The sequence below is a fragment of the Peptoniphilus catoniae genome (genome assembly GCF_901447155.2).
In the GTDB taxonomy this organism is placed as follows: domain Bacteria; phylum Bacillota; class Clostridia; order Tissierellales; family Peptoniphilaceae; genus Peptoniphilus_E; species Peptoniphilus_E catoniae.
In genome coordinates this window covers 1-57671 of the sequence record NZ_LR588419.1, presented here as the reverse complement: position 1 = coordinate 57671, position 57671 = coordinate 1, and the positions used below count along the sequence as shown (strand labels likewise).

Annotated in this window: 55 protein-coding genes, 1 tRNA gene and 1 other annotated feature (1 of these 57 running past the window's edge); of the genes, 38 read left to right on the top strand and 18 right to left on the bottom strand. The window is 35.0% G+C overall.

Going from position 1 to position 57671, the window contains the following annotated elements; genetic code table 11:
• On the bottom strand, positions 1-720 hold the 5' portion of the coding sequence (locus PEPCATONIAE_RS08085) for a copper amine oxidase N-terminal domain-containing protein (RefSeq protein ID WP_180339377.1). 297 nt of this gene lie to the left of the window's left edge; the window shows 720 of its 1017 coding nt (coding positions 1-720); the start codon lies at positions 718-720; its stop codon lies off the left edge, out of view.
• 981 nt (positions 721-1701) lie between these two features.
• Here PEPCATONIAE_RS08085 and PEPCATONIAE_RS08080 point away from each other — a divergent pair.
• Positions 1702-2157, top strand: a complete 456-nt coding sequence (locus tag PEPCATONIAE_RS08080; RefSeq protein WP_138160633.1) for a nucleoside deaminase — start codon at positions 1702-1704, stop codon at positions 2155-2157.
• A gap of 26 nt (positions 2158-2183) precedes the next feature.
• On the opposite strand, the gene ppk1 is transcribed toward PEPCATONIAE_RS08080, so the two are convergent.
• From ppk1 to PEPCATONIAE_RS08065, 3 genes are all read right to left on the bottom strand, one after another.
• Complete coding sequence (ppk1, locus tag PEPCATONIAE_RS08075) at positions 2184-4286, bottom strand: polyphosphate kinase 1 (protein ID WP_138160632.1); 2103 nt, start codon at positions 4284-4286, stop codon at positions 2184-2186.
• Positions 4276-5196, bottom strand: a complete 921-nt coding sequence (locus tag PEPCATONIAE_RS08070; protein ID WP_138160631.1) for a Ppx/GppA phosphatase family protein — start codon at positions 5194-5196, stop codon at positions 4276-4278. Before PEPCATONIAE_RS08070 ends, ppk1 begins: the two co-directional genes overlap by 11 nt.
• A gap of 70 nt (positions 5197-5266) precedes the next feature.
• On the bottom strand, positions 5267-5782 hold the full coding sequence (locus PEPCATONIAE_RS08065; protein WP_180339376.1) for a phosphatase PAP2 family protein: 516 nt from the start codon (positions 5780-5782) through the stop codon (positions 5267-5269).
• A 98-nt stretch (positions 5783-5880) separates the two neighbouring features.
• On the opposite strand from PEPCATONIAE_RS08065, the gene PEPCATONIAE_RS08060 reads away from it, so the two are divergent.
• The 3 genes from PEPCATONIAE_RS08060 to PEPCATONIAE_RS08050 all read left to right on the top strand — a co-directional run bounded on the left by PEPCATONIAE_RS08060 (position 5881) and on the right by PEPCATONIAE_RS08050 (position 10205).
• Positions 5881-7620 carry an ABC transporter ATP-binding protein gene (locus tag PEPCATONIAE_RS08060; protein ID WP_138160629.1) on the top strand — a complete coding sequence of 580 codons (1740 nt, stop codon included), beginning with the start codon at positions 5881-5883 and terminating at the stop codon, positions 7618-7620.
• A complete protein-coding gene (locus PEPCATONIAE_RS08055; protein ID WP_138160628.1) occupies positions 7607-9490 on the top strand; it encodes an ABC transporter ATP-binding protein in 1884 nt (627 codons plus the stop codon). The genes PEPCATONIAE_RS08060 and PEPCATONIAE_RS08055 overlap by 14 nt, the downstream gene beginning before the upstream one ends.
• Before the next feature lie 64 nt (positions 9491-9554).
• The gene (locus PEPCATONIAE_RS08050) at positions 9555-10205 is read left to right on the top strand and encodes a DUF1361 domain-containing protein (RefSeq protein ID WP_138160627.1); all 651 of its coding nucleotides are present in this window, start codon (positions 9555-9557) and stop codon (positions 10203-10205) included.
• 136 nt (positions 10206-10341) lie between these two features.
• Here PEPCATONIAE_RS08050 and PEPCATONIAE_RS08045 read toward each other — a convergent pair whose 3' ends face one another.
• Positions 10342-11256 carry a cation diffusion facilitator family transporter gene (locus PEPCATONIAE_RS08045; protein WP_246060460.1) on the bottom strand — a complete coding sequence of 305 codons (915 nt, stop codon included), beginning with the start codon at positions 11254-11256 and terminating at the stop codon, positions 10342-10344.
• Between the two features lie 262 nt (positions 11257-11518).
• Complete coding sequence (locus PEPCATONIAE_RS08040) at positions 11519-11974, bottom strand: redoxin domain-containing protein (RefSeq protein ID WP_138160626.1); 456 nt, start codon at positions 11972-11974, stop codon at positions 11519-11521.
• Between the two features lie 248 nt (positions 11975-12222).
• Here PEPCATONIAE_RS08040 and PEPCATONIAE_RS08035 point away from each other — a divergent pair, with 248 nt between their 5' ends.
• From PEPCATONIAE_RS08035 to PEPCATONIAE_RS08015, 5 genes are all read left to right on the top strand, one after another.
• Positions 12223-12957: a YwaF family protein gene (locus tag PEPCATONIAE_RS08035; RefSeq protein WP_138160625.1), complete on the top strand. Its 735-nt coding sequence runs from the start codon at positions 12223-12225 to the stop codon at positions 12955-12957.
• Between the two features lie 19 nt (positions 12958-12976).
• Positions 12977-13489, top strand: a complete 513-nt coding sequence (locus PEPCATONIAE_RS08030; RefSeq protein WP_138160624.1) for a flavin reductase family protein — start codon at positions 12977-12979, stop codon at positions 13487-13489.
• A 195-nt stretch (positions 13490-13684) separates the two neighbouring features.
• Entirely contained in the window at positions 13685-14644 is a 960-nt protein-coding gene (locus tag PEPCATONIAE_RS08025) for a metal ABC transporter substrate-binding protein (protein WP_138160623.1), read from the top strand.
• Entirely contained in the window at positions 14641-15294 is a 654-nt protein-coding gene (locus PEPCATONIAE_RS08020; RefSeq protein ID WP_138160622.1) for a metal ABC transporter ATP-binding protein, read from the top strand. The genes PEPCATONIAE_RS08025 and PEPCATONIAE_RS08020 overlap by 4 nt, the downstream gene beginning before the upstream one ends.
• Complete coding sequence (locus PEPCATONIAE_RS08015) at positions 15291-16085, top strand: metal ABC transporter permease (protein ID WP_138160621.1); 795 nt, start codon at positions 15291-15293, stop codon at positions 16083-16085. The genes PEPCATONIAE_RS08020 and PEPCATONIAE_RS08015 overlap by 4 nt, the downstream gene beginning before the upstream one ends.
• 57 nt (positions 16086-16142) lie before the next feature.
• On the opposite strand, the gene PEPCATONIAE_RS08010 is transcribed toward PEPCATONIAE_RS08015, so the two are convergent.
• From PEPCATONIAE_RS08010 to PEPCATONIAE_RS07990, 5 genes are read right to left on the bottom strand one after another with little or no spacing between them, the layout of a single operon-like run.
• Positions 16143-17258 carry an NADH:ubiquinone reductase (Na(+)-transporting) subunit F gene (locus PEPCATONIAE_RS08010; protein WP_138160620.1) on the bottom strand — a complete coding sequence of 372 codons (1116 nt, stop codon included), beginning with the start codon at positions 17256-17258 and terminating at the stop codon, positions 16143-16145.
• Between the two features lie 8 nt (positions 17259-17266).
• Positions 17267-17851 (bottom strand): NADH:ubiquinone reductase (Na(+)-transporting) subunit E, encoded by a 585-nt coding sequence (locus tag PEPCATONIAE_RS08005; RefSeq protein WP_138160619.1) that lies wholly within the window; start codon positions 17849-17851, stop codon positions 17267-17269.
• Entirely contained in the window at positions 17851-18471 is a 621-nt protein-coding gene (locus PEPCATONIAE_RS08000) for an NADH:ubiquinone reductase (Na(+)-transporting) subunit D (RefSeq protein WP_138160618.1), read from the bottom strand. The genes PEPCATONIAE_RS08005 and PEPCATONIAE_RS08000 overlap by 1 nt, the downstream gene beginning before the upstream one ends.
• Positions 18472-19077, bottom strand: a complete 606-nt coding sequence (locus tag PEPCATONIAE_RS07995) for an FMN-binding protein (RefSeq protein WP_138160617.1) — start codon at positions 19075-19077, stop codon at positions 18472-18474.
• Entirely contained in the window at positions 19074-20051 is a 978-nt protein-coding gene (locus PEPCATONIAE_RS07990; protein ID WP_138160616.1) for an RnfABCDGE type electron transport complex subunit D, read from the bottom strand. Before PEPCATONIAE_RS07990 ends, PEPCATONIAE_RS07995 begins: the two co-directional genes overlap by 4 nt.
• A 244-nt stretch (positions 20052-20295) precedes the next feature.
• Here PEPCATONIAE_RS07990 and PEPCATONIAE_RS07985 point away from each other — a divergent pair, with 244 nt between their 5' ends.
• The 15 genes from PEPCATONIAE_RS07985 to PEPCATONIAE_RS07915 all read left to right on the top strand — a co-directional run bounded on the left by PEPCATONIAE_RS07985 (position 20296) and on the right by PEPCATONIAE_RS07915 (position 35751).
• On the top strand, positions 20296-20973 hold the full coding sequence (locus tag PEPCATONIAE_RS07985; RefSeq protein ID WP_138160615.1) for an aspartate/glutamate racemase family protein: 678 nt from the start codon (positions 20296-20298) through the stop codon (positions 20971-20973).
• A 42-nt stretch (positions 20974-21015) separates the two neighbouring features.
• Positions 21016-21237 (top strand) — a binding site (T-box leader).
• Positions 21238-21269: 32 nt separating this feature from the next.
• Positions 21270-22136 carry a transporter substrate-binding domain-containing protein gene (locus PEPCATONIAE_RS07980; protein ID WP_138160614.1) on the top strand — a complete coding sequence of 289 codons (867 nt, stop codon included), beginning with the start codon at positions 21270-21272 and terminating at the stop codon, positions 22134-22136.
• Between the two features lie 51 nt (positions 22137-22187).
• On the top strand, positions 22188-22859 hold the full coding sequence (locus tag PEPCATONIAE_RS07975; RefSeq protein WP_138160613.1) for an amino acid ABC transporter permease: 672 nt from the start codon (positions 22188-22190) through the stop codon (positions 22857-22859).
• The gene (locus PEPCATONIAE_RS07970; protein ID WP_138160612.1) at positions 22834-23556 is read left to right on the top strand and encodes an amino acid ABC transporter ATP-binding protein; all 723 of its coding nucleotides are present in this window, start codon (positions 22834-22836) and stop codon (positions 23554-23556) included. The genes PEPCATONIAE_RS07975 and PEPCATONIAE_RS07970 overlap by 26 nt, the downstream gene beginning before the upstream one ends.
• 8 nt (positions 23557-23564) lie before the next feature.
• Positions 23565-24419, top strand: a complete 855-nt coding sequence (locus tag PEPCATONIAE_RS07965) for a polysaccharide deacetylase family protein (RefSeq protein ID WP_138160611.1) — start codon at positions 23565-23567, stop codon at positions 24417-24419.
• A 1-nt stretch (position 24420) separates the two neighbouring features.
• Positions 24421-25245 (top strand): polysaccharide deacetylase family protein, encoded by an 825-nt coding sequence (locus PEPCATONIAE_RS07960; protein WP_138160610.1) that lies wholly within the window; start codon positions 24421-24423, stop codon positions 25243-25245.
• Between the two features lie 201 nt (positions 25246-25446).
• On the top strand, positions 25447-26331 hold the full coding sequence (locus tag PEPCATONIAE_RS07955) for an AraC family transcriptional regulator (RefSeq protein ID WP_138160609.1): 885 nt from the start codon (positions 25447-25449) through the stop codon (positions 26329-26331).
• 199 nt (positions 26332-26530) lie between these two features.
• A complete protein-coding gene (locus tag PEPCATONIAE_RS07950; protein ID WP_138160608.1) occupies positions 26531-27520 on the top strand; it encodes a helix-turn-helix domain-containing protein in 990 nt (329 codons plus the stop codon).
• Between the two features lie 303 nt (positions 27521-27823).
• Positions 27824-29428, top strand: coding sequence for an ABC transporter substrate-binding protein (locus PEPCATONIAE_RS07945; RefSeq protein ID WP_138160607.1), 1605 nt, complete (start codon positions 27824-27826; stop codon positions 29426-29428).
• Between the two features lie 77 nt (positions 29429-29505).
• Positions 29506-30435: an ABC transporter permease gene (locus PEPCATONIAE_RS07940; RefSeq protein WP_218975534.1), complete on the top strand. Its 930-nt coding sequence runs from the start codon at positions 29506-29508 to the stop codon at positions 30433-30435.
• A 1-nt stretch (position 30436) separates the two neighbouring features.
• Complete coding sequence (locus tag PEPCATONIAE_RS07935) at positions 30437-31309, top strand: ABC transporter permease (protein ID WP_138160606.1); 873 nt, start codon at positions 30437-30439, stop codon at positions 31307-31309.
• A 15-nt stretch (positions 31310-31324) separates the two neighbouring features.
• Entirely contained in the window at positions 31325-32326 is a 1002-nt protein-coding gene (locus PEPCATONIAE_RS07930) for an ABC transporter ATP-binding protein (protein WP_138160605.1), read from the top strand.
• Positions 32316-33293 (top strand): ABC transporter ATP-binding protein, encoded by a 978-nt coding sequence (locus PEPCATONIAE_RS07925; protein ID WP_180339375.1) that lies wholly within the window; start codon positions 32316-32318, stop codon positions 33291-33293. Before PEPCATONIAE_RS07930 ends, PEPCATONIAE_RS07925 begins: the two co-directional genes overlap by 11 nt.
• A 9-nt stretch (positions 33294-33302) precedes the next feature.
• Positions 33303-34673: a transglutaminase-like domain-containing protein gene (locus PEPCATONIAE_RS07920; protein WP_138160604.1), complete on the top strand. Its 1371-nt coding sequence runs from the start codon at positions 33303-33305 to the stop codon at positions 34671-34673.
• A 10-nt stretch (positions 34674-34683) separates the two neighbouring features.
• Entirely contained in the window at positions 34684-35751 is a 1068-nt protein-coding gene (locus PEPCATONIAE_RS07915) for a mandelate racemase/muconate lactonizing enzyme family protein (protein WP_138160603.1), read from the top strand.
• Between the two features lie 122 nt (positions 35752-35873).
• Here PEPCATONIAE_RS07915 and PEPCATONIAE_RS07910 read toward each other — a convergent pair whose 3' ends face one another.
• Positions 35874-37244, bottom strand: coding sequence for an alanine/glycine:cation symporter family protein (locus PEPCATONIAE_RS07910; protein ID WP_428842301.1), 1371 nt, complete (start codon positions 37242-37244; stop codon positions 35874-35876).
• Between the two features lie 124 nt (positions 37245-37368).
• Positions 37369-37881, bottom strand: coding sequence for a methylated-DNA--[protein]-cysteine S-methyltransferase (locus PEPCATONIAE_RS07905; protein WP_138160601.1), 513 nt, complete (start codon positions 37879-37881; stop codon positions 37369-37371).
• A gap of 93 nt (positions 37882-37974) precedes the next feature.
• On the opposite strand from PEPCATONIAE_RS07905, the gene PEPCATONIAE_RS07900 reads away from it, so the two are divergent.
• The gene (locus tag PEPCATONIAE_RS07900) at positions 37975-39579 is read left to right on the top strand and encodes a gamma-glutamyltransferase family protein (protein WP_346265079.1); all 1605 of its coding nucleotides are present in this window, start codon (positions 37975-37977) and stop codon (positions 39577-39579) included.
• Between the two features lie 8 nt (positions 39580-39587).
• Positions 39588-40775, top strand: coding sequence for a MalY/PatB family protein (locus PEPCATONIAE_RS07895; protein ID WP_138160600.1), 1188 nt, complete (start codon positions 39588-39590; stop codon positions 40773-40775).
• Between the two features lie 103 nt (positions 40776-40878).
• On the opposite strand, the gene PEPCATONIAE_RS07890 is transcribed toward PEPCATONIAE_RS07895, so the two are convergent.
• The 4 genes from PEPCATONIAE_RS07890 to PEPCATONIAE_RS07875 all read right to left on the bottom strand — a co-directional run bounded on the left by PEPCATONIAE_RS07890 (position 40879) and on the right by PEPCATONIAE_RS07875 (position 45131).
• A complete protein-coding gene (locus PEPCATONIAE_RS07890) occupies positions 40879-41538 on the bottom strand; it encodes a vWA domain-containing protein (protein WP_138160599.1) in 660 nt (219 codons plus the stop codon).
• A gap of 113 nt (positions 41539-41651) precedes the next feature.
• The gene (locus PEPCATONIAE_RS07885; protein ID WP_138160598.1) at positions 41652-42653 is read right to left on the bottom strand and encodes an O-acetyl-ADP-ribose deacetylase; all 1002 of its coding nucleotides are present in this window, start codon (positions 42651-42653) and stop codon (positions 41652-41654) included.
• Positions 42654-42891: 238 nt separating this feature from the next.
• Positions 42892-44883 (bottom strand): YcdB/YcdC domain-containing protein, encoded by a 1992-nt coding sequence (locus tag PEPCATONIAE_RS07880; RefSeq protein WP_138160597.1) that lies wholly within the window; start codon positions 44881-44883, stop codon positions 42892-42894.
• Positions 44884-45055: 172 nt separating this feature from the next.
• A tRNA-Thr gene (locus PEPCATONIAE_RS07875) sits at positions 45056-45131 on the bottom strand.
• Positions 45132-45596: 465 nt separating this feature from the next.
• Between PEPCATONIAE_RS07875 and PEPCATONIAE_RS07870 the strand changes: the two genes are divergently transcribed.
• From PEPCATONIAE_RS07870 to PEPCATONIAE_RS07825, 10 genes are all read left to right on the top strand, one after another.
• A complete protein-coding gene (locus PEPCATONIAE_RS07870; RefSeq protein ID WP_138160596.1) occupies positions 45597-46802 on the top strand; it encodes an aconitase X catalytic domain-containing protein in 1206 nt (401 codons plus the stop codon).
• A complete protein-coding gene (locus PEPCATONIAE_RS07865; RefSeq protein WP_138160595.1) occupies positions 46802-47206 on the top strand; it encodes an aconitase X swivel domain-containing protein in 405 nt (134 codons plus the stop codon). The genes PEPCATONIAE_RS07870 and PEPCATONIAE_RS07865 overlap by 1 nt, the downstream gene beginning before the upstream one ends.
• A gap of 20 nt (positions 47207-47226) precedes the next feature.
• The gene (locus tag PEPCATONIAE_RS07860) at positions 47227-48285 is read left to right on the top strand and encodes a TRAP transporter substrate-binding protein (RefSeq protein WP_138160594.1); all 1059 of its coding nucleotides are present in this window, start codon (positions 47227-47229) and stop codon (positions 48283-48285) included.
• 43 nt (positions 48286-48328) lie between these two features.
• On the top strand, positions 48329-48883 hold the full coding sequence (locus PEPCATONIAE_RS07855) for a TRAP transporter small permease (protein ID WP_138160593.1): 555 nt from the start codon (positions 48329-48331) through the stop codon (positions 48881-48883).
• 10 nt (positions 48884-48893) lie between these two features.
• Positions 48894-50165: a TRAP transporter large permease gene (locus PEPCATONIAE_RS07850; RefSeq protein ID WP_138160592.1), complete on the top strand. Its 1272-nt coding sequence runs from the start codon at positions 48894-48896 to the stop codon at positions 50163-50165.
• A gap of 10 nt (positions 50166-50175) precedes the next feature.
• A complete protein-coding gene (locus tag PEPCATONIAE_RS07845; protein ID WP_138160591.1) occupies positions 50176-51147 on the top strand; it encodes a C-terminal binding protein in 972 nt (323 codons plus the stop codon).
• A 214-nt stretch (positions 51148-51361) separates the two neighbouring features.
• The gene (locus PEPCATONIAE_RS07840) at positions 51362-52540 is read left to right on the top strand and encodes an alanine dehydrogenase (RefSeq protein WP_138160590.1); all 1179 of its coding nucleotides are present in this window, start codon (positions 51362-51364) and stop codon (positions 52538-52540) included.
• 18 nt (positions 52541-52558) lie between these two features.
• The gene (locus PEPCATONIAE_RS07835; protein WP_138160589.1) at positions 52559-53959 is read left to right on the top strand and encodes a Na+/H+ antiporter NhaC family protein; all 1401 of its coding nucleotides are present in this window, start codon (positions 52559-52561) and stop codon (positions 53957-53959) included.
• 140 nt (positions 53960-54099) lie between these two features.
• Positions 54100-54375, top strand: a complete 276-nt coding sequence (locus PEPCATONIAE_RS07830) for a GNAT family N-acetyltransferase (protein WP_138160588.1) — start codon at positions 54100-54102, stop codon at positions 54373-54375.
• A 127-nt stretch (positions 54376-54502) separates the two neighbouring features.
• The gene (locus PEPCATONIAE_RS07825; protein WP_138160587.1) at positions 54503-55150 is read left to right on the top strand and encodes a cupin domain-containing protein; all 648 of its coding nucleotides are present in this window, start codon (positions 54503-54505) and stop codon (positions 55148-55150) included.
• Between the two features lie 96 nt (positions 55151-55246).
• On the opposite strand, the gene PEPCATONIAE_RS07820 is transcribed toward PEPCATONIAE_RS07825, so the two are convergent.
• Complete coding sequence (locus PEPCATONIAE_RS07820) at positions 55247-55900, bottom strand: GntR family transcriptional regulator (protein ID WP_282957752.1); 654 nt, start codon at positions 55898-55900, stop codon at positions 55247-55249.
• Between the two features lie 170 nt (positions 55901-56070).
• Between PEPCATONIAE_RS07820 and PEPCATONIAE_RS07815 the strand changes: the two genes are divergently transcribed.
• Positions 56071-57408, top strand: coding sequence for an MATE family efflux transporter (locus PEPCATONIAE_RS07815; protein WP_246060459.1), 1338 nt, complete (start codon positions 56071-56073; stop codon positions 57406-57408).
• A gap of 136 nt (positions 57409-57544) precedes the next feature.
• Positions 57545-57671 (top strand): GTP-binding protein (locus tag PEPCATONIAE_RS07810; protein WP_246060462.1); only part of this gene is annotated, 127 nt, incomplete at its 3' end.

Genomic DNA, 57671 nt, shown 5'->3' with positions numbered 1-57671 from the left:
TGTTCTACCATACCAGGAACCTACAAAAGGATCTTGATACTCAGGGGAAACATAGTATTGGTCTTTAAGTTGTTTATCTGTAGGTACATTATTTGTACTTTCAGGCGCTGCTTGTGGATTTTTTTCCAAATAAGTTACAACTTCTCTGTCATCGTTAAACTGAATAGTTTTACCTGAACTATCTTTTATTTCCATAGTGTAAAAGTTAACTGTAAAGTTTAAGATTATAGGTTGATTATTACCTTCATAGTATTTAATTTCATAGTAAGCATCAGGTATATAGTCATCTACATTTCCTATTAGTGCAACCTTGTTAGTTACATCGTAGCCTACTGATCCACCCATTCTTTCAGAGATAAATCTTAGGGGTACAAAGGTTCTGTCATCTCTTAGGCCTACAGGTGCATCAATTGTTTCAAAATTTCCATTTACATTTACCTTGGCTGAGCCTACCTTAAAAATAAGTTTGTTTGATCCATCCTCTACAATTACACTTCTGCTTTTTCCCTCCCAGGTAACCTTGTATCCAAGCTCTTCTGAAACGAATCTCAAGGGTACGAAGGTTCTGTTGTTTTTAATATAAGGGTGAACGTCACTCATTATATATCTGTCGTTAATCCATATTTTAATGTCTCTGTTTTCGTGACGCTTTGCAAATACATTTACAGGTATTGCAAGAAGCAAAATAAATACTAATAATAGCGAAATTTTTCTTTTCATTAAATCTCCTCCTTGGAATATAATATCATACTTAATCTGTATAAGGTTTATAGTTAATAAACTTTTAATTTTTAATTGCATGAAGAATTTTTTGTCGTTTAACCTTTTAACATGAATAAATTAATAAAAATCGAAAGAAAATAAGATTTTTTATAAATGATTTGGATTAGCTTAAAAGAATTTGTAAGAAATTTAATTAAAAAACAAGGGAGATAATGATATAAGAATAAGGACATAAAAAAAGATAGTGTATTTATTTAATAAATGCCACTATCTTTTTAGATCTTAAACAAATCCATCCGACAAAAATCTTTTGGTTCAATCACTACTCTATCAACCTTCTATTCATAAAAATTATCATTTAATCGGTTAACCTTACCGACCTGACTGTTTAATCAATTGTCAACTAAAGGATTCATCTCATAATTTATTTAAATTTAATGGAATTTCCTCTAACAATCACTTGCTCTTCGTTAATTGTCGGGAAACATTCTTTAATCGAAAGGAGATCAATTGATTTTAATACTTCTAGTTGTTTAAATATTATATAAACCTATCTTAAATATTTAAACGGGAATACAAACTTATCTTCTATAAGCAAACATACTAATTAGGGACATAACCCTTAACTAACTTACTTAGAGATAAACCTAAACCTTTTCTAATACATTTTCTGATATTTTTTAAACTTAACGTTATAAAACCTGAACCCGAACCCAACTCTTAAGTTACGGAGATTTTAAAATTATAAGTTTAAAATAGATGATGGAATACTTAAATGAATGTAGGTATCTTACATCTATATTAACGTCCTGGTGACGACAAAATATCGGATGGATTTGTCAAGGTCCCACCAAAGAAATTTATTATAATTCTTTGGTATTAAAGTAATACCCTATAAAAGTTTTTTAAAACATTTTTATAAAAAATTTTTTAAATTTTTTATTTTATTTTTATGTTAGTATGAAGATGGTGATTTTTATGGAAGATATCTATATGAAGGAGGCCCTTAGACTTGCAACCATCTCCTATAAAAATGGTGATATACCTGTAGGCTGTGTAATTGTTAAGGACAAGGAGATAATAGGCAGAGGTTTCAATAAAAAGGAGTTTGAAAAAGATGCTTCTCTTCATGCGGAGATAGTTGCTTTAAGGGATGCTGCAAGAGCTATGGGAAGCTACAGGCTTGATATGTGTGATATGTATGTTACTCTGGAGCCTTGTGCCATGTGTGCCGGTGCTATTTTAAATTTTAGAATAAACAAGGTTTATATAGGTGCAAGAAATGAAAGATTCGGTTGCTGCGGCTCCAAGATAAATTTACTGGATTATAATTTTAATCACACCTGCCAGTGTGTTTTCGGTCTTATGGAAAAGGAGTGCTCTAATTTAATTTCTGATTTTTTTTCCGACCTAAGGGATAAAAAAAACCGGTAGTTTTTTATCGCTACCGATTTTTTTTATTACTTAAAGAGTTTTTTAAAGACTGATACGATTGACTTTAGGATGCTTTGTTTTTCAGGCTTACTTTCTTCTAATTTGTATTCCTCTTCCATAAAATAGTTTTGTGAGCTTATTTTAGCTTTGTCATCAATAATCTTGTATAAATTTCCATCTGAACCGAACCTTCTGCCTTTTATATTGTCTGAGAATTGTATGTCCATAAATTTAAGTATTCTATCTTTTATCTTGTCATCAAGAATGGGGCAAAGGAGTTCCACTCTATGCTCGGTGTTTCTAGTCATAAGGTCTGCAGAACCTATATAGACCTTGGGATTATTTTTACCGAGAACATAGACCCTTGCATGTTCCAAAAATCTTCCTACAATTGACCTTGCTTCTATGTTTTCCGTCTTGCCCTCTATTCCCGGAAGCAGACAGCAAATTCCTCTTACAATAAGCTGAACCTTTACTCCTGCCATGGAGGCTTCTTGTAGCTTATCTATAAAGTCCCTGTCTGTTAATGAATTCATTTTAAAGAAGATAAAGCCATCAGGACCTTTTTGAATCTCCTCATCCATTGCTAAAAGCAGCGATGATTTTAAAGTGGAAGGCGATTGAAGAAGGTACTTGTACTTTCCGTCAAGATTTCCCGTTGAAAGATTTTTAAAAAATCTCACTGCATCCTTTCCAATTTCAAAGTTTGATGTCATAAGGCACAAGTCGGAATAGCCTCTTGCAGTTATCTCGTTGTAGTTGCCTGTACCTATTTGGGTTATGTAGCTCCAACCTATTTCATCCTTTAGGGTGATTAGGCAGATTTTAGAATGGACCTTGTAGCCTGCCATTCCGTAGATTATGTTGCAACCTGAATCGAAAAGCTGTTTTGAGTAGTCAAGGTTACTTTGCTCATCAAATCTTGCTCTAAGCTCCATAATAACAAGGACCTCCTTGCCGTTTTCCGCAGCTCTGCAAAGGGAGTTTACAAGTCTTGAGTTTTTAGCAAGTCTATAAATGGTAATTTTTATACTTACAACTCTGTCATCAGTTGAGGCCTGTTCTATTAGTTTAAGGAAGGATTCCATACTGTCGTAGGGGTAGCTTAAAAGGTAGTCTTTTTTTCTAAGCTTGTCTATAAGATCTCCGGTAAATCCGAATTTTTCTCCAAGCTTGGGAAGGTAATTGTTGTAGGAATTTTGATTTATAAATTCATCACTTAGATAGTCCCTAAGTTCACTTACATAGTCCATGGAAAGGGGAGCATCGCTTTGAATAATTTGATTTGCCGATATGTTTAATTCTTTACATAGAAGGGTCTCGAAGGAATCCTTGGCTTTTTCATTTACTTCGACTCTTACAGCCTGAAGTCTTTTTCTTTTTTTAAGGATTTTTTTCATATGGGACCTGTAGTCCACTTCGTCATAAGAAATTTCATCATCTGCGGAAAGGTCGGCATTTCTCGTAACCCTTATTATTGTTTTGGCGGTTATTTGAGATTTGGGGTAGCATTCCTCAGCATACTCATAAATAACCTTTGATGTTCTTATAAAGGGATAGCCGGTAGATGATGTAAGCTTTATTATTTTAGGCAGGATGTTAGGCAGTGCCATTATGCCGTATTTTGTTTCTCCGTTTTTTTCCATTTCAAGAATAAGATATTCGCAGCCGTTTTCCAAAAAGGGGAAGGGCCTTTGTATACCTATGGTTAAAGGGGAGAGGACAGGCATTATGTAGTCTTTAAAATATTTATAAACAGCTTTTCTTTGAGCCTTAGTAAGTTCTTCGGTAGATAAATTATAGATACCGTCTTTTCTAAATTCAGCTTCAACAGTTTCAAAGACCTTGTCCTTTTTCTTGTATAGATCCTCCATGGAATTAAAAATAATTTGAAGTTGCTCTGATGCTGTAAGTCCACTTTTGTTATCAGTCTGTTGATCTTTAAGTAGACTTAGATCTGTTAGACCTCCGACTCTAATCATAAAGAACTCGTCTAAATTGGAACAGAATATTTTTAGGAAATTAAGTTTTTCAAATAGGGGCACTGATTCTCCAAGGGCCTCCTCCATTACTCTCTTGTTAAAGTTTATCCATGAGAGCTCTCTATTTTGGGTGTAACTAAAATCCATTATCCTTTATCTCCTTTTGTTTTAAGTAAAGGTAACCTTCCTTAACTCCGTTTTTAGATATGTCAATTTCTCCTATATTAAACATTCTCATAACTCTTTTTAAAATAATCATACCGGGAACCTGTGTGTGAATACGTTCAGGAGTTACCTGTAGGGTGGTTCTTAAAAGCCTAGGATCATTTTTAATAAATCTTACTATAAGTTCGTCCACTTCATTTAGGTTAATGTGCCTGTTTGTGTATTTACTAAAAAATTCCTGGGATATATTACCTGTTGCACGAACAGTTCCCCCTATTCCGTAAAGGTTAACTGTTTTAACCATAGGTATGGGATAGTCTTTAAGGAGCTTGGTAATGTGAGATTCAATTTCGTAATAGTTTTCCATAGTGGGAATAACTCCGGATACATATTTTTTAAATAAGGATAGGGAACCCTCAGGTATACTTACAGAGTCCACGTATTCAGATTGATTTACTAAAATTATTTCTGTGGAGCCACCGCCTATATCAATTATATATCCTTCTTCAATGTCAATATCTATACTAAGACCTAAAAAATCACAAAATCCTTCCATTTTTCCACTAAGAAGAGTAACATCAAGTCCCGTTTCTTCTCTAATTCGACTAAGAACATCAGTTGAATTGTCTACATTTCTAATTGCAGCAGTGGCGAAAATATAGTATTCCTTAATATTAAGATCTGAAATAGTTTTTTTAAACTTGTTAAGGATCTTGATAACTTTATTTATACCCGCTTCTGTCATTAGATTATCTTCTACATAGGAGCTTAAACCGGCAAAAGTTTTTTTGCCTGATACAACCCTATACTTGTTTTTATTGTCCTTGTATATATTAAACCTAACAGTGTTTGAGCCTATATCTATAACTCCGTACATTTTGTTGCCTTCCATGGAATCCTCCTGTCCTATAATTTATATCATGTAAATGTAAAATTTATGTAAACTTAAAGTAAGAATATAGTTAGAAGCTTTTCTTACTAAAAAACTTTTTTATAATCTTTTCGGAAAGCTTTGAGCATATATAGCCGAGGACTATACCTCCTAAAATATCTGTAGGGTAGTGCACATAAAGGTAGAGTCTTGAAAAGGCAAAAAGTGATGCCAGTATAAGCATAAAATTTGAAAAGCTTTTATTGTAGCTTCTAATTGAAAAAGCCGTTGCAAAGGATGCATAGGTATGTCCTGAGGGAAAGGAATAATCCTTGGGAGGACTTATTAAAATAGGTTTTTTATATTTAATAAAGGGTCTTGTTCTTGCAAGGGAAGGTTTTAAAATTATATTTCCAAATACCAGGCAAAGGATTAATGAAAGTATTATATGAAAACCCATAGGCCTTGTTTCCTTTTTAATAATAAGAATAAGTCCAAGTACTACAAAGGCAATGCCGGCTGTGCCTAAAAGGTGTAAGGCTATTGCAAAGTTATTAAAAACGATGTTTGTTGATTTGGCTATAGTATCTAAAATAAATCTTTCCATTGCATCTCCTTGTTGTTTCGAGTTTCTGAATAAAACTTTTCTTAGTGATATAATTATACTCATTATAAACATATTATCATTAATAAACAGGGTGGGCTATGATTAAAAAAATTTTATCTTATGTAAAGGAATATAAAAAGTACGCTTTGGCGTCGCCTTTATTTGTAGTTATAGAAGTTTTTATGGATATACTTATACCTTATCTTATGAGTTTAATTATAGATAGAGGAATAAAATTATCTTCTCAAAGTGATGTTATAAAAATAGGAGTTTTACTTGTTCTTGCAGTTCTTGTAGCACTGGCAACGGGAATTGCATCAGGTTATTTTGCAACAAAGGCCTCTGCAGGTTTTGCAAAAAATTTAAGACTTGCCATTTACGAAAAAATTCAAGACTTTGCCTTTGAAGACATTGAAAAGTTTTCAACTGGAAGCTTAATGACAAGAATGTCTACTGATGTGCAAAACGTACAAGTCGCCTTTCAAATGAGTACAAGGCTTGCCATAAGGGCACCTCTTATGATAGTCTTCGCCATGTTTATGGCTCTTAAAATTCAACCGGACTTGGCAGTAAATTATGTAATTATTTTTCCTATTATAGGTCTTGGAATATTTTATATTTTTTCTCAGGTAAGTCCGATTTTTAAAATTATTTTTGAAACAATAGATAAATTAAATACACAGGTTTCAGAAAACCTTTCAGCTATAAGAGTTGTTAAAAGCTTTAACAAAATGGATCATGAAGTGGATAAGTTTAACGAGGTTTCTTATAACCTATATAAATACAATGTAAGGGCATCTAAGCTTATGGCACTTGCCAATCCTCTTATGCAGCTTTGCATGTACCTTATTACACTTATTATAGCTTGGTTGGGCACCAGGTTTATTCTACAGGATACCTTAATGACAGGCCAGCTTTTAAGTATGATTACCTACGCCATACAAATTCAAATTTCCTTAATGATGCTGTCCTTTGTTCTTATTCAAATTGTAATTTCAAAAAACAGTGTGGATCGTATAGTTGAAGTCTTAAATCATAAACCTTCCATGGACTTAAATTTAAAGGGAATCAAAACAGTTGAAAATGGTGAAATAGAATTTGACAAGGTAAGCTTTTCTTATGCTCATAAGAAGGACAAGTGTGTTTTGGAAAATATCAATCTTAGGATAAAGTCCGGAGACAAGGTTGGTATTATAGGCCCTACAGGTTCAGGAAAAACATCTCTTGTAAATCTTATTCCAAGACTTTACGACAGCTTTTCAGGTGAAGTTAAGGTAGGAGGAATTAATGTAAGGGAGTATAATTTAAAAGCCCTTAGGGACCAAGTAGCGGTAGTTTTACAAAAAAATCAACTTTTTACAGGAAGTGTTATAGAAAACCTTCGCTGGGGAGATAAGGAGGCTTCCCTTGAAAGGGTTAGGGAGGTTGCTAAGATAGCCCAAGCCGACAGCTTTATAATGGAAAATAAAGAAGCTTATGATACCCATGTTGAAAGGGGAGGTACAAACTTTTCAGGTGGACAGAGGCAAAGGCTTTGTATTGCCAGAGCCCTTTTAAAGAATCCTAAAATATTGATTTTAGATGACTCTACATCAGCCCTTGATACTCAAACTGAAGGCAACATAATAAAGGCTCTTAATAAAGATAGGCCTGATATGACAAGAATCATTATATCTCAAAGGATAAAGTCCATTAAGGACTGTGATTATATTATTGTAATGGATAAGGGAGAGATAGTCGATATAGGAAGTCATGATGAGCTTTTAAGAATCAGCGCAATTTATAAGGATATTAATGAAACCCAAAGAGAAGGAGGAGATTTTGATGAGCAAAAATAAAAATAAGGCAAAAATCACATCTCCTGAAAATCGAAAGGCCATTAAAAAAATATTAGATTTGTTTTTTAAGGAGTCAGGCTTCAAGTTTATCCTAATAATAGTCTTAGTTATTTGGTCAGGCTTTGTAGGAATTTTACCATCCATATTTTTAAAAATACTTATTGACGATCACATCACTCCAATGATGACTCAGGCTGTAGCTGATTATAGACCCCTTATAAATCTTTTAATAAAGTTCGGTTTTATTTATTTAAGTGGAGTAGCAGCATCTATAGTCTATTCAAGAATGATGGTGGATATATCAGAAAACATCTTAAAGGATTTAAGAACGAGAATTTTTACTCACATGCAGACTCTTCCTATTTCCTATTTTGACAGAAGGTCTCATGGAGATATTATGAGTATTTATACCAATGATATAAATACCCTGCAGCAGTTAATGTCCAATACTTTTCCAAGTTTGCTTTCATCTTTGGTAATTATAATTGCTGTAGTTGTTGCTATGATAATAGCTTCTCCTGTTTTATTTCTTGTAGTAGTAGTGTCTATGGCGATTTTACTCTATACCTTAAATACAGTAGGGGGTAAATCTTCCGAGTACTATTTAAAGCTTCAGACATCCTTGGGAAAGCAGAACGGCTTTGTTGAAGAAACAATAGACGGACAAAAAGTTATTAAGGTTTTCTCACATGAAGAGGATACAATTAAGGACTTTAAAAAAATAAACAATGAGCTTGCCAAAAACACTACCTTGGCTAACAGATACTCCTTGTTTTTAATACCTATAGTTTTTAATATAGGCAATATGCAATATGCTTTTTTGGCAATAGTGGGAGGACTTCTTGCAATAAATAATATGTTCGGCATAACTGTAGGTACCATTGCATCCTTTCTTCAGCTTTCTAAAAACTTTGGAGGTCCCATAAGAAATATATCTCAACAAATGAATCAAGTGGCAAGTGCCCTTGGAGGATGTATTCGTATTTTTGAAATGCTTAATGAAGAATCTGAAGGCGATGAAGGCTTTGTTACCTTGACAAGAGCTTGCAGGATTAATGGAGATTTAGTGGAATGCGATGAAGACAAGGGTCTCTTTGCCTGGAAAAATTCTAAGGATAACAGCTTAACGGAGCTTAAAGGAGATATAAGGTTCGATAATGTTTCCTTTTCCTATGACGGTAAAAATATGGTTCTTAATAATATCTCCCTTTATGCAAAGCCCGGACAAAAAATTGCCCTTGTTGGAGAAACAGGTGCCGGAAAGACGACTATTACAAATTTAATTAACAGGTTTTATGAAATAGATTCAGGCACTATAAGCTATGACGGAATAGACATTAGGGATATAAAAAAGTATGATTTAAGAAGATCCTTAGGTGTAGTTTTACAGGATACCAATTTATTTTCCGGAACGATTAATTATAACCTTGCCTATGGTAAGGGAGAGGTAGATGAAAGGACAATTATAGAATCTGCTAAAAAGTGTCAGGCTGATGACTTTATAAGAATTTTGCCTCAAGGCTATGAAACTGAAATATCTGGTAGCAACTTAGACATATCCCAAGGTCAGGCTCAACTTTTATCAATATCAAGGGCGGAGATTTATGACCCGCCGGTGCTTATACTTGACGAGGCAACATCAAGTATAGACTCTCGTACTGAAAGGCTGGTTCAGGAATCTATGGACCAGGTTATGAAGGGAAGAACTACCTTTGTTATTGCCCATAGACTTTCTACAGTAAAAAATGCAGATGCCATAATCGTTTTGTCAAAGGGTAGGATAATAGAAAGAGGAGATCATGAAGATCTTCTAAGGCAAAAGGGAGTTTACTACAAATTATATACAGGAGGATTTGAAGAGTCCGATTAGTCGGGCTCTTAAATTTTGTTGACTAAAGGCTTTCTTGCTTTTAAAATACAAGAGAGGAGATTTTATGAACAATTCATCTGTAAAAAATTTAAAAAAAATAATAATTTATATAATTTTCTATATAGGCCTAAGTGGAATAATAGTTTACTTTAACTTAAACAGATACTACCTTATTTATAATGGAGGCTTAAGCTTTGTAGCTTATATTCTTTCAAATTTTGCAAAGATAAAAAAGAGCGTTCTTATAACTATTTTAAGTTTTTTAGCCACCCTTGCCTTTTATCCGAATTGTATCTATATGTTTACTGACTTTATACATATAAACACGGCCAACTATTATGTAATTAAATCCGCCGGCAAGGTTTCCTACAATATGAACTATTTAAACTGGATTAAGCTTGCAGTTGATACAGGGATGATTACTCTTTCAATGGTTCTTGCCTTTGAAACCTTTATAAATATACTTAAGACCATTAAATGCTATGGCTACAAGTTTGCCGAGCTTATAATTTTGGTTCTTATGTCTTTAATTACGGGAGTTGCCCTTTATATAGGAAGGTTTTTAAGATTTAACTCTTGGGATGTATTTAAGCTTGTAGAAATTGTTACCAAGGTTATGGAAGATATAAGTATAAATGACTACTATCTTATTGCTACCTTTGCAGGCATTCATTTTTTTATAATTTTGCTTTTTGCAAATCTTAAGTCCGAATAGTTAATATTTAAAATTTTATAATAAAAAAAGCGGTTGCAATTTCGAAGTGATTTTCAAAATTGCAGCCGCTTTTTTTAATTTCAGACTTAAAAATCTATTAAATTATAAATATTCTAAAATTAATTAGAATATACTTCTAAGAAAAACTTTCATTTGTTATTTTTGAAGTATGTTTTTCATCGGCAGGTTCAATGTGAATCATAATATGTTTTATGTTGTTCATGTTATGTTCAACCTTGTTATGAACCTGTGTAGATATATCATGTCCTTCAGTAACGCTTATATCTCCGTCAACTCTTACAGCTATATCTGCATAAACTGCTGAACCGAAAGTTCTTGTTCTAAGATTTGCCACACTAACAACCCCGGGTACTGAAGATGCAAGTTTTACAATTTCCTTTTCAACCTCATCTCCTGCAGACTCATCTACAAGACCGTTGACACTTTGCATATAAAGATCAATTCCAACCTTCATAACTATAAGAGAAACAAGTATACCTGTTATAGGGTCAAGAATAGGGAAACCTAATCTTGCTCCCATAATACCGAAAAAGGCGCCTACAGATGAAAGGGCATCTGAACGGTGGTGCCAAGCGTCAGCTTCCATAGATACGGATTTAATTTTACGAGCTTTTTTAATAGTTACTCTATACATTATCTCCTTAGTTAAAATTGAAACTAAAGCAGCTCCAAGGGGAAGAAGTCCAGGAACTGAATATGAATTATTTTTTATAACTGAAACTGCGTCATAGCCTATTTTTAAAGCTGTTGCAAATAAAATAACACTTAATACTTTTGCAAAGACAAGTTCAAATTTCTCATGGCCATAAGGGTGTCCCTTATCTGCATCTTTGGCTGAAATTTTAAGACCGAATATTACGGCAACAGTAGTAACACAATCTGAAAATGAGTGCATTCCGTCAGCCATCATGGCACTTGAAGATCCTATAAGTCCTGCTATTACCTTTATAAGTCCAAGACCAAAGTTTATAGCAAAGGTCCACATGGAAAGGATTATACCTTCTTTTAAATCTTGATTTCTATTTTCCAATATTATCTCTCCTTTGAATATTATTATCAATAATACGCGCTAATTGATAAACATAAACTACATTCTATCACAGGATTATAACTTGTCAATGGAGTTAAAAATTTAAAAACTTAATAAATCAAAATAATTTTTAAAAGACTATTTGTCGTGGAGCTGTTTAAAATTTCAAATTATATATTTATTAAAGGCTTTAATAAAAAATATCCTCTACATTCCGATAGAGGATATTAAAAAAACAGTTAAAGGCCGCTAGCCTTAAAATTTATTTTTTTATTTCTTCAAGGACTTCATTTATATCCGGTAATTTTTTAGGGTCATAGTCCTTTGCCCAAATAACAATTCCCTTTTCATCTATAAGCACATTTGCCCTTTCAGATGCACCAGACTCTTCTCTAAAAACTCCATAGGCTTTCGATACTTCGCCTAGGGGCTTAAAGTCTGAAAGAATACTTAAATCACTAAGGCCTATTGAAGAGGCCCAAACCTTTTTGGCAGGTTGAGGGTCAACGCTTAGACCTAAAGCCACAACATTGTTTTCTTCAAAAGTTTTATAGTTTCTTTCAAGGTCCCTCATTTGATCTGTACACACTGCGGTAAAGGCAAGAGGATGCCAGGAAAGTAAAACCTTTTTGCCCTTTAAGTCCTCCAATTTAATGTGATTTGCATTTTGATCTACTAAGTCGAAACCTGGAGCCTTATCTCCAACCTTTATAAACATAAATACCTCCTTATGGTATAAAATAAAATTAAAACATCTAACTAATAGCTACCCAAACAGTTATAATAAAATTCGGTGGTTAATTTAATCTCCTTAGTTGTATAGTATTAAGAATAAGATAAATAGAGTACAAGAAAGGATTTTAAGTAGTTTCTTGTCCTTAACTTTAAGTAAATAGGATTTTGGGAAAAGATTTATTTTTTCAGTTAAGTATAAATATAAAAATTAGGCAATAAAAAGGAGCTGCTATGGATTTTTGGGAGTTTTTCTTTAGAAAGAAAGAAGATAATTTTAAATTTAAAGCCTTTGGCAAGGTGCATATTTTTATGCTGGTCCTTATGATTATCCCCGGGATTTTAATTTACCTTTACAGGGATAAAATCAAAAAAAATCAAAAGCTTTACAGTTTACTTAAATATATTATTCTAGTGGGAATAATTTTAGATCAGGCTGCCTTTTTATACTTTCATTTAGCTATAATGCCAAGGGATTTTAAAGAGGCCTTTCCTTTATACACCTGTAGGGCCTCTCTTTATACAGGGTTTATAGCTATAGCATTAAATTCAAAAAAGTTTAGAGCTATGACAGTCTATTGGGGTCTGATAGGAGGAATATTACCTATGCTTGCTCCCGATCTTTATCACTATAGATTTCCTCATGCTATGTACATAAATTTTTTTGCAACTCATTTTTTGATTTTTTGGACGGCTCTAATTTTTATTTTTGTGGAAGACTATGACTTTGACAGGAGAGATTTGCCTTTTATTTTTAAATTTGCAAATGGGGTTTTACTTATAAGTAAGCTGACAAATATATTCTTTGATGCCAACTATGCTTACTTGGAGAGAAGTCCCATAATGGAAGATTTATTTTTAAAATTGCCTTATCCTTTATACTTTTTAATAGTTTTGGGAGTTTATAACTTGGGACTTTTAGCTGTATATTATGTAGGTAGAGGTTTAAGAAAAAAAGCTTTGTCTTAAAAAATTTCAGGAGGTAATTATGTCTTTTAAGGAAATATCTTATGAAGAATTAAGTTTTAATCCAATGACCCTTATAGGAAAGGATTGGATGCTTGTAAGTGCCGGAAATAAAGATAAGGGATATAATACTATGACGGCAAGTTGGGGTCAAATGGGAGCTATCTGGACCGATTCTCTACCTGCAGTAAGTATTTATATAAGACCTTCAAGATACACTAAGAAGTTTTTAGATAGGGAGGAATTTTTCACCTTGTCCTTTTTCTCCAAGGACTATAAAAAATCCCTTGCCTATTTAGGATCCCACTCAGGTAGAGATGAAGACAAAATAAAGCTATCAGGACTAAGTCCTGAGTTTGACGAAGGAACTTTTTATTTTAAAGAGGCGGAGCTTGTTTTTATTTGCAGGAAGCTTTATGCCGCTCCTATTTTAGAAGAGGGTTTTGTAGACAAAGGTATAATTAAAGAAAATTATCCTGAAAAGGACTTTCACACCATGTATATAGGACGAATAGTGAAGGTACTTAAAAAATAAAATACTTTGGAATAAGCACCTACTATTTAAGGTTAAGGGCCTTAAAGGTAAGTGCTTATTTTTATTTAACAGACGTAAATGGCTAAATATGAAGCAAATTTCATGCAATAAAGCCTTTACAAGGACTTTTCTCTTTGGTATAAATTTTTATTGTAGGTTGTAGGACAAAATAAAATTTTACACCAGGAGGAAAGAATGAAAAAAATTACAATAATATTATTAGCCACGCTGTTAGTTTTCACAGGCTGCGGAAAAAAGCAAGCTACTATACAAGAGGGACAAGGTGAAACAGGCAGTGATAAGAAAACTATATATACGTCAGTTTACCCTGTTTACGATTTTACAAAAAAAATAGTAGGAGATAAGTTTAATGTAGAATTAATAGTCCCTGTAGGTCAAGAGCCTCACGACTATGAACTTGATACAAATGTTTTAAAGGGCATGGAAAATGCGGATATATTTGTCTACAATGGAGCGGGTCTTGAAAGCTTTGCAGATAAAATTATAGGTGCCATAGACAATAAAGACCTTGTAGCTGTAGAAGCAAGTAGAGGAGTTGACCTTATAAAGGCGGACAATCATGAAGATGAAGACCACGACCATGAAGAAGAAGAGGAAGAGCACCATCATGGAGCCTATGATCCACACACCTGGCTTGACCCTGAAAATGCCATAATAGAAATGGAAAACATTAAAAATGCAGTAGTGGAAATTGATCCTGACAACGGGGATTTTTATGAAGAAAACTTTAATACCTACAAGGCTAAGCTTGAAGAGCTTGACAAAAAATATCAAGAGGAATTAAAGGACTATAAGGGTGGAAAAATAGTTGTAAGTCATGAAGCCTTCGGCTACCTATGTAGAAGGTACGGACTTGAGCAATTAGGTATATCCGGCATTAATGCAGAGGGAGAGCCTGATGCAAAAACCATGGCTGAAATTGTAGATTTTGTTAAGGAAAATAATATAAAGGTTATTTTTACTGAAGAGCTTTTAGATACAAAGGTATCTGATACCATTGCTGCTGAAACAGGAGCCAAGACCTTAGTCTTAAATCCTATAGAAGGACTCTCTCAAGAGGAGCTTGACAGTGGAGAAGATTATATATCAGTAATGGAAAAAAACTTATCTAATTTATTAGAGGCTTTTAAGTGAAAAACATTCTTGAAGTAAAAAATCTTTCCTTTAGCTATGGGAGAGATAAGATTTTAGATTCAATAAATTTAAATATAGAAGAAGGAGAGTTTGCAGTTATTTTCGGAGACAACGGGGCCGGAAAATCAACTCTTGTTAAATTGATTTTAGGAGAGCTTAAACCTGAGTCAGGTCAGGTGAAGTTAAACCTTAATAGGGGATATATGGACTTGTCTTATGTTCCGCAATTAGGACTTGGGTCCTCCTATAATTTTCCCATAACCTGTGGAGAGCTTGTGGGTTTTAGTATAAAGACAAGGGGACTTTTTAAGGGAAGAGAAGAAAAAGACGAAAGAATTCTAAATGCTTTATCACAAGTGGGAATGGAGGCTTATAAAAATACTATTTATTATAAACTCTCAGGAGGGCAAAGACAAAGGGTCTTAATAGCAAAAGCCCTCGCTTCTCATCCTAAGCTTATAGTTATGGATGAACCTTCAAACGGAATAGATAGAGAAGGAAGGCGTGACCTTTACCATCTTTTGGAACATTTAAACAAGTATCATAAAATCAGCATACTTATAATAAGTCATGATGATGACATTAAAAATTACGCAGAATCAATTTATCTTTTAGAAGATAAAAAGTTGAATTTGAGGGAAAGACCATGAGTATATTTTCTTACAGCTATATGAATAGAGCATTAATAATAGGATTTTTACTTGGGATTTTAATACCCATGATGGGTCTTGTAGTGGTAAATAAAAAAATATCCGTAATTGGAGATGCCTTGTCCCATGTAAGCTTATCAGGGGTGCTTTTAGGTTTGCTCTTCGGTTTTTCAGAAACTCTTGGCGCTATAGTTATGTGTATTGTAGCAGCCATTCTCCTTGAATTTATAAGAAAGAAGTTCCCTTCTTATGGAGAGATTTCAGTTGCTATAGTTATGAGCTTCGGTATAGGTTTCGCATCTATGCTTTCGGGATTTGTAACAAAGGCTGCAAATTTTGAATCTTTTTTATTCGGTTCAATTATAGCAGCACCAGACTCGGAGTTTTATTTAATCTCTATAGCAGCCCTTTTGATTTTTATACTTTTTATTATTTATTATAAGGACCTGTGTCACATAAGCTTTGACGAAACATCTGCAAGGCTTTCCGGGATAAATGTTGATAGGGTAAATTTAATATTTATGATCCTTATTGCTGTAACTATATCTATATCGGCAAAAACTGTAGGGGTATTAATTGTATCCTCCCTTTTAGTTGTACCGGTAAGCTGTGCCATGGCCTTTGAGCTTGGCTATTTTAAAACCTTAGTATTAAGTTCACTTTTTGGACTTGTCTTTACTGTGGCGGGACTTGTCGCATCCTTTTACTTAGGCTTAAAGCCCGGAGGCACCATAGTGATGATAGGACTTGTTACCCTAATGGCGATTTTAATACTTAAAAAGAAAAATTAAATTTTCTAATAAAAAACCTCGGCTTATAAAAAGTCGAGGTTTTATCTTGTCTGATTTTTAAAATTCGTCAAAGAAGATTCTGTCATCAGGTATATTTTTCTTGTGAAGTGCTTCAACAATTGATGCTATCATTTTTGGGTTACCGCAAAGGTAGCAGGAATATTTACCTTCACCGTCAACATACTTGTCTATGGAGTCGTCAACGTGTCCTGTATCTCCCTCCCAGTGATGTTCAGGCTTGGTCCTTGACAAGGTAGGTATAAATTTAAAGTCTGCTAAATCCTTTTCAAATTGTTCCATCTCATCAACAAGGGGTAGGTCTGCCGGAGTTCTTGCTCCGAAGAAAAATCTTGTTTTCTTTTTAATATCCTGATCTCTCATGTGATAGAGGATGGATCTTATAGGCGCAAAGCCTGTACCTGCCGCAACTAAAAGAATTGTATCTGCATCATCGTCATGGTAGTAGAAATCTCCATAGGGACCGTTAATCATAACCTTGTCCCCTTCCTTTAATACCTTGTGAATGTAGGTGGAGCAGGCACCCTTTTCATAGCCTATTAAAAATTCCACATGCTTGGTATCTTTAATTGATGAAGCTATGGAGTAGGCTCTAAAGACTTCCTCATCATTGCCTTCAAATTCATCTGTGCCGGCATATTCTGGAGCCTTTATTTGCATAAATTGTCCGGGTTTAAAATTAATTGTTTCACCTTCAGGCAGCTCAAATCTTACATGGGCAATTTTATCAGTAACTAAATCTCTCTTTACAAGAGTTGTTTCATACTCTCTAACATTAAAAAGCTCTTCAGGGATTTGTATTTCAATGTCGTTTCTAACCTTAACCTGACAGGACAAACGAACCTTGTCATTTAATTCCTCCTTGCTTAGCCAGGGCTTTTCCGTAGCAAGGACAGGTCCAGCTCCATTAAGAACTTTTACTTTACAATAGCCGCATGATCCTTTACCTCCACAGGCTGAGGGTATAAAAATCCCTTGACCAACCAGAGAACTTAAAAGACTGCTTCCGCCGTCAACTTCATATTCTTTTTCTTTGTTTATAGTTATTTTAACCTTGCCGTAATCTGCCAGATACTTATTTGCTAAGGTAAGTATTAAAGCGAGGACTACGGAAATGGCAGTTATAACTAAGGTTGTAGTTAATAGTTCATTCATATTATCACCTAGGAAATGGAAACTATTCCTGAAAAGCCCATAAAGGCAAGTGCCATAATTCCGGTTATAATAAGAGTAATAGGTGCACCTCTAAGACCTTCAGGTAAGTTGTTCTCGTTAATTCTTGATCTTATACCCGCCATGGAAATAATGGCAAGTGCCCAACCCAGTCCTGATCCGAAACCGAAGAAAAGGGACTGCATAAAGTTGTAATCTCTAATAACCATAAAAAGTGAAACACCTAAGATGGCACAGTTTACAGTTATAAGGGGCAAAAAGATTCCAAGTGCGTAATAAAGATTTTCAAAGTATCTTTCTATTACCATTTCAAGTATTTGAACAAAGGCGGCAATTACTATAATGAAAACTATAAACCTTAAATATTCAAGACCGAAATGAATTAACAGTTTATATACGAAGTAATTTAAAACTGTAGTAATTGTTAAAACGAAAGTAACTGCTATACCAAGTCCTGTTGCCGTTTCGATTTCTTTACTTACGGCAATAAAGGAACACATTCCTAAGAAATTGGAAAAGATCATGTTACTTGTAAAAATTGATGCAAAAAATATTACTAGAGGATGTACTGACATTACTTTCTCCCCCCTTCTTTACCTGTTGATTTCTTATTAAGGGCATTGTGGGCCAGCCACATAATTATTGGAAGTATAAAGAAAGCTCCCGGAGGCATTACCATAAGAGTCCACTTAACAAAACCTTCAGGCATAACCTTAAGACCGAATATAGTTCCAAATCCTAAAAGCTCTCTTATTATAGCTATAGATAAAAGAACAAGAGTATATCCTATACCTGCAGCAAAACCATCTACCAAAGAGTCAAGAGGTTTGTTTGATATAGCATAGGCTTCAGCTCTACCCATAATAATACAGTTGGTAATTATAAGACCTACATAGGGTCCTAAGGTTTTACTCATATCATGCATATAGGCCTTTAGGAACAGGTCTACTATAATTACAAAAAATGAAATTATAAAAACTTGGGCAACCATTCTTATATGCTTGGGAGTAAGGTCCTTAAGACTTGAAATTATAAATGAGGACAGTGCCGTTGTAAAGGTAAGAGCCAGCCCCATTATCAATGAGTTCATGGCAAGGTTTGTTACAGCAAGAGCCGAGCAAATTCCAATTACCTGAATAAGAACCGGGTTATCTGAAATAATACCTTTCTTTAGAATTTTATTAAAATTTTTCATCTACTTGGCACCTCCTTCTTCAATAAAGGCTTTTAAATCCTTATTAATCATGTCGGTAACAAAATTTGAGGTTTGAGTTGCACCGGCAATGGCATCTATGTTGCCTCCCGGGGCGGGTTTGTTAATTATAAATTCATTTTCTTCGGAGTCTGATATGTCTATATCTCTATACTGCTCCTTGTAGGGAAGCTCAGATATTCTTCCTCCAAGACCGGGAGTTTCGCTTTGCTCTGTAAAGTCTACACCTAAGACCTTGGTAAAATCTTTATCAACGCCTATATAACCGCTAATAGTTCCCCAAAGTCCCGGACCTGTAAATGGAACGGCATAAGCCTTTTCCTCTCCAGCTTCCTTTAAAACATAATATTTTGTTCCCTTATAATCTTTTTCTTCAACCCTGTCTGAAAAAGCTTGATTAATTTTTTCAGGCTCCTGGGAATCCACAGGCACATTAAATATATAAAGTATCTTGCTTTTAAGCTCTATTTCAGAGTTGAAATCCACTATAGGTTTGGTAATCTTATTAAGAAAGGCTAAAACAAATATTAAAAGACCGGATAGTATAAGCATAAAGACAAGGGAATAAGCAATTGAATTTTTTTTCATTTAGCAGCCTCCTCTTGTTTTTTTAATTTTTTTGATTTTTTTCTGCTGCGAACTACATAGTCCATAATTGGAGCGAAGATATTTCCTATAAGCACCGCAAACATCATACCCTCTGAGAAAAGAGCAAATCCTCTTATAATAACTGCCACCATTCCTATAATAAGACCATAGAAAATTTTTGCTTCATTGGTTTTAGGTGCGGATATGGGATCTGTTGCCATAAATACAGCTCCAAATAGAAAACCTCCAGTCATTAACCCGAAAAGAGGATTAGGAACTGACTTTGCACCTATAAGATTAAAGAATAAACTCGTTACTAGAAAACCTATAACTGTTGATAGGATAATTTCCTTTGAAGCGACTTTTTTCCAAATCAGATAAATAGCAGCTAAAATAATAAGAAGCTTGGAGGTTTCTCCTATTGCTCCGGGAATATTACCTAAAAAAAGATTAAACAGGTTGCCGGTTTCTCCTGCATTTTTAAATGCCAGCATAGGTGTTGCAGTAGAGACTGCATCTATAGCAGGATTTACCCAGCGGGTAAAAGAGCTTAGTCCCTTTGCAGCTTCATTCCAGTGAATAGTAAGAGGAACCGGGAAGTTGACATAAATGAAAACTCTACCTACAAGAGCGGGGTTAAATACATTTTTGCCGAAGCCCCCAAAGACCTCCTTACCGAAAAAAAGTCCAAAGGCAATTCCAAGACCCGACATCCAGAAGGGTATACTTACAGGAAGGGTCATTGTGTACAGAGATGCCGTTATTATAGCAGCTTCAGATATTTTATTTTTTTTGTATAGGTTCTTTTCACATATAAATTCAACTATAAGGGCAACAAAAATATTAAATACCAAAAGGGCCAAGGCTTTCCAACCGAAATTATATACTGAAAATATAATTATAGGTAAAAGGGCAAGCATAACAGATCTCATCATCTTCTGTTTTAAAAAATATTTTTTATAAGCCGAAAACATTTTTTCACCGCCTAACAATATAGTAATTATTTTTACTTAATTAACCGACTCTATTGCCGGTTAACTGTAAATAATATTTCGGAAAGGATTAATAAATATTATCCTTAAACTACATTCTACTATAAACAATAAGCTTATTGTATGATTATACAAAATAATTATAGTATTAAAATTGTAGATAATAGTTTAGTATAATAAGTAACTTAGTAGCTAAGATGATATAAAAATAAGGACTTATGATTAAATGAAATTAAAAATAATTAACCCGGACTATGGTTTAAGCAATAAGGAACTAAAAGAAAGAGAAGACTTACTTGGACAGGTTACAAGAAATGATACGAAAATTTCCATGACCTGCCCCACAAAGACAAAGGTTTACATAGATTCGGACTATGATGTTGCAATAGCAACAGGAGAAATTTTACAATTAGGGAAAAAAGCTGAGGAAGAAGGTTATGACGGACTGGGTCTATATTGCTTCAGCGATCCGGGTATAATAGCTTTAAGGGAAGCATTGACAATACCTGTAGTAGGAGGAGCACAAAGCTCTCTTAGCTTAGCTTGTCAGTTGGGATACAATTTCTCATTAATAACAACTGACCCCTTGCGTATTCCATCAAAGGGAAGTTTTATAAGATCCTTGGGATTTTCAAATAGGCTTCATTCAATTGCGGCAGTTGAAGGCAAGAAGGATATAAAAATTGAACTTAAGGATAAAATTATGGATTTAAAGGCCAAAGGAGCCCAGGTAGTTATATTAGGATGTCTATCTTGGACAGGTATGGGCAAAGACCTTTCAAGAGAGTGCGGACTTCCTGTAGTGGATCCGGGTTTTACCATGGTCCTTACCCTGGAGATGCTTGTAAAAGAGAAGCTCAGTCACAGCAAAATATCTTATCCCTATCCCGGGAAAAAATATTAATATATTAGTTGACAAATAAGCAGGTATATTATATTATTATCGAAATATTCTTTGAAGAGGAAAAGTATTTTTCTTAGGACCCTTTATAGAGAGTTGTGGAAGGTGAAAGTCAACAGGTGCCTGGAAAATGAAAGAGAGCCTTGGAGAATGAATCGACAAAAAGAAGCCTTGAGTATCGATTCACGTTTAACATGCGTTAACTTGTTTTGAGATAATCACCTAGTGATTAATTGGAGTGGTACCGTGGATATTTTCGCCTCTGTTTAGAGGCGATTTTTTTTATTAGGGAGGACATTATGAAAAAGATTATAAGTATATTAACGATTTTATTACTAATGGTAGGCATAACAGCCTGTGGAGGAAAAAACGAAGGAGAAACAAATAAAGCAGATAATAAGACAAACGCAAATACAAGTACAAGCTCAGAAGCAAGTGACAATGGGGACAAGGTCTTTTCAGGCAAACACTTTATAATTGCCATGAGCGCTTCCTTTAAGAATTTTGAAACTGTAGCAATTGACGAAAATGGAAAAGAGTATTATGAGGGACTTGATATAGACCTTATAGATAAAATGGCTGAAGATATGGGCTTTACCTATGAAGTTTTAAATATGAGTTTTAACGGTCTTATAGGCTCCCTACAAGCAAACAGAGCAGACATGGTTGTATCAGGTATGACTGCAACAGATGAACGTGCTAAAAACGTGGACTTTTCAGACGGATATATGTATTCAAGAGAAGGATTTTTAGTACAAAAGGACTCAGGTCTTAAATCTGTTGATGATTTAAAGGGAAAGACTATTTCCTGCTCAGTAGGAACCTCCTATGAGGACCTTGCAAGAAAAATTGAAGGAGCAAAGGTTACAACCTTTGATGGTCAACCTGCCGTACTTCAGGAGCTTCTTTCAGGAAGAACTGACGCAATGGTAACTGACGGTTCCTTAGTTGGAGGATTTTTGGAAGAGTATCCGGAGCTTGATGGATTTATGCTCCCTATAGACAGTGATCTTAACGAAGGTGTAGCTCCTGAATTTGCCATAGCCTTTCCTAAGGGATCAGAGCTTGTAGGAGAGTTTAATAAAGAAATCAAGACTCTTATTGACAACGGAACAATGGAGGAAATAATTATTAAGTGGTTGGGAGAAGCTTATATAGGTGACTAGGGTTTAACTAATATATTCTCGTAAGTTTTTCTTAAAGAAAGGAGAAGCTAAATGGATTTTTCATCAATGACGCAATATCTACCCTTATATTACAGATCTATAGGAGTAACCTTACTTGCAACCTTGCTATCTTTACTCTTGGGATTTATAATAGCCATTCCTTTAACCTTGTGTAAAATTTCAAATAATAAATTTTTTAACGGCTTTGCCAAAGTATATACTTCAATATTCAGAGGGGTTCCTTTGCTGGTTCAAATAATGATAGCCTACTTCGGCATACCTCAACTTTTCAACTATAAAATTACTTCTATGCAGGCCGGAGTTTTGACCTTTGCCTTAAACAGTGCCGCCTTTTTGTCCGAAAACTTAAGAGGAGGAATAATGGCGGTAGATGAAGGTCAATGGGAGGCTGCCGAGTCTTTGGCTATACCTTACTATAAAATGATGAAGGATATTATTTTTCCCCAAGCTATGAAAAGTATTTTGCCAAGTCTTGTAAATGAAAGTATTAATTTGTTAAAAAATACTTCTCTTGTGTCAACTATAGGTTTGGTGGATATTTTAAGAACCGGACAAATGGTAATGAATGCAACCTATAAGGCCTTTGAGCCTCTTTTAATATCGGCTGTCTTTTACTATATTTTAGTTACGGGTATATCCCTTTTAGCCGGTCAACTTGAAAGGATGGTTAATAAAAGTGATAGAAATAAGCAAACTGTGTAAATCATTTGGAAACAACCAGGTGTTAAAAGGCATAGATTTAAAAATTAAAGATGGTGAAACTGTAGCTATTATCGGTCCGTCAGGCTCAGGTAAGTCAACTCTTTTAAGGTGTATAAATTTGCTTGAGCTACCTGACAGCGGAAGTATCCTTATTGACGGTGAGGATATTTTAGATAAACAAACCGATATTATGAAAATCAGACAGAAGGTCGGCATGGTTTTTCAACATTTTAATCTCTTTCCTCACATGAAGGTAATAGAGAACATGACCTATGCACCTAGGGAGGTTAAAAAGATGGATGAAAAAGAAGCCAGGGATAAATCTCTTAAGCTTCTTGATATGGTAGGTCTATCAGATAAGGTGGACAGTTATCCCACAACCTTATCAGGAGGTCAAAAGCAACGTGTTGCTATTGCAAGGGCCCTTGCCATGGAACCGAATGCGCTTCTACTTGATGAACCTACATCGGCTCTTGATCCTGAAATGGTTAAAGAGGTTTTAAATGTAATTAAGGACTTGGTTAATATGGGACTTACTATGGTTCTTGTAACTCACGAAATGGGTTTTGCAAGAGAGCTTGCTGATAGAATAGTATTTTTAGATGGAGGAGTCCTTGTAGAAGATGCGCCTCCTGATGTATTTTTCAGTTCACCTAAGTCAGACAGAGCCAAGGCATTTTTGGAAAAGGTATTATAGGAGGTTTTATGGAAAAAATACTATGGCCGAAGGGATACAGGTCAGCGTTAATGCTTACCTTTGACGTAGACGGCAAGTCTATTTGGTACAATATGAGTTCAGATTTGAAAAATTCGGATAAAATATTAAAGGCCATATCAATAGGAGCCTATGGCCCTAAAAGAGGCGTAGGATATATTTTGGAGGTTTTAGACAAGTATCAGGTAAAGGGCACCTTTTACATACCCGGACAGGTGGCAAAGGCAAATCCGGATATGGTTAAAAAAATTGATTCTTTGGGACATGAAATAGGTAATCATGGATATGACCATGAGAGATTTGTTGAAAAAACCGAAGCTGAACAGATAGAAATAATAGAAAGAGCTCAGGACACCTTTTACAACATAATAGGAAGAAAACCTTCAGGCTTTAGAACACCCTCAGGAGATTGGGCAAACAACACTCCTGAGATTCTTATAAGAGAAGGGTTTAAGTACTCAAGCTCCATGAGAGGAGACGACAAGCCTTACTATACTAAGATTAATGGTAAGACTACAGATCTTATAGAAATACCATCCAAGTGGGAAATGGACGACTATGTAGGTATGGCTTACAGTATGTATCCTGCAGAGCCGGCAGGTCAGGATAGGATATCATCCTATAAAAATATGCAGGACAATTATTTAAGAGAGCTTAAGGGCTACAACAGATTCGGCTTATGCATGGTTCCTTTAATGCATCCTCAGGTATCAGGATCTCCAGGCAGAATAATGATTCTTGAAGAAATATTAAAAACTGCTAAGGAAAAGGGAGATATTTGGATAGCAACAGGTAAGGAAATTTCAGACTGGTGGAGAAAAACTTATCCAATGGAGGTTGATTAATATGGGATCAGAAATATTGTGGCCGAATAATAAGAAAAGTGCAACAATGATAAGTGTAAACCTTGACGCCGAGTATTTTTGGCTGGGCCTTGATAAAAAAGCAAAGGATATGCCTAAAACCCTATCCATGGGAATATACGGCATGACTCACGGCCTTGACAGGTTGCTGAAGGTATTTGATGACTATAAAATAAAGGCAAGCTTTTTTGTTCCCGGAAAGGTGGCGGAAAAGTATCCTGAATCAATAAAAACAATTGCTTCTTGTGGTCATGAAATATCCTGCCATGGCTATGAACATGAAAACCTATCTCATTATTCCTATGAGGAGCAATACGAAAGACTTTCAAAGGCGGTTAAGCTTATAGAGGAGAGCTGCGGACAAAAACCTGTCGGCTTTAGGGCACCTGAAGGAGATTTAACTATGGACACACTAAGAATAGTCAGAGATTTGGGAATGGTTTATTCAAGTGACCTACATGATGATGACAGGCCATATTTTATGGATTTAGGAGAGGGCAAAAAGATTTTACAGCTTCCCATTCAGTGGGCAATAAGTGATTTTATCTATTTAGCTTTTAACTACAGACCCGCCTTTCCAAAAGGTCAAGGTAGGATTTCCAACTATACATCAATGCTATCAAACTGGAAAGATGAGTATCTGGGCTATCACAAAAGAGGACTGCTTTACGTTTTGCAAATTGACCCTCAGACTATGGGAAGTCCTGGGAGAATAGGAGTGTTGGAAGAATTTTTAGACTATGTAAATGAACTTGGCGATACCTTCTTTGCTAAAGGCAAGGAAATTTATGACTTTATTAATAAATAAAAAATAAAAATCTCGAGCTTAATACTCCAAGGGGGACAAGGGATATCGGCATCGAGATTTTTTATTTATATTGTGTTAAGATATATTAAGTATTTAATAATAATAGGTATAAGATCACCTATTATTAGGTATAATAACAATAAATAATAAGCTATGATATAAATAAATAGTATTATTTATGTAAATATATTGAGGTATCCTATGGAAAAACTTTTAAAACAGCCTGAAGATATAATAGAATTTCTCCCTCGACTTGCCGGTGGATTTCCAGTTACAATTGTGGAAAATTCTTTTAAGGAAAAAATCTTTAATCATATTAACTACCACTATCACAATGATTTTCAATTCAGTCTTGTTACAGGGGGAAGCTTTGCCTTTGAGGTGGCAGGAGAGAAGTATTATATAAATGAGGGAGAAGGTATTTTTATAAATACCAACCAAATTCACAGGTCAGAGTCTTTAGTGGACAATTCAAAATATATATACATTGCCTTTAGCCCTTATATTATGACAGTTGATAAGGACGATTACATATATAAAAAATTTATTGAGCCTATGGGATTTAAGTCCGCCATACCCGCCTGCATCTTAAATAGAGAAAAAAGCCCCGAAATTATAGACCTTTTGGAAAATATTTATAGATTGAGTTTTATAAGGGACGACTTTTTTGAACTCTTAATAGTGTCAAAACTATATGAGATTTTATATAGGCAATTAAAAATTTTAGAGACTATTGATAAGAGCTCTCTAACTCCGGACTCATTAACTAACGGCAGACTTAGAAAAATAGTCAAGTATGTGGAGGATAATTATAAGGATAAAATAACTCTTCGAGACCTAGCTGATGAAATTGGGCTTTCAAGAAGTGAGTGCTCAAGACTTTTTAAGAAAAATTTTGGAGAAGGAGTTTTTAAATATATTATAAACTACAGAATAAACGAAGCGGTGGAGCTGATTTTTAATACAGATTTAAATATTACTGAAATTCCCTATAAAGTAGGATTTAATTCTCAATCATATTTTATTAAGGTCTTTAAGGAGATTAAGGGTATAACTCCTCTTAAAATGAGAAAAAAATACAGGTAGCTTTTATAATCCGGGTATTTATATATTTTATTTTACAAAGAGTAAAGGGACTTCTTGATATAATTTAGATAGATAGTCTGTAATAAGATTTTTATCACAAAAGCAACTGTCAGTTGACAAGATTTAAAGTCTGATTGCTGGAGTGCAAGAGGACTATTTGCTAAGCTTTAGTCAAAACTAACAGAAAGGAAGCAGATAGATGATACTTGGAGAAAAAATATTAAAAAACAGAAAAGAAAACAACTGGTCTCAAGAGGAGCTTGCAATGAAGCTTAATGTATCGAGGCAATCTATATCAAAGTGGGAGGGAGGTACTTCTATTCCTGATCTTGATAGAATAATAGCCTTAGCTAAAGTTTTCGGAGTAAGTACGGACTACCTTTTAAAGGATGAGCTTGAGGAGGATTCTTTAAATCTACCTGATGAAGGTGAAAGCTATGAAGACGTTAAGTTAACTAATTTAAGTCTTAATGAGGCAAACAATTATTTAGATGCAGTTGAAGATGCGGCAAGAAGACTTGCTTTAGGTGTGGCTCTTTGTATTTTGTCTCCTATAATAGTATTAGTGCTTACCGGTCTATCTAATTATAAAAAGATATCAATGACTGAAGACATGGCAGGAGCAATTGGAGTATCGATTTTGATTTTAATGGTGGCTATTGCAGTTTTTACTTTTATAAGTACAGGAGTCAATATATCAAAGTATGATTATCTTAAATATGATTATCTGTCAAAAGATTACGGGGTAGACGGAATAGTAGAAAGCAAAAAAGAAAAATTCATGGCGGTTTATAAAAAGGTTCTTCCCTTAGGAGTAAGCCTTTGTGTTCTAAGTTCCATACCTATAATTTTAACGGAAGGCTTCGGTTTAAATGAGGCCTATGAAAATTTAAGTATTGCCTTCTTATTTGTACTTGTTGCCCTTGGTGTCTACATGATTATAAATGTTCTTGTAAGAAAGGGAGGCTATGATGTTCTTTTAGAGGAAGGTGACTATACCAGAACGAGAAAGATAGAAGATAGAAAGAATGAAGCCTTTACTAAGGTTTACTGGGCAATAGCATTGATAATTTATATAAGCTGGAGTTTTATCAGCTTCAGATGGGAAATAACTTGGATAGTTTGGCCTATAGCGGGAGTAACCTATGTGGCTATGATTTCAATAATTAACATGTTAAGATTAAAATAAATTCCGTTGGATAAAGTAGTAAGAATTCTTACTACTTTTTTTAATTTATAAGATTAAAGGGAAAAAGACGGGGTACAAATAGATTAAATATTTTGTCAATAAAGCTTAGTTAAATATCTTTTAAAATATCTTGTAGGGACTTATTTATATGATACATAAGTAATTAGTAGATGTTTAAGCCAGTTTAAAGACCTTTTAGAAGCCTTAGCCATTTGCAGGGTATTGACAGAAATTTATTAAATCTATATAATTTATAAAATGCTTTAATAAAGTATATAGACATTTAATTAAAGGAGGATTGTTATGGTAAGAAAAAACTTTAAGAAGATATTAGTGTTAATGGTAGCTTTACTTCTTCTTTCTTCATGTGGAAGTAAGGAATCCGGCAACAGCGCAAACTCAGGCGGAGGAGAAGCAGCCTCAGGGGAGCCTAAGGTTTTAAAATTTGCAGCGCAGTTTCCTGATATGGACTCACTTGACGTACATAAATATACTACTACAGATGTAATCCTACCAGCAAAGAGCATTTGTGAACCGCTTCTTGCTTATAATGATAAGTATGAGCTTAAACCGGTATTGTTGGAAGAAATGCCTACAACTGAAGATGGAGTTACTTATAATTTTAAGCTTCAAAAGGGAATTAAGTTTCATGACGGAACAGAGCTTACAACTAAGGACGTAGAATTTACTCTTAACAGGATTTTTGATCCTGCAACTCAAAACTTAAATACCTGGCTTTGTGATATGATTCTTGGAGCAAAGGATATGCTTGAAGGTAAGGCTGATACCTTGGCAGGATTTAAGGCTATTGATGATTATAATTTCACCATTACTCTTGAAATGCCTTATGCACCGTTTTTAAGTGTACTGTCCTGTGAACAAATGATGATTTATCCTAAGGATGCTTGTGAAAAAGCAGGGGATAAGTGGGGCATTGATACCTTTATAGGAACAGGTCCTTATAAACTTGAAGAGTTTGTAGGAAAAGATTATATGCACGCTAAAAAATTTGAAGATTATCATGGTGAACCTGCAAAAATTGATGACTTGTACATTTACAATATGGATCCAAACACCAGCACCATGGAATATGAAGCAGGCAATCTTGACTTGGTAAAAATGGAAACTAAAATGGTTGAACCTTATAAAACTAATGAGTATAAGGATCAACTTGTAAGAGTCGATTTAATGGGTATTATAGCACTTAACCTTAACGTAAACATGCCGCCTCTTGACAATGCAACTGTTCGTAAGGCAATATCCTATGCAATTGACAAACAAAGTATAGTTGATAGCTATCTAAAAGGAAATGGAACTCCTGCAAACAGTGTAATTCCTCCTGGAATTATGGGACACCCTGAAGATAGAGAAGCAAATAACTATGATCCTGAAAAGGCTAAAGCTCTTCTTGCAGAAGCGGGCTTTCCTAACGGAATCGACCTTGAAACCTATGTAGTTGAAAAGGATGAAGCTGCAGATATAGTTGTAGTACTTCAAGAGCAACTTAAAAAGTCCAACATAAATTTAAAAATCAATTTAGTAGACCAAGCAACTTATGTAGATATTCGTAAATCAGGAAAGGTACAATGTCCTATTTTAACTTGGTATAAGGATATGCCGGATCCGGATAACTTCACATATACTTTCTACTTCTCAGACGGATCTCAATTATTCTCATCTAACTGGAACGATCCTGAGTCAGATGCACTTATGACTGAAGGTAGATCAATTCCTGAAGAACAAAGAAAGCCTATATATGAAAAACTTGAAAAAATGCTTGTTGAGGACAAAACCGCAGTAGTACCTTTATATAACCCGGTATTCTATTATCTTCAATCACCAAAGGTATCAGGAGTAAGTTATATAGACTCAATGATTAACTTCGGTAATGCCGACAAGTCAATGTAAAAATAAAATAAACAATAATTATACCCCGAGACTCTCGGGGTATAATTTAAAATCACATTTAATGCAGAGGTGTTATTTTGAGTAGATATGCAATAAACAGACTATTACAAACTATTATAGTTTTAATAGGTGTTACTCTTTTAACCTTTATAATGGTAAATGTTGCGCCTGGAGATCCTGTTGCAGTTATGATGGAAAAAAAGGCGGATGCTGACACTATAGAGCGTATTAGAGAGCAAATGGGTCTTAATGACTCCTATCCTAAGCAGTATATAAGATTTGTAAAAAATGCTGTAAAGGGAGATTTTGGGCAATCATATTTTCAAAAACTTCCTATTAAAACTTTAATGGCAAGAGGTTTTAAAGTTACCGGAACTCTTGCTCTATTTGTTTTAGTGTTTTCTATAATTTTCGGCCTTGTTATGGGGCTATTGGCAGCAGTTTTCAGGGGGAAGATATTAGACAGGATAATTATGCTTATATCCACTTTGGGTATGGCTATGCCGTCTTTCTTTCTGGCAATGATTCTGCAACTTGTTTTCGGACTTAAACTTAAACTTTTACCTATATCAGGTATCAATACGCCGGGGTCATATATACTTCCTACAATTTCTTTGGGAGTTATATACGGTGCTTCTATAGCAAGACTTACAAGAACAAATATGCTTGATGCCCTTAATCAGGACTATATAAGAACTGCCAGAGCAAAGGGAGTTAGAGAAAGGAAAATAGTTCTTATTCATGGACTTAAAAATGCTGCAATCCCAATACTTACTTATATGGGAACTCTAATTAAGAGTATACTTGGAGGATCAGTACTTGTTGAAACTGTTTTTGCCATTAACGGTATAGGAACCCTACTTGTAGAAGGTATTATGAAAAGAGATATACCTGTAATTCAGGGATGTACCGTTTATATAGCGGTGGTCTTCGTAATTGCAAACCTTATTATAGACTTGGCTTATGGTTTTATAGACCCTAGAGTCAGAGTATCGACAGGAGAGTAATATGGGAGAAATAAATAAAGATGTAAAGTTCACCAGCTTTTATGCAGATGCATTTAATAAAATAAAAAGAGATAAAATCGCAATAGTTTGCTTAATTTTTATAATTCTTCTTATAATTGTTGCAGTTTTTGCTCCATTTATAGCTCCATATGACCAATCCTATCAAGATACAAGCAGTATTAATTTAGGCCCCTGCAGTGAACACCTGCTAGGCACCGATGAATTCGGAAGGGATATTTTTTCACGTATTATTTACGGGTCAAGGGTCTCTTTAAGTGTAGGTTTGGTGGCTGAAGGTATAGCTGTAACTATAGGAGTAATAATGGGCGCTATAGCCGGTTATTACGGAGGTAAAGTTGACTCGGTAATATCAAGAATTATAGAGGTATTTGCTTCTTTTCCTCAAATTTTATTTGCAATAGTAATTATGTTTGTTTTGGGGACAGGGGTCATAAATGTATTTATGGCTATAGGATTTGTAGGATGGACAAGTGTCGCCAGAGTTATAAGGTCTCAGGTAATGCAGCTTAAAGAAAACGAATATGTTGAGGCTGCTAAAGCAAGTGGTGGAAGCAATATACAAATAATTTTAAAACATATGATTCCCAACTGTTTGTCTACAATTATAGTAATTATAACTATGGAGATACCGGCAGATATTATGTATGAAGCAAGTCTTAGCTTTTTAGGTCTTGGAGTTCAACCGCCGGAATCAAGTTGGGGTCAAATGATAAGTGTGGCTCGTACTTATTTAAGAGTCAATCCCGGCTATGCTATTTATCCGGGAATTGCCTTAGTGCTTACCGTACTTGCCTTTAACCTTTTAGGAGATGCTTTAAGGGATGCCCTTGATCCTAAACTTAAGAATTTATAAGCTAGGAGAGTTAACGTGAAAGACAAACTATTAGAAGTGAAAAATCTAAGCACTTATTTTTATACTACAGAGGGCGTTGTTTATGCTCTTGACGATGTAAGCTTTTCACTTAATAAAGGTGAAACTCTCGGCATAGTCGGAGAATCAGGAAGTGGTAAAAGTGTTACCGCCCTATCTATTATGAGACTGGTTCAAAGTCCTCCGGGTAAAATTGTAAGTGGAGAAATTATACTCGATAATGAATCTATACTGAATAAATCAAAGGAAGAGATGCAAAATATTAGGGGAGATAAGGTGGCTATGATTTTTCAGGAGCCTATGACAGCCTTAAATCCCGTGTTAACAATAGGCTATCAAATTATGGAAAGCCTTAGAATTCACCAAAAACTTAATAAAAAAGAGGCAAGGGAAAAAGCTATAGATATGCTTAGAAAAGTAGGTATAGCTAATCCCGAAAAAAGAATAGATGATTATCCACATCAACTTTCAGGAGGAATGAGGCAACGTGCCATGATAGCAATAGCCTTATGTTGCAACCCTTCTCTTTTAATATGTGATGAGCCTACTACAGCCCTTGATGTAACTATACAGGCACAGATTTTGGAGCTTATTAATAAACTGAAGAAGGATCTTAATACTTCGGTAATTATGATTACCCACGACTTGGGGGTAGTGGCTCAAGTAAGTGACAATGTAATGGTAATGTATGCAGGTAAGGAAATGGAATACAGTTCTGCAAAGGATTTATTTATGAAACCTCTTCATCCCTATACCCAAGCTCTTTTAGAATCTATACCGACAGTCAATAAAAATGAAGAGAGATTAACTGTAATTGAAGGTATGGTGCCTTCATTAAGTAACAGGCCTGAGGGATGCCTATTTCATCCAAGATGTCACAAATGCATGGATATTTGCAAGATAAAAAGGCCTGAGCTTGTAAAAACAAAGGAAGGTAGGGAAGTTCGTTGCTTCCTTTATTCAAATGAGGGAAGGGAGGAAGAAAATAATGGAAAATAAAGCCCTTCTTAGACTTGAAGATGTTGTAAAAAGATTTGCTGTTAAGGGAAAGAAGATTGGGGAAGAAAAAACCTATGTCCATGCGGTAAATAAAGTAAGTCTTAATATTTATCAAGGAGAAACCTTAGGAATAGTAGGCGAGTCCGGTTGTGGAAAGACTACACTGGGAAGACTTATGATAAGACTTACCCAGCCCAGTCAAGGTAAAATAATATATGAAGACAAGGACATTTCAAATTTAAGCGAAAAGGAAATGAAGCCTTATAGAAAGGATCTGCAAATAATTTTTCAGGATCCCTATTCTTCCTTAGACCCGAGAATGACTGTAGGAGACATAATAGCTGAACCCTTTGAATATCAAAACCTTTATTCAAAAAAAGAAAGAACTGAAAGAGTTAAGGAGCTTATGAAGCTTTGCGGCTTGGATACTATTTATGTAAGAAGGTATCCTCACGAATTTTCAGGAGGTCAAAGACAAAGAATAGGAATAGCCAGAGCCCTTGCTCTTACACCTAAATTTATGGTTTGCGACGAACCTGTATCGGCTCTTGACGTATCTATTCAGTCACAAATTATAAATCTGCTTATGGATTTGCAGGAAAAATCCAATTTAACCTATGCCTTTATATCTCACAACCTTAATGTAATTTATCATATATCAGACAGAGTTGCTGTAATGTATTTAGGATATTTAATGGAACTTGCTGATAAAGACGAACTTTACTTTCATAGTGCCCACCCTTATACAAAGGCTCTTTTAGCATCAATACCCAATATAGACTTTGAAAGTGAGCCTTTAAAAGCTCAATTAAAAGGGGATATACCAAGTGCTATAGATCAACCTAAGGGTTGTCCTTTTGCTTCAAGGTGTCCAATTGTGAAAGGAGACTGTCTTTTAGAAAAGCCGGTTCTTAAAGAGATAGCAAAGGATCATTATGTTGCATGTAACTATCCACAAAGACTCTAGGAGGCTAAAATGAATGAAAATTTAAAATATTTGGAAGTTGATTTACCGGAAGACCTTGCAAAGTTAAAAGCTTATGGAGATTTTGACAGACTTAAGAGAGTAATAGACTTAAGACTTAAAAAAGATATTCCCAATGCTTTAAAACAAAGGCTAGAGCTTGAAAAGTATATTATTGATATAATTCCGAAAAGTTATCCCTATAATTATGAAGAAGCCCTTAAAATTCTTCAAGAATCTTTCGAAGATTTTAAGGAAGAGGAGCTTGAGGAGCTTAGAGATTTAGATTCAATAGATTGGTACTATATAAACGGGGAAGTTCATTTCAAAGATGATATGGTGGCAAATCTTGTAAAGACAGTACCTGAATTGGCAAAAAGAGTTATAGATAAAAAGGATCTTATGGACAAGGAAGGCAACTTTGATATGCTTAATGAAGTAATTGCCAAGATGAAATCAAAGGGTGACCTAGCCTATAAAATCAGAATAAAAGCTTCTATAAAGCTTAAGAAGGAAGCAGAAAGACCCGGCAAAAAAATCAGAGTACATATTCCTATACCTATAGAATATTCTCAGGTTAAGAATTTTAAGATTCTTTCTACTTCCCATGAACCTAAATCTATTTCAGGTCCTTACAGTCCTTTAAGAACAGTGTATTTTGAGGAAGACTATAAGGAAGACGACGAGTTCTATGTGGACTATGAGTTTATAAACCATGTAGCTTATAAAGATCCTAAACCGGAAGAGGTAAGTAATTTCCAACCTAACTTCTATACTGAAGAGTTTCCTCCTCATATAGTTTTTAATCCTTATTTAAGGGAACTTACTGAGGAAGTTTTGGGGGATGAAAAGAATCCTCTTATAAAGGCTAGAAAAATATATGATTTTATAACAAGTAAGGTTATGTACTCCTTTGTAAGGCCATATTTTTCAATAACCAATATACCCACCTATGGTGCAAGCTCTCTAAAGGGAGACTGCGGTATTCAGGCTCTTTTATTTATAACCATGTGTCGTATAGCAAAGATCCCTGCAAGATGGCAGGCAGGCCTATATGCCAATGCTAAATCCATAGGCAACCATGACTGGGCACAATTTTATATTGAACCTTTCGGTTGGCTTTTTGCTGACTGTTCTTTTGGTGGAGCTGCTTACAGAGAAGGTGCTGAAGAAAGATGGAACTTCTATTTCGGAAATCTAGAGCCTTTCAGAATGCCTGCAACATCAAGCTTCCAATATGACTTTAATCCTCAACTTAATTATTTAAGGAGAGATCCTTATGATAATCAAGATGGAGAAATAGAGTATGAAGACCAAAGGTTAAGTGAAGAAGATTATGTTACAAATCAAGTTGTAGTAGATATTGAAGAAGTTGAAATTTAAGAGGTGTAAAATGAAAATAGTTGATATTGCGTGGACCATTTTAAGCCCTGTAGCTAAGGTAAAATTTAAAATTGCTTTAAGAGATGAATCAAAAACTGAATCTCTTTTAGTTAAGGTAACAACAGATGAGGGAATAGTAGGTTATGGTGAAGCCAGCCCCTTTGAACCTGTTACCGGAGATTGTATAGGAGATATAGAGGTATTCTTGGAAGGTATTAAACCTATTTTAATAGGAGAAGACCCTCTTGCTATAGAAAGAATCCACAGAAAAATGGATAGACATATAGTAGGTAAGTCTGCAGGCAAGGCAGCTATAGACTTTGCACTTTACGATATACTGGGCAAAAAGGCAGGACTACCTGTTTATAAACTTCTTGGAGGCAATTCTAATCAAGTAAAATCTGATATGACTATTGGAATAGACACTCCGGATGAAATGGCAAAGCTTGCTAAAAAATATGTAGATGAAGGTTTTAAAATTTTAAAAATAAAAATCGGAATTAACCAAGAGGATGACCTTGAAGCTATAGCTAAAATCAGAGAGGCTGTAGGTGACGGTATAAGTCTTAGACTTGATGCCAACCAAGGCTATGATAAGAAGCAAGCTGTAAATGTAATGAAAAAAATGGAAAAGTATCACGTAGATGAAATAGAGCAACCTTTACCTTATTGGGATTTTACAGGACTTAAATTTGTTAAGGATCATATTAGTCAAGAGCTTATGATGGATGAATCAGTTCATGGTCCTAAGGATGCAATAAGAGCCGTTAAGGAAGAGGCTACTGATATTATTAATATAAAATTAATGAAGGCCGGAGGACTTTTCCCTGCATTGCAAATAAATGCAGTTGCAGAAGCGGCAGGTCTAAAGTGTATGATAGGCTGCATGAGTGAAACAAGAGTAGGTATAGCAGCTGGAGCTGCCCTTGCAGCAGCAAAGAAAAATATCGAGTATGCTGACCTTGATAGTTACAGAATGGTTGAAGAGCTTCCGGGAATAAAAGGAGGATTCACTCAAGAGGGCGGAATCATTACTCTATCAGAAGCACCGGGTCTTGGACTTGAAATAGACTTTTAAATCGATATTTTAATGTAAATTAATATCTTAATTAAACAAAACTCTCCCGTCAATCTAAAATGATTTGGCGAGAGAGTTTTTTATTGTTTTTTATAAAGCTTCAGTTATAGATAGACCAAAAATTATAAATGTTTATACTTGTAGCTTAACTTTTCTCCTGATCTTACTTGAAGGTCAAAGTCCCTATACATATCCTTAGCTTCATTAAGTAGGATAAAAAGACCAATTATATTAGGGATAACCATTAGACCGTTAAATAAGTCTGTAAGCTCCCAAACAAAATTAACTTTTTGCACAGAACCTAAGACCATAAAGCAAAGGGCAATAGCCTGATAAACCCTTATAGCTGATTTTGATTTAAAAAGGTACTTAGTATTGGATTCACCAAAGTAGTACCAGCCGATAATAGTTGTAAAGGCAAAAAATACTAAGGCTATGGCAAGAAACTTTGCTCCGGTATCCCCAAAGGCACGTCTAAAAGCTTCCATAGTAATCATTACCCCTTCCTTACCGCTGTTGTGGGCATCTGTAGCAAGAACTACAAGGGAGGTTGCTGTACATACAAGGATAGTGTCTATAAATACTCCTATCATAGCAACACAACCTTGAATTACAGGATGGTAGACATTTGCAACTGCATGGGAGTTAGGGGTGGAACCCATACCGGCTTCGTTGGAGAAAAGACCCCTTGCTACACCATATCTAATTGCAGTTTTAACTGATACACCTACAGCTCCACCTAAAACGGCTTTAGCTGAAAAGGCGGATTCAAATATAGCCTTAAATACCGGCACTATCATATTGTTAAACTTAACAAGAACGACAATTGAACCGATTATGTAAATAAGTGCCATTAGGGGAACGACTCTTTCAGCAAATGATCCTATACGTTTAATGCCTCCTATAAAAATAAAGGCTGCAGTAAGTGCAATAGCTATACCAACAAAAAGTTCAGGTAGGTTAAAGGCTTCAGCCAAGGCAGAGGATATGGAATTGGACTGAACCATATTGCCGATAAAGCCTAAGGCCAGGATTATAAGAATTGAAAAGGCTCCTGCTAGGAAGTAGCCCAGACTTGAAAGTCCTCTGTTTTTTAAGCCCTTGCTTATATAAAAGGCCGGTCCTCCTACATACTGACCATCTCTTATTTCTCTGTACTTTTGTGCCAAAATTGCTTCGACGGATATAGTTGACATACCGAGTATTGCTGTAATCCACATCCAAAAAACCGCCCCGGGACCTCCTGATACTATAGCTCCTGCAACGCCACCTATATTTCCGGTACCTACCTGGGCAGCTATAGCTGTGGATAAAGCTTGAAATGAAGACATAGAACCTTCCTCAGTCTTATCTTTGGACAGTGCCTTGCCGAAGGTTTCTTTAAATCCGTAGCCTAGTCTTGTAAATTGGGGAAACCTTAAATATATAGTAGAAGTAAGACCAAAGCCCACTAATAAAATCATAAGGGGAGCTCCCCAAAGAATTCCATTCATACTTTTTAATAAAGCAGTTAAATTATCAAGCAAAATAATCCCTCCTTATATAGATAGAGATTATACCACATTAGATTAGAAAATTAAAAACTAAAAGATTAAGTAATTGATAAAGATTAATAAATTATTTCGGATAAGAAAATTTTGACATATTAAGACCTTCAAGTTTTAAAAGTGCGATTTTTTTATCAAGGCCAGCAGCATAGCCTGTAAGATTTCCATTTGCACCTACAACTCTATGACAGGGCACTATAATTGATATGGGATTATGTCCTACAGCTCCTCCTACAGCTTGAGGAGACATTTTATCCATTGATCTTTTTTCTGCAATAATGTGGGCAATATTTTTGTAGCTGGTAGTTTGTCCATAGGGAATAGTTAAAAGAATTTCCCAAACGGATTTTCTAAAATCGCTTCCTATAAGATTAAGCTTAGGTATAAAAGGAGGTTCTTGCCCCTTAAAATAAAGGTCCAACCAGTTAAAAGTATCCTTAAAAATTTTAAGATCTTTTTCATGGACCTTAAGGTTTTTGTCCAAGTATTTTTCTCCTATAAAGTATAAACCGCAAAGACCTTCGCCGTCGCTTATTAATAAAAGGTCTCCTATAGGAGATACATATTTTTTAATATATTTCATAAAAACTCCTTTAAAAGTTGATTATAAGTTAAGTTTGTCGGATAATTTAACTATAATACAGGAAAATATAGATATCAAGAAAGGATGTTTATTTTGAAAACGGACAATATTTTTTATCCCTATAAAAGTAGAAGGACGGTGGTATATGGCAAATCAGCTATGGCAGCCTCATCAAACACCTATGCAACTATAGCGGGAACGGACATAATGAAGGCCGGGGGCAACTGTGTAGATGCAGCCCTTGCAATGGCAATGGTTCATGTTGTAGTTGAACCTACAGGTAATGGTTTGGGATCAGATGCCTTTGCCATAGTGTCCATGGATGGAAAGCTTTATGGACTTAATGCCAGTGGACCTGCTCCTGTAGACCTAAAAATGCAAAAGCTAAAGGATCTGGGATATAATTCTATCCCTCAAACAGGTCCCTTATCTGTAGATGTACCGGGAGCTGTAGGCGGTTGGATAAGCTTACATGAAAGATTCGGCAAACTCAGTCTTGAAGAAATAGCGGCTCCTGCTATAAAGCTTGCTGAAGAAGGTTATCCTGTAAGTCCTACTATAAGTCAGCTTTGGAAAGCTCAAGTGGAAAAGTATTCTAAATTTAAAGATGATCCTGCCTATAAGGGCTTTTTTGACACCTTTACTATAAATGGCAGGGCACCATATTCAGGAGAGGTTGTAAAACTTAAAGACCTAGCTGAAAGTCTAAGGGAAATAGTAAAAACTAATGGAGAGTCCTTTTATAGGGGCAAGCTTGCAAAGGCAATATCTGATTATGTAAGGGAAAAAGGAGGACTTTTAACTACAGAGGACCTTTCTTCCTATAAACCTGAGTGGGTAGAACCCTTATCTGTAAATTACAGAGGTATAGATGTTTGGGAACTCCCTCCCAACGGACATGGGATAACAGTTTTAATGGCTCTTAAGATTCTTAATAAATTTGACTTTTCCCATATGACTGAAGAGGAAAAGACCCATTATGCTATAGAAGCCTTAAAAAGTGCCTATGTAGATGCAAAGGAATATGTAGCCGAACCGGAAAGAATGAGACCTCATTTTAGAGAGCTTCTAAAGGAGGACTATTTAACATTAAGGAAAAATCAACTTGAAGAAAAGGCACTTGACCCTAAAGTCGGTACCCCTGGTGAAGGATCTACAATTTATTTGGCAGCAGCAGATAAGGACGAAAACATGATCTCTTTTATACAGTCAAATTATATGGGATTCGGTAGTGGAGTTGTAGTTGAAAAAACAGGCATATCTCTAAATAACAGGGCACACAATTTTGACTTTGACGACACAAGACCAAACGGATTAGTAGGAGGCACCAGACCCTATCATACAATTATTCCGGGATTTTTAACTCAAGATGGCAAAGCCTTGGGACCTTTTGGAGTTATGGGAGGCTTTATGCAGCCTCAAGGTCATCTTCAGGTTCTTATAAGAATGATAGATGATGGACTTAATCCACAGGCAGCTTTAGATGCTCCAAGATGGCAATGGATAAAGGGCAAAAAGGTGGAAATTGAAGAAGATTATGAATCCAATATAGTTAAAGACTTAAAGAAAAGAGAACACGAAATAGATCTTGTATCAGATAGAACAGACATGGGTAGAGGACAAATAATATTAAGAGAAAAGGGAGTATACCTTGGAGGAACGGAACCGAGAACTGACGGATGCGTCCTTGGAATATAGGAGGAAAAATGAGATACGATTTTGAAAGCAAATTAAACAGAGTGGGAAAGGGATCCCCTAAATGGGACAGAATGGTGAAAAAAAGACCTGAGCTTTCTACCGGTGAGGTAGTACCTCTTTCAGTAGCTGACATGGAATTTCCCATTGCTCCAGAAATTAGGGAAGGTTTAAAGGAATATTTAGATCAAAATGTTTTAGGATACACTGAGGCTAATGACCCTTTCTTTGAAGCTCTAATATCCTGGATGAAGAGAAGACATGATTTTGATGTAAAAAGAGAGTGGATAATTAATACTCCGGGAGTTGTCCCGGCCATTTATGCAGCTATAAATAAGTTCAGCAACAAGGGAGACGGAGTTATAGTTATGCCGCCGGTTTACTATCCATTTTTCTCGGCTATTGAACTGCAAAATAGAAAGCTTGTCAGATGTCCACTTATAAAAAAAGAAAGATATGAAATAGATTTTGAACTTTTAGAAGAGCTTGCATCAAAGGAAGAAAACAAAATACTACTCTTCTGTTCACCCCATAATCCTGTAGGAAGAGTTTGGGAAAAAGAAGAGCTTGAAAAAATTGCCCAAATAGTTGAAAAAAATAATTTAATTATGCTTTGCGATGAAATCCATATGGACTTTGTTTATAAGGGACATAAGCACACAGTTTTTCAAACTATAAATGATAAGGTTGCAGAAAAAACAATAACCTTTACGGCACCTTCAAAGACCTTTAACCTTGCCGGCATGATGCTTAGCAATGTTATTGTTAAAAATAAGGACCTTAGAGAAAAATTAACGGATTCTCTTGAGGCTATGAGTATATCCACTTGCACGGCTCTGGGCTATAAGGCTTGTGAAATAGCCTATAATGAATGTGAAGACTGGTTTGATAAATGCCTGGATGTAATAGATGAAAACCAAAAGCTTGTAAAAGACTTTTTTGAAAGCAAGCATCCTGATATTAAAGCACCACTATTGGAAGGAACCTACCTTCAATGGGTTGACTTTAACAGCTTGGGAATGAGTAATGAAAAGCTTGAAGACTTTATGAAAAATAAGGCGGGCTTGTTTTTAGACGAGGGGTATATTTTTGGAAAGGAAGGCTCAGGCTTTGAAAGAATAAACCTTGCAGCACCTAAATCAACTATAAAAGAATCCCTTGACAGACTTGATAAGGCATTAAAGGACCTTAGAGGATAAAATATTTTAAAGTCTAAATAAAACTTAATATGACCTAAGTCAATATATAGAGCAAGTTTTTATTATAAAAGCCGGAGTTGTTATTCTCCGGCTTTTTAAATGTTTATTTTTTATTATCAGGTCTGCGGTTTTTAAAATCTTCATCAATTCGACTTTTCCATTTATTCCTTAAAGGTGCATTAGAGCGAAGGGAGCTGATAGCATCGCTTAGGACTTCATAATTTAGAGCTGTACCTTCACTGTCGCAGTTGTAGTTAGCTGCACGGTCTTCATTTATTCCGAAGCTTTTTGCAGTTTCCAAGGCGTCAATATTGGCCCCTAGGAAAAGAAATTCCCAGTTATATCTTTGTTTCTGTCTTTCGATTATTTGCCTAACTTGATTTATATTGTAGTAATGACTGGCATTTTCCATACCGTCTGTTGTAATAACAAAGATAGTATGCTGGGGTACATCCTCAGGACGGGCATATTTATGAATATTTCCTATGTGCCTAATGGAAAGGCCAATGGCATCAACTAGGGCGGTACAACCTCCAACTGTGTAGTCTGCCTCTGTCATAGGGCGAATATCTTTTAAGTCTAATCGGTCATGGAGGACTCTACTTACATTATTAAAGAGCACTGTTGAGATTAATGCTTCCCCTTTCGCCTTTTTCTGTTTATTAATCATAGCATTAAATCCGCCTATAGTATCACCTTCAAGTCCGGCCATGGAACCGCTGCAGTCAAGAATAAAAACTATTTCTGTTAAATTTTTTTTCATATAAATCTCCTCCATAAAATAAAAGTAGCTGTAAGAGTTTTCTTACCTTACAGCTAGAGTATAATATTTTCATTTTATGAAGTGGTCGCATTAAAAGCGACATATTTTATATATTATCCACCTATTAGATTTTGATCAAAGGCAAAAAGAGCCTCATTGATTTCGTAGACCTTATAATTTCCCTGTTCTACAAAATATTGCACAATAATATCAAACTTACTTGAAGGGGAGAAGGCAAAGCCCGCTTTCATAAGCATGTCCTCCATTTCATCAAGGGGAAGTTCCAAAGCAAGGGCAAAGGCTAAAACAGTCGCCTTAGATGGTTTATAAAATTTGTTGGAGCGAATTTTTGAAAAAAGCTTTCTATCTATATTTGCTTTTTTGTAACATTGGGCATCAGTCATTCCCAGCTCATCAATTTTTCTAAGAAGCATTTGCGAAAAGCTTTCGTCTATTTGGTCAAGAGCATTCTCTAAAGAGCCGGACTTTTTTTCGCCTGTATCTAAAAGCTTAGCTTCTGAAGAAAAGGTATATTCTTCAAGTATTTGAAGATCGCGTCTATATTCATTTTTTGTATCCTCATAATCCTTTACATACTTATCATCTATGTAGGCCTTAATATCAGAAAAAAGCTTTTCGCTTATTTGATATGATTTTTTATCGAAGATAACTATATAGACGGTCATATCATTTTCAAGGAGGAAGTCACTAATAGTGTTAATGGCAACCTTAAGAGCCTGGTCCTTAGGGTATCTATAGACACCTGAAGAAATCAGGGGAAAGGCAACTGATTCACATTTATATTTCTTTGCCAAGTTAAGAGAGTTTATGTAACATGACTCAAGTAGCTTTTCTTCATTATACCCTCCACCTTGCCAACGTGGACCCACTGTGTGAATAACGTAGGAACAGGGTAGGCAATAAGCCTTAGTTATTTTGGCATCTCCGGTTTTGCAGCCATTAAGCCTTCTGCACTCTTCCAGTAAATCGGGACCTGCCGCACTATGAATAGCTCCATCTACTCCGCCTCCTCCTAAAAGAGAATTGTTGGCGGCATTAACAATAGCATCAACTTTCATTTTTGTAATATCATTTCTAACAATTTGTAAAGGCATAGTTACACCTCGGATTTTATTTTTGATTTTAGATTTAAACCTATTAAAAACAATTAAATTTACTAGTATACACTTAAAATTATAACAGTTATCTTTTAAATTTTCGATTAATCTCTTTAAGAGGAAAAGATATTTTAAATTTAAAATATAAAAATAGATGCAATCTCAATAAGAGCTCACATCTATTTTTTAAACATATTACATTATCTTGCCTAAGAGATAGGCTAATTATATATTTTTATCTGGCATTGACATAGTTATAAATTAGGTGTAGGGCTTCTTCCAAGGTTAGGGTTTTATTAGGAGAAGCATCTTTAAAGTCATAAATGGAATATGCTTTAGCTAAAGCGTAATAAGCTCTATAGTCTTTAGGTATGGACTTGTAGTCTGTAAATATGGAGCTGTCAAAAACATCCTTTAAGTCCTTGATACCTTTATAATTCATAGAGTTCATTATCCACTTTACTGCATCTTTTCTAGTAAGACTCTTTTCAATGTCGTCATCGTTAAGGTCTTCAAAAATCCAGTAGTCTAAATGTGAGGCTATAAAATCTTTTTCATAAACCATAGGGCTTTCTATAAGGCTTAAAAGATATACATAATCCATAACTGTAACAGGATCACTTACCTTAGATGACTTAGGCAGACCTATACCTAGGGAGGTCAAATACTCCAGCTCATCCTTGTAGCTTGACTTATCCAAGTCTTCATAAACAATATCTGAATCTCCAAAGACTTTACCTCCACTACCAACAAGTTTTCCGTCATTAGCTCTAATAATAAGATCATAGTCAAAATCATAGACAAGTCTAACTTCATTGTTTACATAAGCATAGGACAAGCTTATATTATCCATGGCTATTTTTTTGGCTTCTTGCTCTGATATTACATCGCCAATAGGTTTAAATTCCAAATCGTCTAAGGAAAGAACATATTCAGTAACCTTACCTGTTTTGTTATCTATACTTATTTCAATTCCATTTTTAACTATATAGTGATTATCCTTTTGACGGTAATAGGTTACCTGAGTTGAGTAAGGACTTGAAGACACAATGGGATTAGTTTTATCAATATCCTTTGAAGAATTATATTTTTTAATAAATTCATCAGCAGCTTTAATCGCTTTTTCAGAGCTTAGGTTAGCTTTCTTTCCAGATCCGTCAAAATAATTATTGTAATTTATAAGCTCAAGATTTTCAGCATCAACAGCTATATTAATACTTGATTTTTTGTTCTGATAGTAAAAAGCATAAGCATACTTATCTTCGGAATACTTATTAAGAGAAGTTGATTTAAGCTCATATTTTTGCAAATCAAAATTATCAGATAAATACTTTTTGACCTCGTCTAAAGTTTTAAGACCTTTAACAGTATTAAGCTCTGACATTTCAACTTCTGATAAAGAAATTCCTCCTTCACCTTCAGCTGCAGCGGCATCCTTGGCTTCTTCTTCTTTTTTATAGGCAATAATGTCTTCGTTGAAATCAATAAAATCTCCTGAAATTGCATCTAACAGGTCGTTTTTCTTAAGTTGAGTGTAAGCCGGGAAGTAGGACGGGGTTTTGTTATAAAAGCTTGGATTCATATAGTAGGTTAAATACATAGGATTTTCGTGGAAGATCTTATTAAAGGCCTCTTCTTTAGCTATAGCCTTACTTGGATCAGGAAACTTTGAGTCGGGAAAATCCGTAAAGTTTTCTGTTGTATAAAATCTTTCTATTTCACCATTGGATAGATTAACACTTACACTTATATAGTCGCTTCTTACTTTAATGTCATTTACATATCTGTAATAAGTTACATCTGCGGACTTTGAGCCTAAATAAATTGAAACATCTTCAGGCCTATATGTAGTAGAAACATCCGGAGCTATTTTTTTAATAAAGTCATCAGCCTTTTTTTGAATTTCTTTTTTATCCTTTAGATTAATACCTGAAGTATTTTCGGAATCTTCGTACTTTGAGTAGCTTAAAATATTACCTTCACTATCAGTTTCAATATTTAAACTGGATCCTGTATCTGACCATTGATAAGAAAGTACCTTTTTATTTTCGTTGGTATAAGAAGAAAAATCAAAATTTTTATAATCGCCTATATTAAATAATTTTTTTAGGCGTAAAACTTCTTCGCTTTTTTCCTCACTGGCAATTGTTTTAGTGGAAGCTTCAGCCATGCAACCACTTGGTATAAGTAGTGTAAGGATAAGTAAAAGAGAAATAATTTTTTTCATAATATCAACCTCCTAAACAAATTATACCCAGATTTTGTGAAAGAAATATGAGAGATTTATTAAATAAAAAAGACACTTAGATAAGTGCCTTTAAATTATTTTTTATTTGTATAAGGTGTAACCTATCTGTAAACTACAGACACCAGTTACCACCTGTCACCACATTTTAAAATGGAGCTAACGGCGGGATTTGAACCCGCGACCTCTACATTACCAATGTAGTGCTCTACCTACTGAGCTACGATAGCATATCCTTAAACCTGTGAACGCATATCAGTATAGCATATTAATTAAGCTTGCTCAAGATGAATTTTTACGAGACCTTTAAATAATTCTTAGTTATGTTAACAAATCTTCTACTACTTTTATTTAATAACTTTTTTGGAAGAAAAGGTATAGAAAAATTAATAAGAACAAGAAAAAAAGATAACGATTTCAAAACCGATATATTTATTTTACATAGAATTTAAAAATTAATAATAGTAGTAAAGCTATCTTTAAAATAAATTTATAGCCGTTACAAGAAAAATACAAATATCTACTAAAATAGTGGAGTTTGCTATAAAACACCATAGATTTATAGAAATATTTTTAAAAAAATATAAATAAGTTTCAACCTATAAATGATTGACTTAAAAGATAAAGAGATGTATACTTCTAGTACATAAAGAACTAAACTTGTAAATGTTTACCTAAGGAAAGGAGACTGGTTTATGAAATTAACTAAAGATCAACAGGACCTGCTTGATGGAAAGTATGGTCCGGGTGCACAACTTGCAATGAAGGTTCAAGTTGCAGTAGGAGAATCTTTTGGAGCTGAGAGGATGGTTCCAATTACAAGAGCTCACGTAGCTTTAAGTAATCAAGACGCTGACTTGTGGCTTGCTGAAAAAATGGTTGACATGGGGGCTAAGTGCAGAATTGCACCTACAGTAAATCCAGGTTGGTGCCTACCTTATTTTGAAGCAAAGGGCCTTGTAAGTGAAGAAGATTATAAAATGATGGAAAGAACTCACAATGCTTATAAGAAGCTTGGAGCTGTTTTAAGTTATAACTGTACTCCTTACATAGATACAAACGTTCCGAATTTCGGAGAGGTAGTTGCTTATTCTGAATCAAGTGCCACTCCTTATGCAAATGCGGTATGGGGTGCAAGGACTAACAGGGAAGGTGCAAACTCAGCTTTGTTTGCTTCTATTACAGGTTATGTTCCGGAATATGGTCTTCTATTTGATGAGAACAGAAAGGGAACTATTCTTGTAGATGTACAGGCTGATATGGACAATGATTATTGCTACCACATGCTTGGTATGTGCGGCAAAAAAATAGGTCACGGAATTCCTGTATTTACAGGTCTACCTAAACACATAAGCCCTGAAGCTTTTAGAAATTTAGGAGCACAGCTTAACACATCAGGAGCTTATGATATGTATCATATAGTTGGTGTTACACCTGAAGCTCCGGATCTTGAAACTGCATTTGGAGGAAAGGAACCTGAAAGAAAAGTAACAATTACAAATGAAGACTTTGAAGAGGTATTAAAAGAAATATCTCTTGAAGGAAACAGAGAAATTGATTTTGTAATGTTCGGTTGTCCACATTTCACTTTAAACGAATGCAAGCACATTCATGAAAGACTTCAAGGCAGAAAGCTTAAGAAAGAAATGTATATTTTAACATCATCACACGTTAAACATATGGCTGAGCTGATGGGAATAGACGAAGAACTTGAAGGACTTGGAGCACATATAATACCAAGTACTTGCCCTGACCAACCTTGTTGGAAATTCTTAAAGGGTAAAATAGGTTTAACTGAATCTCCTAAATGTGCCTACTATCCTCAAAGAAGAGGAATCAACTTCGTTATAAGAGACTTGGATACTTGTATAGAAGCTGCAGTTACAGGGGAGGTAAAATAATGAGTAAATTGTTTAAATGTCATAAAATATCTGAGGGATCAGTAGAAGCTGAGGTTATTTTTTCAAAAGATGACATTATGTTTTATCTAATAGATCCTGAAACGGGAACAGTACTTGAAAAGGCACATGACCTTGAAGGAAAGGTGATAGCAAATAAAATTTTAGCATTCCCTAGCGGTAAGGGAAGCAGCGTAGTACAAGCCGATGGACTTTTCCAATTAATGAAGAGAAACAATCAACCTGCAGGCATGATAGTTGAGCACCCTGAAACTGTTTTAGTATCAAGTGCCATAATCTTTGAAGTGCCTATGGTAGATAAAGTTGATCCGGAATTTTATGAAACTGTAAAAGACGGAGATAAGATAAGATTAGACGCAACAAATGAAGAAATAACTATTCTATAAAAATATTTTGGAGGAAATTTATGAAGAAAAAACTTTTACTACTTGTACTTGCTCTGACATTTGTTTTAACTGCTTGCGGTGGAAATAAAGGTGGAGAAAACAAGGCACAGGAAAATGGAAAAAATGCAGAAACTCAAGAAACAACTCAAGCAACAGGAGATTCAGTAGTTATTAAAATAGGACACGTTGAACCTGAAGACAGATCAACTCACCAAGCTCTTCTTGAGTTCAAGAAAAATGTTGAAGAAAGATCAAAGGGAAGCTTGACGATTGAAATCTATCCTAACGGTGCTTTAGGAGGAGACGTTCAAATAACAGAATCCGTAGCAATGGGAACTCTTGATGCGGCTCTACCTGCAACATCAGTACTTACAACTTATTCTGAAGAATTCGGAATTTTGGATATGCCTTACTTATTTAAATCTTCAGATGCAGCTTTTGCGGCACTTGATGGAAAGGTTGGAGAATATTTCAATGCTAAGCTTGAAGAAAACGGAATCCACAACCTAGGCTACAGCTATAATGGACCTAGATCTACAACTACAAATACAGGACCTATAGAAAAGCCTGAAGACTTAAAGGGAGTTAAAATGAGAGTTATGGAAAGTCCTATATTTATAGACTTCTATAAAACTCTTGGAGCAAATCCTACCCCGATGAGCTTTACTGAACTATATACAGGTTTGCAACAAGGCACTGTTGAAGCACAAGAAAATCCACCTTCACTAACTTTTGCAAATAAGTTTTACGAAGTTCAAAAGTATCAAACTATTGATGAACACGTTCATAATTTCTTAGCTTTCATTATGAATGCAAATAAATTTAATTCATTAACTGATGAACAAAAAACTATTATTACAGAAGAAGGCAAGAATTATGTTGATACTCAAAGAAAAATGGAACTTGAAGCCAATGGTAAGGCTATAGAAAATTTAAAGACTGAAGGCGGACTTGAAACAAATATACTTTCTCCTGAACAAAAGCAAGCTTTTAGAGATGCAGTTCAACCTATGTATGATAAGTATCATAAACAATTCGGAGAAGATTTATTTAACATGTGTGAAGAATACAATAAATAATAAATAGGCGACTAAGTCGCCTATTTATTAAAAGGAGAAGACAATGAGAAAGTTATTAGAAAAATACAATGACATAGAAGAAAAAATTTTAATAGCAAGTCTTGCCTTTAATGTGTTGTTGGTGTTTTTTCAAATTGTAATGCGTTCTATTTTTAATGCATCTATTTCATGGTCAGAGGAGCTTTCAAGATATATTTTTATTTGGCAGATATGGATGGGTGTAAGTATTGCTTTTAGATATGATCAGCATATAAAAGTGGATCTTATTTATAATGTATTTAAGTCTGAAAAAGCCCATAGAGTAATAAGACTGATTGTAGATTTAATTTGGTTAGCTTTTAATCTGTTTCTTGTAGTTGAAGGATTTAAATTACTTCAGTCCATGAATGCAAGAAATGCCTTGTCTTCCGGAATGAGAATTCCTTTAATACATGTTTATGCAGCCCTTGCTGTAAGCAGTTTAATTTTAAGTATAAGATTGCTTATAAATATATATGATCAAATTTTTTATAAAAAGGAAAAGACTAATGAAGGTCTTAAGGGAGATTACAAGCTTAACTTAGATGATAATAAAGACATTAAAGAGTCTGCTAAATAAGGAGGGTAGTATGGAATCTTTAGTATTATTCGGAATATTTTTTGTTCTTCTAATGGCAAGTGTCCCTATAGGATATGCCATAGGTATTGCAACTTTAGTCACAATGTTAAAGTACACAACTATGCCTACCCTTATGATTGCTCAAAATGCAATTGCCGGAGTAGACTCTTTTCCACTTTTGGCGATACCGTTTTTTATGTTGGCAGGTAATTTAATGAGTAGTGGCGGCATAGCTAAAAGATTGGTAGATTTCTTTGAGAGTATAATTGGACACGTAACCGGTGGCTTAGGTATGGTTACAGTAGTTGTTTGTATGTTTTTTGCAGCTATATCAGGTTCAGCTGTTGCTACTGTATCTGCAGTAGGAGCTTTTATGATTCCTGAAATGGTAAATCACGGATACAATAAAGGCTTTTCCGCAGCCCTAACCGCTGCTGCAGGAACTATAGGAGTTATAATTCCACCAAGTGTTCCCTTTGTAATTTATGGAGTAGTTTCAGGAACATCTATTACAGATTTGTTTACTGCAGGATTTTTACCTGGTGTTTTAATGGGTCTGGCTCTTATTTTAGTATGCTACATTTATTCAAAACAACATGGCTATAAAGGTAGAGAAACAAGATCCAGTGGTAAAGAAATATGGACAGCTTTTAAGGAAGCTTTCTTTGCTATTCTTTCTCCTGTAATAATATTAGGTGGAATTTATTCCGGGAAGTTCACTCCAACTGAAGCTGCTGTTGTATCTGTAGTTTATTCATTTATAATAGGAGTCTTTGTATATAAGGAGCTTAGCTTAAAAGGAGCCTATGACGCTTTTAAAGATGCCATAGTAGTAAATGGAGCGACAACCTTTATGATAGGTTTGTCAACAGCCTTTGCAGCTCTACTAACTATGGAACAAATACCTTTAAAGATAGCTAATGCTATAACCAGTGTAAGTAATAATCAAATAGTTATTTTAATTCTTATAAATCTATTCTTACTGTTGGTAGGAATGTTTGTGGATAATATACCTTCTACTATTATTTTGACTCCTATACTTCTTCCTATAGTTATGAAGTTTGGAATGCATCCGGTAACTTTCGGTATAATGTTGACTATGAACTTAGCTATAGGATTCTGTACACCTCCTTACGGAATCAATCTTTTCGTTGCTTCCGCAATATCCAAAGTGAAAATGGAAGAATTGTCAAAGCAGATTATGAAAATGATTTTTGCCCTTATAGCGGTACTGCTTTTAATAACCTATGTAAGACCTATTACTGAGATGTTTATAAAGTGAGGTAAATAAAATGCTTATTTGGATAATAGATGAAGAATGGAATGAGTATGATTTGGAAAAGGAACTTCTGCCTAAGGAGTTTCCAGGAGTAGAACTTAGATTTTCAGGTTACGATTATAAAAAGGATCTTGAAGAATTCGGCTATAAGGCTGACGGAATACTTGCACAGATTTATGCAGACATTAATAAGGAAATGATAGACAAGCTTGAAAACTGTAAAGGAATTGCGGTTTACGGCGGAGGTTTTGACAAGGTAGATATTGAAGCTTGTAAGGCAAAGGGTATTCATGTTACCAATATTCAGGAATATTGTGCAGAAGACCTTGCAGACTATGTAATAGCCGGAATCTATAATTGGAATAAGGACCTGGCAGGAAGATCATCAAGAATCAAAGAAGACATTAAAAACAATGCTTGGGGAGCACCCTCTATTAAAAAAATGGAGCACAGAATCAGCAAGCAGACTCTACTTATAGTAGGTTTTGGAGCTATAGGCAAGGTTGTAAATGAAAAAGCCAAAGCGATAGGCATGAAGGTAATTGCCTATGATGAATTTTTAACTGCTGAAGAAGTTGCCAAGTACGGAGCTAAAAAAGTATCTTGGGAAGAAGGCTTTAGTCAAGCTGATGTAGTAACTATACATTTAAAAGGTATAGAGGCAAATCAGGATAAAATAGGTGAAAATGCCTTTAAATATATGAAAGATACTGCCTACTTAATAAATACATCAAGAGGTAGAGTAGTAAATGAAGAAGACTTAATTAAAGCTGTTAAGTCAAATAAAATAAGAGGAGCACTTCTTGATGTTGTTAAAAATGAACCTCCTACAGTAGATAATCCTTTACTTTCCTGCGAAGGTATAATGGTTACTCCTCACAACTCATATATATCTGTAGAGTCAATGAGAGCCTTAAAGGAATATGCAATAGGAAACTTAGCTTCTATGATAAGAGGAGAGAAACCGAGGGATCCTGTTTGTTAATTAAGTAATGAAAATAAGCGACTTTATAGCCGCTTATTTTTTTATAAATTTAACGGCAGAAATATAGTTTATCAATTTATATTAAAAGTCTAGATTAAATATAAGGAGATATTTATTTACTCAAAGGAGAGAGAGTCTTGTAAAGAAATCTATTTTATAATAAAATATTAAACTAATAAGCTAATACAATAAGAAAATCTGGAGGAATATACATATGGTTATAGGAATATTAAAAGATATTAAAGCCGGAGAGTACAGAGTTATACTTACCCCATCAGAAGTGAAGACTTTAGTTCAAGATGGAAATGAAGTTTTATTAGAAAGAGATGCTGGGCTTAAGGCCGGATTTGAAAATGAAGAATATGAAAAAGCAGGAGCGAACATAGTTGCAACTATGGAAGATATATATAATAGGGCTGATCTTGTTTGCAAGGTAAAAGAGTTTGAAGAAATAGAGTATGGTTTGCTTAAAGAAGGTCAAATTCTATTTACCTGTATCCATCCGGCAGCTCATCCTGAAGAAGTCGATGCACTACTTGAAAAAAAGGTTATAGCCTTTACAGCTGAAGATTCCCATAGATATGGTTCTCCAAATTGTGAGGCTGCAGGTAAAATCGGTGCTTTTTTCGGATTGGAGTCCTTGCTTAGCATTAATGGAGGCAAGGGAAAATTTGTAAGCGGTTTAACAACTGCTCCCGGAGTACAGGCTCTTATTATAGGCTGCGGCATGGTAGGCAAGAACGCCCTACAGGTACTTCACACTATGGGAGCTTGGGTTACAGTAATGGATATAAATCTTGCGGCTTTAAGAGAAGTTGAAAGACTTTATGACGGCAAGGTTAATACACAAATATCTTCAAAGGCAAATATTGAAAAAATGTTACCTAAGGTGGATTTAGTTATTAATTGCGTAAAGTGGCCTAAGGAAAATAAGGAATATATGATAACAAGACAAATGGTTAAATCCATGTCAAAGGGTTCTGTAATAGTAGATATAAGTAACGATTATGGAGTTATAGAAACCTTCCACGAAACACATTTCGACAATCCAAGGTATGTTGAAGAGGGAGTTGTTCACTACTGTGTAAGTAATATTCCTTCTGCTATAGCTCAGTCCACATCAATTGCATATGCCGCTTCAGTATTACCCCATATAAGAAGCCTTGCAAAAGACGGCGTGAATAAAGCTTGTATTAAAGATGGATTTTTAAGAAGAAGTTTGACAAGCTACAAGGGTTATCTTACTCACGAAGAAACATCAGCTATCCAAAATAAACCTTGGGTAAAGCCTGAAAGGGTTCTATCTATAGAAAATGAAGATTTGGATCCCGCTCCAAGGGCAACATCTACCAGGTCAAAAAACTTTATTAAAGAAGAAGATCTAAAAATTTAAAAATAAAAGGAGGAAGACATGGAAAATTTAAATATGGGAATTATTTCATTAGTACCGGCTATAATTGCTATAATTCTTTCCTTTGCAGTTAGAGATACAGTTTTTGCCTTGGCAATTGCCTGTATAGTTGGGACCCTTCTTGCAGGTCAGGGGCCTATGGGATTTCCAACTCTCTTAAAGGAAAGTTTAGGCACTACAAGCTTTTCTTGGGTAATGCTGCTTAATACTTTAGTTGCAATTTTAGTAGCATTTTTTAGAAAAACGGGAGCCATACAAGGCTTCACTAAGCTTTTAGAAAATAAAAATTTCGGCAGAAGGGGAGTTCAAATTCTCGCTTGGATACTTGGTATCTTTGTGTATTTTTCAGATTCATTCAGCCCTCTTTTTGTAGGAACTGTAATGAGACCTATTTCAGATAAGGTAAAAATATCAAGGGAGAAGCTTTCCTACATAGCTGACTCAGGTGCGGCACCTGTAAGTGTTTTGGTGCCTATTACAGGTTGGGCAGCTTATTTAAGCGGACTTGCAATAGGTATAGGACCTATTGCCGATGAATCTCACGCCACGAAACTTTTCCTTCATGCTATACCCTACAACATATACTCATGGTTCACAGTGCTTTTTGTAGGACTTATTGCCGCAGGTATTATAAAGGATTTTGGGCCTATGAAAAAAGCGGAAGAACGCGCCATGAAAGAGGGCAAGCTACTAAGAGACGGGGCTAACCCTTTAATGAGTACGGAGCTTACAGATCTTAAAGCCTATAGCGGTATTAAACCTAGAGTATTTTTAAACTTTATACTTCCGGTTCTACTTATTGTTACTATAGCAATAAGCACCTATATAACAATGAAGTCTGCAAAGACCATGGAAGCCTTTTTATTTGTATCGATTTTTATGGTAGTGTCCATGTTGATTCAAGGTATACCTTTAAAGGAAATAATGTCATCAGTTGGAGACGGTATAAAAGGAGCCACCCCTGCAGTAACAATTCTTGCTCTCGCTTATTCAGTTAACAGTTTAAGTAAAGTAATGGGAACGGCTGACTATATAATCTCTATAGCAGAAGGATTTTTAAGTCCGCATCTTCTGCCGGCAATAATATTTATAATTGCCGCTATTATATCCTTCTCAACAGGTTCATCTTGGGGGACCTTTGCCATATGTATGCCTATAGCTTTGCCCCTGGCTTACAGTTACACAGGAGGGGAACTGACCCCATTAATCTATGCATGCTTTGGAGCTGTAGCCGGAGGAGGAGTTTTCGGAGATCACTGTTCACCTCTATCAGACACCACTATTCTTGCATCAACAGGCTCAGCTGCAGACCATATAGACCACGTTAAAACACAGCTGCCCTATGCCTTTGTTTGTGGAGCTATAGCAGTTATAGGTTATTTAGTACTTGGATTTATTTAAAAAAAGGCTGTTTCTTACAGCCTTTTTTATTTTAGAGCCTTTAAAAATTTTATATTATGGGATTTACTTATACCTGTAAAATAATGTACAATATACTCTATAAGGCAAAGAGATTTTACTGAGGAATAAGGAGGCTTTTTATGGAGATTAAACACGGCACTAATAAGTTTTATATAGGAAGAATTGAAGAGGCACCTCAGGCCCAAATGGTTTACGAAGATAAGGGGGACTATGTAAATATAGAGCACACTATAGTTTCCGACAACCTAACCGGTCAAGGTGTTGCAGGCAGACTTCTTGATGCTTTAGTTAACTGGGCAAGGGAGGACAAGAAGAAGGTAAGAGCGACTTGCTCCTATGCTTATGCTAAACTACAGGATGAAAAGTATCAGGACGTTTTTGAAAAGAACATTTAAAATGAACCTCCTTGGAGTATCTGATTCAGGGAGGTTTTTTATATTTTAATTTAGGGTAAAAATTTATTGACAGAAAAATTTCACCTAACAATTTGAGATAAATAGTTAACTTTGCAAAGGAGGGCTTATGAGAAATCTTGTAAAATCTGAAGTCTTCAATATAGAAAATATAATACCATCAGTAAAGCACCAGACAATTTCAAAGAGTTTAAGGGAAAAATCGGAAAGTAGTTTAGTTCTTTTAAGCCTTGCTGAGGGAACTGACATAAGTGCTGAGCTTTATCTTGAGGACAAGTATTATTTTCTTTTCAAGGGCAGAGTAAAAATAGGAAGTGTAGATCTTAAAGAAGGGGAGCTTTTATACTGTTCTGAAAAGACCTTATTTGGTATTTATTCTGAAAAGGAAAGTTTTTTACTTGAGATAACAGTTAAATTTAAAAAGGGGGATAAGATGAAAAATATTCCAAAAGGAGAGGCAATAAGTTTAAAGGATAATGTTTCCTATGTAGAGGGAGCTATATCGAATCTTGATATTCTTTCAAGGAAGGATTTAAAAATGATGCTTATGGCATTTGACAAGGGGGAAGGCTTAAATCCGCATTCTGCACCGGGTGATGCCCTTGTAGTCCCCCTTGAGGGAGAGGCTACTGTTACAGTTGGTGATAAAAGCTTTGATCTTAGCCCGGGGAGGCAAATAGTCTTTCCTAAAAACATTAACCACAGTGTAAGGGCAAAGACTGAATATAAAATGCTTTTAATTATGGCTATTGATTAAAAATAAGACCTGGGACTTAACAGCGTTAAGCTCAGGTCTTTATATTTTATTGATTTTTTATAAGTATACAGACAGTTATAAATAAAATTATAAATTCTATTTTCCCACGCCTTGGATTTTGGGAAGAGCACCTAGAAGAATGTTAAAGGACCAATTAATATGCTCTTGAAGTAGATTACTTGCAAGTTCAAAATTATTTTCTTCTATGGCTTCAAGAATTCTATAATGGTAGTCAGCTGATTCCCTGCCTGTGTCCGTAAGTACGTAGGCTTCTCTTCTGTAATAGGCAATTTTATTTTTAATAGAATTCATAAGAGTCTTAACGTATTTGTTAGGTGTGTTGTCTACTATAAGGTTGTGAAACCTTTCATCTACGCTGTTAATGTAGTCAATATCAGGTGCTTTTCCGTTTTTATAACTCTCAAGTATACCTGAAAGCTCAAGCTTCATAAGCTTAAGATCTTTCCTGTTAATAATATCAATAGATTTTTTAAGTGCGAGGACTTCTAAACTGACTCTCACCTCGTAGATATCTTCCAAGTCCCTCATGGAAAGTCCTGTTACCATGGTGCCTATTCCATCAAAGCATTTTACAAAGTTTTCAAGCTCCAATTTTGTAAGAGCGCTCTTTACAGGAGTCCTACTCATATTAAGAGCTTTTCCTATAGATGTTTCGGTTATAATTTCTCCGTCTTTAAGTTCACCTGAAATTATTTTTTCCTTAATAAAGTCATAGGCTTTTTTAGACAGGGTTACCTTTTTATTTACAGTTAAATTTTTTATACTACCACCTCAATTTGAGCATTTTATTATTTAAATAAATTTAATTATATCATAAGCCTAAAGAGGCTCTTATTAAAGTTTTTTATATGCAAATATATAGTATAATATTATAAGCTTATTATGGAAAGGGATTATTTATGAAAGAAAATAAAATGGGGACAAAAAACATAGGACCTTTGCTTGTTGAAATGTCTCTTCCAATTATGGTATCTATGTTGGTTCAAGCCTTATATAATATTGTGGATTCTTATTTTGTTTCAAGAATAAGTGAAAATGCTTTTGCAGCGGTTTCTTTAGTATACCCTGTTCAGTATATAATGACCGGCTTAGGTGTAGGAACGGCTGTAGGTATTAATGCTCTCCTATCCAGATCCTTGGGAGAGAAAAATTTTAACAAGGCGAATCTTGCCGCTGAAAACGGAATACTTTTAGCTTTTATTCACTACTTAATATTTTTAGCTTTCGGTTTGATTTTGCCGAGAATCTATCTTCAAACCCAAACCTCCGATCCTGAGATAATTAAGTATGGAGTTCAATACATATCAATAGTAACTATATTTTCTATAGGCGCCTTTATGCAGCTTACCATAGAAAGAATCTTTCAATCTGTAGGTAAGACTTTATACACTATGTTTACTCAAATCTTCGGAATGGTGGTAAATATAATACTGGATCCGATTTTAATTTTCGGCCTGTTCGGATTTCCTAAAATGGGTATAGCCGGAGCTGCTGTAGCCACAGTAACAGCACAGATTTTAAGTGCTTGCCTCTGTGCCTTTATAAATCATTTTTATAACAAGGATGTAACTATAAAAACTATCAGACCGGACCTGGATACTATAAAAGAAATTTATAAGGTGGGTTTTCCAAGCTTTGCTCTAATAGCAGTTACAGCCATGACTATTTACTTTATGAATATGATACTTGGGAAATTTACTTCAACTGCTGTAGTTGCACTTGGAGCATACTTTAAGGTAAGGTCTTTTATCTTTCTTCCGGTTTTCGGACTAAACAGTGCAACTATACCTATAGTCGCCTATAATTACGGAGCGAAAAATAAAGAAAGAGCCAGGAGAACAGTTGAACTTGCTCTTAAAGTTGCAACCCTAATAATGCTGGTAGGCTTTGTTATTCTTCAAGTATACCCCGACAGGCTTTTAATGATATTTAAAGCCTCCGACAAGCTTTTAGCAGTGGGAGTGCCAGCTTTAAGAATAATATCCTTTGCCTATTTCGGAGCAGGATACAATATAGCCAGCAGCGGATCATTCCAGGCCCTGGGCAATGGAGTCATATCTCTTAATTCTTCAATTATAAGACAAGTTGGTGCGCTTTTACCTATAGCCTATTTACTCTCCCTTACAGGCAATGTCAATATGGTATGGTGGTGCTATCCAATATCTGAATTTGTCGCATTTATCTATTGCCGACATTACCTGAAGAATTTTACCTTTAAGATTATAGACAACCTTTAAGGATAAATAGATAAAAATAAATAAAAGTAGTATAATACCATTTAGATGAAATCACTTGAACTTGTTGATTTTAAATACTTTGTATTGTATCATATAGGTAATTTAACTAAGATATAAGATTTGTAGGAGGAAATTCATGGCAAAAGCAAAATTTGAAAGAACCAAACCACACGTAAACATAGGAACAATCGGACACGTAGACCACGGTAAAACAACCCTAACAGCAGCAATAACCCTAATAATGAACAAAAGATACGGCGGAG

Excerpts from the sequence above, each read along its gene's own strand:
- PEPCATONIAE_RS08080 (WP_138160633.1), top strand. The coding sequence starts at position 1,702 with ATGGAAGATATCTATATGAAGGAGGCCCTTAGACTTGCAACCATCTCC.
- ppk1 (WP_138160632.1), bottom strand. The coding sequence starts at position 4,286 with ATGGATTTTAGTTACACCCAAAATAGAGAGCTCTCATGGATAAACTTT.
- PEPCATONIAE_RS08070 (WP_138160631.1), bottom strand. The coding sequence starts at position 5,196 with ATGGAAGGCAACAAAATGTACGGAGTTATAGATATAGGCTCAAACACT.
- PEPCATONIAE_RS08065 (WP_180339376.1), bottom strand. The coding sequence starts at position 5,782 with ATGGAAAGATTTATTTTAGATACTATAGCCAAATCAACAAACATCGTT.
- PEPCATONIAE_RS08060 (WP_138160629.1), top strand. The coding sequence starts at position 5,881 with ATGATTAAAAAAATTTTATCTTATGTAAAGGAATATAAAAAGTACGCT.
- PEPCATONIAE_RS08055 (WP_138160628.1), top strand. The coding sequence starts at position 7,607 with ATGAGCAAAAATAAAAATAAGGCAAAAATCACATCTCCTGAAAATCGA.
- PEPCATONIAE_RS08050 (WP_138160627.1), top strand. The coding sequence starts at position 9,555 with ATGAACAATTCATCTGTAAAAAATTTAAAAAAAATAATAATTTATATA.
- PEPCATONIAE_RS08040 (WP_138160626.1), bottom strand. The coding sequence starts at position 11,974 with ATGTTTATAAAGGTTGGAGATAAGGCTCCAGGTTTCGACTTAGTAGAT.
- PEPCATONIAE_RS08035 (WP_138160625.1), top strand. The coding sequence starts at position 12,223 with ATGGATTTTTGGGAGTTTTTCTTTAGAAAGAAAGAAGATAATTTTAAA.
- PEPCATONIAE_RS08030 (WP_138160624.1), top strand. The coding sequence starts at position 12,977 with ATGTCTTTTAAGGAAATATCTTATGAAGAATTAAGTTTTAATCCAATG.
- PEPCATONIAE_RS08025 (WP_138160623.1), top strand. The coding sequence starts at position 13,685 with ATGAAAAAAATTACAATAATATTATTAGCCACGCTGTTAGTTTTCACA.
- PEPCATONIAE_RS08015 (WP_138160621.1), top strand. The coding sequence starts at position 15,291 with ATGAGTATATTTTCTTACAGCTATATGAATAGAGCATTAATAATAGGA.
- PEPCATONIAE_RS08010 (WP_138160620.1), bottom strand. The coding sequence starts at position 17,258 with ATGAATGAACTATTAACTACAACCTTAGTTATAACTGCCATTTCCGTA.
- PEPCATONIAE_RS08005 (WP_138160619.1), bottom strand. The coding sequence starts at position 17,851 with ATGTCAGTACATCCTCTAGTAATATTTTTTGCATCAATTTTTACAAGT.
- PEPCATONIAE_RS08000 (WP_138160618.1), bottom strand. The coding sequence starts at position 18,471 with ATGAAAAATTTTAATAAAATTCTAAAGAAAGGTATTATTTCAGATAAC.
- PEPCATONIAE_RS07995 (WP_138160617.1), bottom strand. The coding sequence starts at position 19,077 with ATGAAAAAAAATTCAATTGCTTATTCCCTTGTCTTTATGCTTATACTA.
- PEPCATONIAE_RS07990 (WP_138160616.1), bottom strand. The coding sequence starts at position 20,051 with ATGTTTTCGGCTTATAAAAAATATTTTTTAAAACAGAAGATGATGAGA.
- PEPCATONIAE_RS07985 (WP_138160615.1), top strand. The coding sequence starts at position 20,296 with ATGAAATTAAAAATAATTAACCCGGACTATGGTTTAAGCAATAAGGAA.
- PEPCATONIAE_RS07980 (WP_138160614.1), top strand. The coding sequence starts at position 21,270 with ATGAAAAAGATTATAAGTATATTAACGATTTTATTACTAATGGTAGGC.
- PEPCATONIAE_RS07975 (WP_138160613.1), top strand. The coding sequence starts at position 22,188 with ATGGATTTTTCATCAATGACGCAATATCTACCCTTATATTACAGATCT.
- PEPCATONIAE_RS07965 (WP_138160611.1), top strand. The coding sequence starts at position 23,565 with ATGGAAAAAATACTATGGCCGAAGGGATACAGGTCAGCGTTAATGCTT.
- PEPCATONIAE_RS07960 (WP_138160610.1), top strand. The coding sequence starts at position 24,421 with ATGGGATCAGAAATATTGTGGCCGAATAATAAGAAAAGTGCAACAATG.
- PEPCATONIAE_RS07955 (WP_138160609.1), top strand. The coding sequence starts at position 25,447 with ATGGAAAAACTTTTAAAACAGCCTGAAGATATAATAGAATTTCTCCCT.
- PEPCATONIAE_RS07950 (WP_138160608.1), top strand. The coding sequence starts at position 26,531 with ATGATACTTGGAGAAAAAATATTAAAAAACAGAAAAGAAAACAACTGG.
- PEPCATONIAE_RS07945 (WP_138160607.1), top strand. The coding sequence starts at position 27,824 with ATGGTAAGAAAAAACTTTAAGAAGATATTAGTGTTAATGGTAGCTTTA.
- PEPCATONIAE_RS07935 (WP_138160606.1), top strand. The coding sequence starts at position 30,437 with ATGGGAGAAATAAATAAAGATGTAAAGTTCACCAGCTTTTATGCAGAT.
- PEPCATONIAE_RS07925 (WP_180339375.1), top strand. The coding sequence starts at position 32,316 with ATGGAAAATAAAGCCCTTCTTAGACTTGAAGATGTTGTAAAAAGATTT.
- PEPCATONIAE_RS07920 (WP_138160604.1), top strand. The coding sequence starts at position 33,303 with ATGAATGAAAATTTAAAATATTTGGAAGTTGATTTACCGGAAGACCTT.
- PEPCATONIAE_RS07915 (WP_138160603.1), top strand. The coding sequence starts at position 34,684 with ATGAAAATAGTTGATATTGCGTGGACCATTTTAAGCCCTGTAGCTAAG.
- PEPCATONIAE_RS07910 (WP_428842301.1), bottom strand. The coding sequence starts at position 37,244 with ATGAATGGAATTCTTTGGGGAGCTCCCCTTATGATTTTATTAGTGGGC.
- PEPCATONIAE_RS07905 (WP_138160601.1), bottom strand. The coding sequence starts at position 37,881 with ATGAAATATATTAAAAAATATGTATCTCCTATAGGAGACCTTTTATTA.
- PEPCATONIAE_RS07895 (WP_138160600.1), top strand. The coding sequence starts at position 39,588 with ATGAGATACGATTTTGAAAGCAAATTAAACAGAGTGGGAAAGGGATCC.
- PEPCATONIAE_RS07890 (WP_138160599.1), bottom strand. The coding sequence starts at position 41,538 with ATGAAAAAAAATTTAACAGAAATAGTTTTTATTCTTGACTGCAGCGGT.
- PEPCATONIAE_RS07885 (WP_138160598.1), bottom strand. The coding sequence starts at position 42,653 with ATGCCTTTACAAATTGTTAGAAATGATATTACAAAAATGAAAGTTGAT.
- PEPCATONIAE_RS07880 (WP_138160597.1), bottom strand. The coding sequence starts at position 44,883 with ATGAAAAAAATTATTTCTCTTTTACTTATCCTTACACTACTTATACCA.
- PEPCATONIAE_RS07870 (WP_138160596.1), top strand. The coding sequence starts at position 45,597 with ATGAAATTAACTAAAGATCAACAGGACCTGCTTGATGGAAAGTATGGT.
- PEPCATONIAE_RS07865 (WP_138160595.1), top strand. The coding sequence starts at position 46,802 with ATGAGTAAATTGTTTAAATGTCATAAAATATCTGAGGGATCAGTAGAA.
- PEPCATONIAE_RS07860 (WP_138160594.1), top strand. The coding sequence starts at position 47,227 with ATGAAGAAAAAACTTTTACTACTTGTACTTGCTCTGACATTTGTTTTA.
- PEPCATONIAE_RS07855 (WP_138160593.1), top strand. The coding sequence starts at position 48,329 with ATGAGAAAGTTATTAGAAAAATACAATGACATAGAAGAAAAAATTTTA.
- PEPCATONIAE_RS07850 (WP_138160592.1), top strand. The coding sequence starts at position 48,894 with ATGGAATCTTTAGTATTATTCGGAATATTTTTTGTTCTTCTAATGGCA.
- PEPCATONIAE_RS07845 (WP_138160591.1), top strand. The coding sequence starts at position 50,176 with ATGCTTATTTGGATAATAGATGAAGAATGGAATGAGTATGATTTGGAA.
- PEPCATONIAE_RS07840 (WP_138160590.1), top strand. The coding sequence starts at position 51,362 with ATGGTTATAGGAATATTAAAAGATATTAAAGCCGGAGAGTACAGAGTT.
- PEPCATONIAE_RS07835 (WP_138160589.1), top strand. The coding sequence starts at position 52,559 with ATGGAAAATTTAAATATGGGAATTATTTCATTAGTACCGGCTATAATT.
- PEPCATONIAE_RS07830 (WP_138160588.1), top strand. The coding sequence starts at position 54,100 with ATGGAGATTAAACACGGCACTAATAAGTTTTATATAGGAAGAATTGAA.
- PEPCATONIAE_RS07825 (WP_138160587.1), top strand. The coding sequence starts at position 54,503 with ATGAGAAATCTTGTAAAATCTGAAGTCTTCAATATAGAAAATATAATA.
- PEPCATONIAE_RS07815 (WP_246060459.1), top strand. The coding sequence starts at position 56,071 with ATGAAAGAAAATAAAATGGGGACAAAAAACATAGGACCTTTGCTTGTT.